Source organism: Nocardiopsis sp. NPDC006198 (genome assembly GCF_040613895.1).
Taxonomy (GTDB): domain Bacteria; phylum Actinomycetota; class Actinomycetes; order Streptosporangiales; family Streptosporangiaceae; genus Nocardiopsis; species Nocardiopsis tropica.
Window position 1 is genome coordinate 1 of sequence record NZ_JBEXSY010000006.1, and the last position, 57671, is coordinate 57671.

44 protein-coding genes and 1 pseudogene (1 of these 45 running past the window's edge) are annotated in these 57671 nt (G+C 70.8%); 18 read left to right on the forward strand and 27 right to left on the reverse strand.

From position 1 onward, the window contains the following. The first annotated feature begins 404 nt into the window (after positions 1 to 404). The 5 genes and pseudogenes from ABZ234_RS06175 to ABZ234_RS06195 all read left to right on the forward strand — a co-directional run bounded on the left by ABZ234_RS06175 (position 405) and on the right by ABZ234_RS06195 (position 7341). On the forward strand, positions 405 to 2288 hold the full coding sequence (locus ABZ234_RS06175; protein ID WP_355011213.1) for an AAA family ATPase: 1884 nt from the start codon (positions 405 to 407) through the stop codon (positions 2286 to 2288). After that, positions 2278 to 4107, forward strand: a complete 1830-nt coding sequence (locus ABZ234_RS06180) for a UvrD-helicase domain-containing protein (protein ID WP_355011214.1) — start codon at positions 2278 to 2280, stop codon at positions 4105 to 4107. Before ABZ234_RS06175 ends, ABZ234_RS06180 begins: the two co-directional genes overlap by 11 nt. A gap of 314 nt (positions 4108 to 4421) precedes the next feature. Then, positions 4422 to 4964 carry a CYTH domain-containing protein gene (locus ABZ234_RS06185; protein ID WP_355011215.1) on the forward strand — a complete coding sequence of 181 codons (543 nt, stop codon included), beginning with the start codon at positions 4422 to 4424 and terminating at the stop codon, positions 4962 to 4964. A gap of 251 nt (positions 4965 to 5215) precedes the next feature. Further along, positions 5216 to 5630 (forward strand): annotated as a pseudogene (locus ABZ234_RS06190) (3'-5' exonuclease); the annotation flags it as partial. A 379-nt stretch (positions 5631 to 6009) separates the two neighbouring features. Continuing rightward, positions 6010 to 7341, forward strand: coding sequence for an FAD-binding oxidoreductase (locus ABZ234_RS06195; RefSeq protein WP_355011216.1), 1332 nt, complete (start codon positions 6010 to 6012; stop codon positions 7339 to 7341). 464 nt (positions 7342 to 7805) lie between these two features. Here the strand turns inward: ABZ234_RS06195 and ABZ234_RS06200 are convergent, their stop codons facing one another. The 6 genes from ABZ234_RS06200 to ABZ234_RS06225 all read right to left on the reverse strand — a co-directional run bounded on the left by ABZ234_RS06200 (position 7806) and on the right by ABZ234_RS06225 (position 14445). Further along, a complete protein-coding gene (locus ABZ234_RS06200) occupies positions 7806 to 8474 on the reverse strand; it encodes an HD domain-containing protein (protein WP_355011217.1) in 669 nt (222 codons plus the stop codon). 91 nt (positions 8475 to 8565) lie between these two features. Next, positions 8566 to 10014, reverse strand: coding sequence for a DUF6177 family protein (locus tag ABZ234_RS06205; protein WP_355011218.1), 1449 nt, complete (start codon positions 10012 to 10014; stop codon positions 8566 to 8568). Positions 10015 to 10027: 13 nt separating this feature from the next. After that, complete coding sequence (locus ABZ234_RS06210; RefSeq protein ID WP_355011219.1) at positions 10028 to 10627, reverse strand: hypothetical protein; 600 nt, start codon at positions 10625 to 10627, stop codon at positions 10028 to 10030. A gap of 99 nt (positions 10628 to 10726) precedes the next feature. Further along, positions 10727 to 11233 carry a hypothetical protein gene (locus ABZ234_RS06215; RefSeq protein WP_355011220.1) on the reverse strand — a complete coding sequence of 169 codons (507 nt, stop codon included), beginning with the start codon at positions 11231 to 11233 and terminating at the stop codon, positions 10727 to 10729. After that, the gene (locus ABZ234_RS06220) at positions 11230 to 13872 is read right to left on the reverse strand and encodes a hypothetical protein (RefSeq protein ID WP_355011221.1); all 2643 of its coding nucleotides are present in this window, start codon (positions 13870 to 13872) and stop codon (positions 11230 to 11232) included. The genes ABZ234_RS06215 and ABZ234_RS06220 overlap by 4 nt, the downstream gene beginning before the upstream one ends. 243 nt (positions 13873 to 14115) lie before the next feature. Then, entirely contained in the window at positions 14116 to 14445 is a 330-nt protein-coding gene (locus tag ABZ234_RS06225) for a DUF6507 family protein (RefSeq protein ID WP_267949293.1), read from the reverse strand. 754 nt (positions 14446 to 15199) lie between these two features. Between ABZ234_RS06225 and ABZ234_RS06230 the strand changes: the two genes are divergently transcribed. From ABZ234_RS06230 to ABZ234_RS06245, 4 genes are all read left to right on the forward strand, one after another. Continuing rightward, positions 15200 to 16012 carry an alpha/beta hydrolase gene (locus ABZ234_RS06230; protein WP_355011222.1) on the forward strand — a complete coding sequence of 271 codons (813 nt, stop codon included), beginning with the start codon at positions 15200 to 15202 and terminating at the stop codon, positions 16010 to 16012. Next, entirely contained in the window at positions 16009 to 17313 is a 1305-nt protein-coding gene (locus tag ABZ234_RS06235; RefSeq protein ID WP_355011223.1) for a SpoIIE family protein phosphatase, read from the forward strand. The genes ABZ234_RS06230 and ABZ234_RS06235 overlap by 4 nt, the downstream gene beginning before the upstream one ends. Before the next feature lie 76 nt (positions 17314 to 17389). Further along, positions 17390 to 17953 (forward strand): hypothetical protein, encoded by a 564-nt coding sequence (locus ABZ234_RS06240; RefSeq protein WP_355011224.1) that lies wholly within the window; start codon positions 17390 to 17392, stop codon positions 17951 to 17953. Positions 17954 to 18104: 151 nt separating this feature from the next. After that, positions 18105 to 18584: an NUDIX domain-containing protein gene (locus ABZ234_RS06245; RefSeq protein ID WP_355011225.1), complete on the forward strand. Its 480-nt coding sequence runs from the start codon at positions 18105 to 18107 to the stop codon at positions 18582 to 18584. A gap of 137 nt (positions 18585 to 18721) precedes the next feature. Here the strand turns inward: ABZ234_RS06245 and ABZ234_RS06250 are convergent, their stop codons facing one another. The 7 genes from ABZ234_RS06250 to ABZ234_RS06280 form a co-directional block, all read right to left on the reverse strand. Continuing rightward, positions 18722 to 19393 carry a TetR/AcrR family transcriptional regulator gene (locus ABZ234_RS06250; RefSeq protein ID WP_355011226.1) on the reverse strand — a complete coding sequence of 224 codons (672 nt, stop codon included), beginning with the start codon at positions 19391 to 19393 and terminating at the stop codon, positions 18722 to 18724. Then, on the reverse strand, positions 19390 to 21393 hold the full coding sequence (locus tag ABZ234_RS06255) for a CocE/NonD family hydrolase (RefSeq protein ID WP_355011227.1): 2004 nt from the start codon (positions 21391 to 21393) through the stop codon (positions 19390 to 19392). Before ABZ234_RS06255 ends, ABZ234_RS06250 begins: the two co-directional genes overlap by 4 nt. A gap of 67 nt (positions 21394 to 21460) precedes the next feature. Continuing rightward, the gene (locus ABZ234_RS06260) at positions 21461 to 23299 is read right to left on the reverse strand and encodes an ABC transporter ATP-binding protein (RefSeq protein WP_355011228.1); all 1839 of its coding nucleotides are present in this window, start codon (positions 23297 to 23299) and stop codon (positions 21461 to 21463) included. Further along, entirely contained in the window at positions 23296 to 24204 is a 909-nt protein-coding gene (locus ABZ234_RS06265; RefSeq protein WP_355011229.1) for an ABC transporter permease, read from the reverse strand. The genes ABZ234_RS06260 and ABZ234_RS06265 overlap by 4 nt, the downstream gene beginning before the upstream one ends. Continuing rightward, the gene (locus tag ABZ234_RS06270) at positions 24201 to 25160 is read right to left on the reverse strand and encodes an ABC transporter permease (RefSeq protein WP_330156226.1); all 960 of its coding nucleotides are present in this window, start codon (positions 25158 to 25160) and stop codon (positions 24201 to 24203) included. The genes ABZ234_RS06265 and ABZ234_RS06270 overlap by 4 nt, the downstream gene beginning before the upstream one ends. Beyond that, positions 25160 to 26758, reverse strand: a complete 1599-nt coding sequence (locus tag ABZ234_RS06275) for an ABC transporter substrate-binding protein (protein ID WP_355011230.1) — start codon at positions 26756 to 26758, stop codon at positions 25160 to 25162. Before ABZ234_RS06275 ends, ABZ234_RS06270 begins: the two co-directional genes overlap by 1 nt. 516 nt (positions 26759 to 27274) lie before the next feature. Next, positions 27275 to 27526, reverse strand: coding sequence for a hypothetical protein (locus tag ABZ234_RS06280; protein ID WP_355011231.1), 252 nt, complete (start codon positions 27524 to 27526; stop codon positions 27275 to 27277). Between the two features lie 65 nt (positions 27527 to 27591). On the opposite strand from ABZ234_RS06280, the gene ABZ234_RS06285 reads away from it, so the two are divergent. The 3 genes from ABZ234_RS06285 (at position 27592) to ABZ234_RS06295 (ending at position 34254) form a co-directional block, all read left to right on the forward strand. After that, on the forward strand, positions 27592 to 27930 hold the full coding sequence (locus tag ABZ234_RS06285; RefSeq protein ID WP_355011232.1) for a trypco2 family protein: 339 nt from the start codon (positions 27592 to 27594) through the stop codon (positions 27928 to 27930). Between the two features lie 55 nt (positions 27931 to 27985). Continuing rightward, positions 27986 to 31993, forward strand: coding sequence for a tetratricopeptide repeat protein (locus ABZ234_RS06290; protein WP_355011233.1), 4008 nt, complete (start codon positions 27986 to 27988; stop codon positions 31991 to 31993). A gap of 1163 nt (positions 31994 to 33156) precedes the next feature. Then, on the forward strand, positions 33157 to 34254 hold the full coding sequence (locus ABZ234_RS06295; RefSeq protein WP_355011234.1) for an XRE family transcriptional regulator: 1098 nt from the start codon (positions 33157 to 33159) through the stop codon (positions 34252 to 34254). 131 nt (positions 34255 to 34385) lie between these two features. On the opposite strand, the gene ABZ234_RS06300 is transcribed toward ABZ234_RS06295, so the two are convergent. The 4 genes from ABZ234_RS06300 to ABZ234_RS06315 all read right to left on the reverse strand — a co-directional run bounded on the left by ABZ234_RS06300 (position 34386) and on the right by ABZ234_RS06315 (position 38925). Continuing rightward, positions 34386 to 35657, reverse strand: coding sequence for an MFS transporter (locus ABZ234_RS06300; RefSeq protein ID WP_355011235.1), 1272 nt, complete (start codon positions 35655 to 35657; stop codon positions 34386 to 34388). 4 nt (positions 35658 to 35661) lie between these two features. Beyond that, positions 35662 to 36609 (reverse strand): SagB/ThcOx family dehydrogenase, encoded by a 948-nt coding sequence (locus ABZ234_RS06305; protein ID WP_355011236.1) that lies wholly within the window; start codon positions 36607 to 36609, stop codon positions 35662 to 35664. Between the two features lie 344 nt (positions 36610 to 36953). Beyond that, positions 36954 to 37658, reverse strand: coding sequence for a class I SAM-dependent methyltransferase (locus ABZ234_RS06310; RefSeq protein WP_355011237.1), 705 nt, complete (start codon positions 37656 to 37658; stop codon positions 36954 to 36956). Between the two features lie 538 nt (positions 37659 to 38196). Next, positions 38197 to 38925 carry a DUF6518 family protein gene (locus tag ABZ234_RS06315; protein ID WP_355011238.1) on the reverse strand — a complete coding sequence of 243 codons (729 nt, stop codon included), beginning with the start codon at positions 38923 to 38925 and terminating at the stop codon, positions 38197 to 38199. 285 nt (positions 38926 to 39210) lie between these two features. On the opposite strand from ABZ234_RS06315, the gene ABZ234_RS06320 reads away from it, so the two are divergent. After that, a complete protein-coding gene (locus ABZ234_RS06320) occupies positions 39211 to 40230 on the forward strand; it encodes a methyltransferase (protein WP_355011239.1) in 1020 nt (339 codons plus the stop codon). A gap of 50 nt (positions 40231 to 40280) precedes the next feature. On the opposite strand, the gene ABZ234_RS06325 is transcribed toward ABZ234_RS06320, so the two are convergent. Then, positions 40281 to 40712, reverse strand: a complete 432-nt coding sequence (locus ABZ234_RS06325) for a nuclear transport factor 2 family protein (RefSeq protein ID WP_355011240.1) — start codon at positions 40710 to 40712, stop codon at positions 40281 to 40283. 33 nt (positions 40713 to 40745) lie between these two features. Further along, on the reverse strand, positions 40746 to 41804 hold the full coding sequence (locus ABZ234_RS06330; protein ID WP_355011241.1) for a type III polyketide synthase: 1059 nt from the start codon (positions 41802 to 41804) through the stop codon (positions 40746 to 40748). A gap of 296 nt (positions 41805 to 42100) precedes the next feature. Between ABZ234_RS06330 and ABZ234_RS06335 the strand changes: the two genes are divergently transcribed. The 3 genes from ABZ234_RS06335 (at position 42101) to ABZ234_RS06345 (ending at position 44795) form a co-directional block, all read left to right on the forward strand. Next, positions 42101 to 42460, forward strand: a complete 360-nt coding sequence (locus ABZ234_RS06335) for an MmcQ/YjbR family DNA-binding protein (RefSeq protein ID WP_355011242.1) — start codon at positions 42101 to 42103, stop codon at positions 42458 to 42460. Between the two features lie 426 nt (positions 42461 to 42886). Continuing rightward, positions 42887 to 43567 carry a hypothetical protein gene (locus tag ABZ234_RS06340; RefSeq protein WP_355011243.1) on the forward strand — a complete coding sequence of 227 codons (681 nt, stop codon included), beginning with the start codon at positions 42887 to 42889 and terminating at the stop codon, positions 43565 to 43567. Between the two features lie 541 nt (positions 43568 to 44108). Continuing rightward, complete coding sequence (locus ABZ234_RS06345) at positions 44109 to 44795, forward strand: glycoside hydrolase family 11 protein (protein ID WP_330156240.1); 687 nt, start codon at positions 44109 to 44111, stop codon at positions 44793 to 44795. A gap of 186 nt (positions 44796 to 44981) precedes the next feature. Here ABZ234_RS06345 and ABZ234_RS06350 read toward each other — a convergent pair whose 3' ends face one another. Then, positions 44982 to 46427, reverse strand: a complete 1446-nt coding sequence (locus ABZ234_RS06350) for an acyl-CoA synthetase (protein WP_355011244.1) — start codon at positions 46425 to 46427, stop codon at positions 44982 to 44984. Positions 46428 to 46653: 226 nt separating this feature from the next. On the opposite strand from ABZ234_RS06350, the gene ABZ234_RS06355 reads away from it, so the two are divergent. Continuing rightward, positions 46654 to 47031 carry an ankyrin repeat domain-containing protein gene (locus ABZ234_RS06355; protein ID WP_267949317.1) on the forward strand — a complete coding sequence of 126 codons (378 nt, stop codon included), beginning with the start codon at positions 46654 to 46656 and terminating at the stop codon, positions 47029 to 47031. A 366-nt stretch (positions 47032 to 47397) separates the two neighbouring features. Beyond that, on the forward strand, positions 47398 to 48243 hold the full coding sequence (locus ABZ234_RS06360; RefSeq protein WP_355011245.1) for an SDR family oxidoreductase: 846 nt from the start codon (positions 47398 to 47400) through the stop codon (positions 48241 to 48243). Positions 48244 to 48427: 184 nt separating this feature from the next. On the opposite strand, the gene ABZ234_RS06365 is transcribed toward ABZ234_RS06360, so the two are convergent. The 7 genes in view from ABZ234_RS06365 to ABZ234_RS06395 are tightly spaced (at most 58 nt apart) and all read right to left on the reverse strand, a layout consistent with a single transcriptional unit that may run on beyond the window. Then, positions 48428 to 49933, reverse strand: coding sequence for a catalase (locus ABZ234_RS06365; RefSeq protein ID WP_267949319.1), 1506 nt, complete (start codon positions 49931 to 49933; stop codon positions 48428 to 48430). Positions 49934 to 49991: 58 nt separating this feature from the next. After that, positions 49992 to 50411, reverse strand: coding sequence for a Fur family transcriptional regulator (locus tag ABZ234_RS06370; RefSeq protein ID WP_267949320.1), 420 nt, complete (start codon positions 50409 to 50411; stop codon positions 49992 to 49994). A 46-nt stretch (positions 50412 to 50457) separates the two neighbouring features. Next, entirely contained in the window at positions 50458 to 52188 is a 1731-nt protein-coding gene (locus tag ABZ234_RS06375) for a hypothetical protein (protein ID WP_355011246.1), read from the reverse strand. Then, positions 52185 to 53225, reverse strand: a complete 1041-nt coding sequence (locus tag ABZ234_RS06380) for a hypothetical protein (protein ID WP_355011247.1) — start codon at positions 53223 to 53225, stop codon at positions 52185 to 52187. Before ABZ234_RS06380 ends, ABZ234_RS06375 begins: the two co-directional genes overlap by 4 nt. An 18-nt stretch (positions 53226 to 53243) precedes the next feature. Next, entirely contained in the window at positions 53244 to 54362 is a 1119-nt protein-coding gene (locus ABZ234_RS06385) for a hypothetical protein (RefSeq protein ID WP_355011248.1), read from the reverse strand. Beyond that, entirely contained in the window at positions 54359 to 56800 is a 2442-nt protein-coding gene (locus ABZ234_RS06390) for a hypothetical protein (protein WP_355011249.1), read from the reverse strand. The genes ABZ234_RS06385 and ABZ234_RS06390 overlap by 4 nt, the downstream gene beginning before the upstream one ends. Further along, a protein-coding gene (locus ABZ234_RS06395) for a tubulin-like doman-containing protein (RefSeq protein WP_355011250.1) crosses the window boundary here: on the reverse strand, positions 56797 to 57671 show its final stretch. Its footprint extends 2413 nt past the window's final position; the window shows 875 of its 3288 coding nt (coding positions 2414-3288); its start codon lies beyond the right edge, outside the window — the gene reads right to left on this strand; its stop codon occupies positions 56797 to 56799. The genes ABZ234_RS06390 and ABZ234_RS06395 overlap by 4 nt, the downstream gene beginning before the upstream one ends.

Consider the following 57671-nt stretch of genomic DNA (forward strand, 5'->3'; position numbering starts at 1 on the left):
TGTGGATGGGTTCTCCTTCGTTGCCTTGGCGTGAACGTTGAGTTCCAACACGCGCCGCAGCACGTCGTTGGGGGTGTCCACGAAAGGCTGCGCGCGCCTCTGGAGTTCCGCGAACACGTCGCTGTCGACCCGGATGACCTGGGACATGGAATTCTCGCTCCTTCTGGGGACGGGGGGAATCCGCTGTGGACCGACAACGGTCGCCCCTGACTCTGTGATGCTGTAGATGTTACAGGAAAAGTTCTCTGTAGTGTGAGTCTCGTCGATGCCTGGAAGTCGCTCCCGGGAAAACCGGCGAACGGGAACCTTCTGTCGGGCGTGTGCGTCATACTCTGTGCAGCATGCTGTTAACTATGCTCACATGGTTTGCAGTCCTGTTGTTTGAACATCAAGGAGAGTGACTCGTGTACCTGGAGCAGCTGCACATCAAGGGCTTCCGTTCGGTCGCCGATGCGAAGGTCTCCCTGCGTCCGGGGGTGACAGTCCTCGTCGGGGAGAACAACGCCGGCAAGACCAACGTCATGGATGCCATCCGGCACCTCACACCACCGCTCGACGGCCGACGCGACCTCCACCTTCGCGCGGAGGACCTCCATCGCGATGGTTGTGCGGAGGCGAAGCACACCCTGAAGTGCCGTTCCGCCGTGGAACTCTCGGCGCGCTACGCCTCCGCGGACGTCGCCACGCTCGCCGTCTTCGACCAGGCGCTCGACGAGGGTGCCGGTTCCCTCAGCCACCACCTCACCTACGATCCCCCTCGATGGGGGCAGCAGAGGGGCAAGGTGTCCTGGTGTACGGGGGATGCCACTACCGCTGATCCGGATCCCGATCCGGTGGCCCGGGAACGCATCCGCCACCTGTACCTGCCACCCCTGCGCGACGCCCAACGCGAACTCGCCTCCGGGAGCGGCGGCATGATCCAGTACCTCGTCGAGAGCCAGTTCGCGGACGAAAGCCAGAGCAGGGACTTCCAGAACGCGCTCCAGAAGCACTTCAAGGAGATGGAGAAGGTTCCGCCTCTGCCCCAGTCCCTCGGATCGCTCCAAAAACGCCTCAGCGGTCTCACCGAAGGTGCCCGCCATCAGCAGGCCGGGCTCGGTTTCGCCGACGTGTCGATCGGCTCGGTGATCCGCTCCCTGAGGCTGCGCATGGAACAGCAGGGAGTGGACGTGCAGGCTCTCGCGTCCAGCGGTCTGGGCTACGCCAACCTGCTGTTCATGTCGGTGGTGCTGGCCAAGCTCGACAAGGCCGCGGAGGCGGACCTGACCCTGTTGCTGGTCGAGGAGCCTGAAGCCCACCTGCACCCCCAGCTCCAGAGCATCCTCATGCAACACCTGGTAGCTGAGGCCGAACGAAGCAGGGAACAGGTCGCGGCGGGCACATCCTGGCTGGGACGCGTGCAGGTGGTCGTCACCACCCATTCGCCGTACATCGCCACCGCCACCAATCCGGAGAACCTCGTGGTACTCCAGCGCCACGGGCAGCAGGTCCCCGACACGGACAGCGCCGGTCAGGAGAAGGGGAGCGGATTCGAGGAGACGGAGAGCAGTCAGGCAGAACCCCGGCGAAGGTACTTCACCACCGGTGCCGCAGTGGCCAACATGTCCCTGTCCCCTCACGACAGGTACAAGATCCGCCAGTACCTCAACGCCACGCGCAGCACCATGCTCTTCGGCCCCAGGGTGCTCCTTGTCGAGGGGATCGCCGAAGCGGTCCTCCTGCCGGAACTGGCCCGCACGCACCTGTCCCGGGCGCGTCAGCAACGCTTCCTCGGCACCGCTCTGGTTCCGATCGACGGCACACACTTCACGACCTACCTCAACATCCTGCTGTCGGCGGACACCGTCACCCGGCAAAGGATCGCTCGCCGCGTCGCGGTGGTCACGGACGGGGACAACGGAAGCGATCGCCCGCAGAAACTCCGCATGTTGATCGACGCGAAGGCGGGACCCCAGGTCGCCCGGGTCTTCAACAACGAGACCACGCTGGAGCCCGCGCTGCTCCAAGCTGGTGGCCACAACCGGGCTCTGTTCGAAGAGGCTTGGAGCCACCAGCGCCCGAACGGGAGCACCGCGGACTGGGCGGAGATCGACACCATGGCAGGGGCCGTACAGGCCGATTTCCTGATGGGGAAGTTCAAGAGCCTGAAAATCAGCAAGGGCACCTTCATCCAGGACCTGGTCGCCTGCTCGGCAGCGCAGAAGGAACAGAAGGAGAAACTGGTCGCCCCGACCTACCTGCACGAAGCGCTCACGTGGATCACCGAGGAGGACCACGATGTCCGTTGACAACCAGCACAGGGCAAACGCCGCCCAGCAGGCCGCCGTGCGAATGCCTGTTCCTTCAGGCGAAGTGGTCGAGATCCGGGCCTGTCCCGGAGCGGGCAAGACCCGCGTCATCGTCGAGAGACACCTGACCGTCCCCGTCCCCGCGCGCAAGGGCCGCGCCGTGGTCTCCTTCACCCGGGTGGCCGGGCGTGAGATCCGCAGACGCTGCCACGAGGAGGGACGGGCTGAACTCCTGGAATCCCCTCACTTCGTGGGTACGCTCGACACCTTCCTGTGGCGCCACCTGGTCCGCCCGTACCTCCCCCGGGAGCCTTCCGGCCGTGTCTGGAACCGACTGGAGTCGTGGGGCAAGCTCCCGCCGGCGCGTCACAAGGGAGTGAGCCTCGACGACTTCGACTACGCCTTCGATACTCGGAGCGGTCTGCACATCGGTAGAGCGACCCTTCGGGGAAGGACCGCGAAGGGTCGGGAGTTCTCCGAACCGGAGCGGCGGAGCCTGGAACCGTGGGCGACCACGACCATCAGAGCACTCCGGGAAAAGGGCTACTTCACGGGCGACCTGATGCGAGACGTCGCACTCAACCACCTCCGGGACCCCGAACTCGGCGCACTCATCTCCACCGTTGTGACCAGTCGGTTCGCCGAGATGATCGTCGACGAGTTCCAGGACTGCTCCAAGGAGGACCGTGCGATCCTGCACCATCTGAGCGCTGCCGGGCTACCCCTGATCCTGGTCGGAGACCCTGATCAGAGCATCTACGGATTCCGCAGCAAATCGACGGGACGGCCGGACCTGCCGGAGCTCGTGATCAACGATCGCAAGGAACTCTCCCACAATTGGCGCAGCAGCCAGACGGTGTGTGACCTGGCTGCCAGCCTGAGGGTGCACGAACGCCCCGCCGACATCGCGACCGGACCCGCCTCCGTCCTCGGCCCTCCTGTACTGCTCCTCCCTCACGAACGCGGAGCAGGCGCAGAGGCAGACTTCGCCAAGGAGGCGGAGCGGCTCAAAATCCCGGTGAAGGAGCGGATGCTCCTCGCCTACAACGGGTCGGCTCTCCCCACCCGAGTGGGTGGCACGCGCCGCCCACCCCACAGCTCCCCGCTGGGACGGTTGCTCTGGTCTGTGGGGACCCTTCGTTCAGGCGAGTCACCCTTGGCCAGAAGAGCTGAAGCGCTCGGACTTCTCAAGGAGTACCTTCTGGACCACTGGGGCCTGGACGGAGATGGCACCGAGCGTGAACGCCTGGCCATGGCGAACGTGGAACCGGTGGAACTGAGCCGTGCGGCGTCCAAGGTGCTCCGCGAACTGCCTCCGCTCGACGATCGCACCACACGGGTGTGGAAGGAAGAGGCGATGAAAACCCTCTCCGTCTTGGACCCTCCTTCCGGACGACCGAGCAGAGAGGCGTTCGACAGCGCTTGCCCGAGGGGCACCGCCTCGGCACCGGTCTACAAGACGGCCGGGTTCACCGCCGGTGTCACGGGGGCCGAGCCCATCGGTCGGGCCGGCATCATCCATCAGGTCAAGGGCGAGGAGGCTGACGCCGTCCTGGTCGTCATGCCCGGAAACGCCGTTGCCCTGTGGGAGGCGCGGGGGAGTCGGTCCCTGAGCCGGAACGAGGCGGAGGCGCTCCGGGTGTACTTTGTTGCTGTCACCAGGGCCCGCAAGCTGGTGGGACTGGCCGTGCCTCCCAAGGCGCTGGACCGGGCCGCACGGGTTCTTCGTCGATACGGTGTGGACCATCGGCAAGTCCGGCAGGAGTCGGGAAAGTCCGTACCTCTTCCGGACACGCTCTTCGATATCGGCAGCCTCTGAACCAGTGATCCTGCCGAGCTGCCAGGTCGGTATGTGAAGAGAGCCGGTTGCCGCCAGTCTCTGAGACACCGTGTTCTCTTCGAACTGGGGGTTGGTGTCGATACCGCGACTCCGCCACGGAAGGCGGGGCCGTCACCGGCGGAGGTAGGGGACCTCACCATCTGACGAGAACATCTGGTTGGTCTGTCTCATCGTCCACCTCTGGCGAACAGCCTGCTTCACTCTCTCTGGAGAGCAATGGCTCGTGACCCACGTCCTGTCAGTGAGGGCACATTCTTTCGAGAGCCGGCGAGTGCAGGGGAAGGATCCGATCCATGAGCGTGATCGAGTACGAGGCCAAGGTCCTGGACATCGACGTCGACCACGTGGCCCAGTGCATCCTCGACAAAGGCGGGGAAGACCTGGGCGAAGTGTTGCAGTGCCGCTACGTGTACGACATCGAACCCGGGGACGCATCGCGGTGGGTGCGCCTGCGCGATACCGGAAGCCGGGTCACGCTCACGGTCAAGGAGATCGACTCCGACGCCATCGGCGGCACCCGCGAGACCGAGACCGAGGTCGGTGACTTCGAGACCGCCAACGCCCTGCTGGGCAAGCTCGGCCACACTCCCAGGGCCTACCAGGAGAACCGCCGCCGAAGTTTCACCCTTGACGGGGCCCAACTGGAGATCGACACCTGGCCGCGCATCCCCGCCTACCTGGAAATCGAAGCGGACAGCCGTGCCGAGGTGATACGGGTCGCGGCCCTGCTCGGCTACACCGAGGCGGACCTGACCGGGGAGAACACCACCAAGGTCTATGCCCGCTACGGCATCGACCTGGCCACGATCACAGATCTGCGGTTCGAGGAGAGCTGACACCGGAGTGCCGTGTGCCCCCTGTGCGAGGGGCACACGGCACGAACCAGGGGGGGTGAGGCCCGCGACCCGCACCGATGATCACGGGGAGCGGATCCCTCTGCGCCGAACAGTCCGCTGGTCATGGCCGCCGCGAGGTGTACCGGGACCTGTGAGCTCCGCCGCGCCGCCCGGGGGCGTGACGGCGGTCGATCTGGTGGTCGCCGTCCGCCACCGGGCCCACCGAGCACGCCGCGGATGACTCGGGCGGGGAGTTCGACGCGCGCGTGGACAGGGTGTGCGAGTGGATCGAACCCGCCTCCATCGCCGTCGCCGCGCGGTTCGACCGGGTGGCGAAGAAGGCTGTCAACGCGCTCACAGAGGCCGGGGTCGGCGCGCGGGCACTGCGCAAGGCCGGCGAGGACGGCCCCGGGGTGCGGGCGGGGAGCATGCACTCACTCAAAGGGCTGGCGTTCCGCTGTGTCGCCGCCATCGGCGTCAACGACGGAGCCCTGCCCTTCACGAAGGCGGTCACATCCGAAGCTGTGGACCCCCTGCAGTACCGGACCGACCTGATGGCCGAGCGGTGCCTGCTCTTCGTCGCCTGTACCCGTGCGCGCGACCACCCGTACGTGTCGTGCATCAGGGAAGCCCAGCCCCTTCCCGGCCGAGGCGGGCATCGCCTGACCTGATCGGGAGAACAAGGCCGTGACGGAAGTGACGGTTGACGACGGCGGGGCGGCCCCCTGCGGGCTGCTCCGCTCCGGCCGACAGGTGACCGGTTCCTCGCCTCCGGTCGCGAGGGTCGCTCTCGGAGAGGCGTCGTCGGCTCGGAGGTGGTCGTGTGGGGCAGGAGACCGTGCGGACGCGCGCACGAAAGCGGGGCGACCTGAAGCTCCAGAGACACCCCGTTAGGGTGGAAATTACGCATTAGACCAGGTCAAAGTGGCGCGATAGGCTTGATCTGCTCCCTGCGGAGCAGTCGCGATCGAGGTGCGCCATGGACGATGGAACGGCGGCGGCACCGACCGCCGCGATCGACTTGAGGTCTCGGGTGAAGGGGCCTGTGATCGCCCCTGGGGACGAGGGCTACGACTTCGCCCGCAGCGTGTGGAACGGGATCATCGACAAGTACCCCGCGGCGGTGGTGCGGGTGGCGGACGAGGACGACATCGCGGCGGTGATCGCCTACGCGCGTGACCACGACCTCTCACTCGCTGTACGGGGCGGCGGCCACGGGGTCTCGGGGAACGGCACGGTCGACCGTGGCATCGTCGTGGACCTGGGTGACTTGAGAACCGTGGAAGTCGACGACGCGCAGAGGGTTCGGGTCGGCGGCGGCGCCACGCTCAGCGACGTCGACAGCGCCACAGCTCCCCAGGGGCTCGCGGTACCCCTCGGCGTCGTCTCGCGGACTGGTGTCGGCGGCCTGACGCTCGGCGGCGGGATCGGCTGGCTCACCCGCTCCTACGGCCTCTCCGCTGACAACCTTCTGGCCGCGGACCTCGTGACGGCCACAGGCGACCGGGTCCGCGCGAGCGACACCGAGAACCCCGAACTGCTGTGGGGCCTGCGGGGAGGCGGAGGCAACTTCGGCGTGGTCACGCAGTTCACCTTCCGCGCCCACCGCCTGCCGACGGAGTTGTGCGCGGTCAACTTCATCTACGCCGAACCGCGGTGGCCCAAAGCCGTGCGCGCGTGGGAGGAGTGGACCCGTGACCTGCCGGACCCGATGCAGTCGATCATGACGTTCATCGTTCCACCGGCCGAACTCGAGGCCGGCGACGAGCCGCTGCTCCTACTGTCCGCGTTCTGGTCGGACCCCGACGACCGCGCCACCGGGGAGCGGTTCCTCGAGGACCTGCGGCGTGCCGCCCCACCCGACGCGGAGGAGGCCGAGACCGACTGGACGGCCTGGCAGTCGGCGGTGGACGTGCTGGGGCGCAAGGGACTGCGCGGGTACTGGAAGAACACCTCGTTCGACACATTGGACGACGCGGTGATCGAGGTCCTGCTGCGCCGGGCACGCGAGCAGCGCTGGGTGGGCACCGGTATCGACGTCCACCACATGGGTGGGGCGTTCGCCCGTGTCCCCGAGGACGCGACGCCGTTTCCGGCACGCACCTCGCGCTTCTGGCTGAACGTCTACGGGGCCTGGCCCGACCCGGCCGACGACGCGACGCGCACCGCCTGGGTACGCGGTTTCGCCCGTGAGATGGAGCCGTTCTCCTCGGGCGGGCTGTACGTGAACTTCCTCGGCCGCGACGAGGGCACTGACCGGCACGAGGCGGCGCGGGCGGTCTACGGATCCGAGAAGCTGGACCGGCTCGTTGCGCTCAAACGGCGGTACGACCCGCAGAACATCTTCCACCTGAACCACAACATCCCGGTGGAGTGACCGGGGTCCGGGCCACGGCTCCGGATGCTTATGGAAGCCCCGGAGGACCTACAGGAAAAACGGTTCGACCTCCAGGCCCGGTACGGTGCAGACCCGCCATCGGTTGAACGAGCCCAACGGGAGCCCGGCAGCAGTTCGTCGGAGAAGACTTTCGGAGATGCCGCCCGGACTTCTGCGGTTGAGCTGCAAGAGCGCCGGTGGACCGCCTCGAAGCCGCATACGGTCCGAGCGACCGCGCTTGTCAGCTCCTGTACCCACCGGTGATGTTCGGGCTGCGACTGTGGGTCCGTTCGACTCCGACCACACGGACTGCCCGACGAATTCCCGGCACTGTTCCGTGTTGGATACGACGGAGGCACTGGCGCGGGTACGGGTTCGGACCCTACCTGTCCTCGCAGCAGCCTGTTCCCACACGATTCCGTCACCTGTGCGCCGAGCACCAACACGACTCTGTCACCACCCGGTCACAGCACAGTGGCCGTCCCTCGGATACCGGATACCGCCCCTCCCGTGAGAGGAAGAACGGAGGGTCCCGACATTCCCAGGGCGTGGCCGTGGGCCGCCACGAACGGAGCCAGGTCGGGTGTGCCGAAGCGTGTCCGTAGTTCCTTGAAGCGGGTCACCTTGTCCTCTCCGAAGCGGGCGACGGACGCGGCGTAGGAGTCGGCGGAGAAGAACACCGGCGGGTTCCGCTTGCTGTGGAACTTGTCCGCGTACATCACCAGCTCCTCCTCGACCGATTCGGCCAGGTAGTCCGCCTCCGGGACGGGCAGCCCCTGGTCGCGGATGTCCTCGCGGGTCAGGCCCACCCCGGTGTGGTGCGAGCAGAAACGGCACAGTGCCTCGGGCAGCCCCTCCTGGGCGAGGATGTCGTGGCCGAGCACCCCGTGGCTCACGTAGCGCGCGTGGTCGAGCCGGCCGGAGGAGTCGTACAGGCGGTAGACCCCGATGTCGTGCAGCAGGCATCCGGCCCGCACCAGGTCGCGGTCCAGCGCGAGGTCCGAGCGGTCGATGAGCTGGTCGGCGATGGCGCAGACGATCTCGCAGTGGGTGTGGACGAGGTCGAACGCCTCCCGGGTGGGTGCGTACCGTTCGTGCAGCGCACGGATCTCTTCGTCGTTCGGGATCACCATGCTCAGACGGTAACCGGCGTGGAGACCGCTCGAGGACGGGGTGCGACGCTGCGCGCTCCGCGCAAGGTCGGGGAGGCGCAGGGGACGGTGGTCAGCCGCCGGTCCGCTGCCGGGCGGCGGGGAAGCCTCCGGGATGGAGGTGCGCCATGAGCGTTCGGAGGCGCTCATGGGAGTCGGCTTCGGTGCCGTCACCGATCCGGTACCAGACCGCATGGGTCAGGGGCGGCCCGACCGGGACCGCGGGCACCGGGGCGGCCAGTGCCCGTTCCGACCCGATCGAGGCCACCCCCTCCACGCCGATGCCTAGACCGATCGGCAGGGAGGGGCCGGAACGGCGTGCCTCATAGCCCAGGTCAGGTCGTCCGGTGCGACGGTGCACGCTGATCGTCTGGAGGACCCCTCGTGAGTTGAACTCCTCGACCAGAGCGGACAGGACCGACAGGTCGGGCTCCTCACCCGGCGGGTGTCCGACAGCGAGCGTGATGCTCTCCTTCACCCCTTCCGGCACGCGGGTGACGAGCAGGGTTCCGGAGAACGGCCGGGCCGGTGCGGTGCGAAGGGCGTCCGGTGGGCCGGTGAAGAGGAACCACGAACTTTCTGGAGCGCGTTCGCGGGCCAACGCGGTCAGGTCCGCGGTGTCCCACGCCAGGGTCGCGGGCTCACCGGTTCCCCACAGGGCCGGTACGGAGCCGGCCAGGGTCTGGGACAGGAACTCCACCGACCTCCCCAGGCGGAGCCCGGCATCGGCGGGGTTCAGGACCTTCAGATCGACGAGAATCTGGTTCCCCTGGTTCTCCTCCGCTCCCCGGAAGGCCGAATGCGGCACGTCCTCGGGGGCCGCGGTCGTGTCGCGGACGAAACCGGCCTCCTCGTTCCAGGCCAGGGGGACCCCGGAGAAGCCGTCGTAGTACCGGCCGTCCGGTGCCCGGGCCACCCAGCGGGCCATCGGGTTGCCCAGGACCGAACGCAGCGCGTGGGTGATACGCGAACCCGAAGGGGTCACCAGCTGGAACGCCCGGCCCTCCTTCGCGTGCTCGGCGACAGCGTCCACCAGCCATGTGGAGAGCGGGACCACCGGGCGGTCCTGGACGGCCAGCGCCACCCGGTCCGTGGCGCGTGTGATCGCGGGGTGGTCGGTGGCGCCGGCTAGCAGGGAATCGTCGCGGTCGAGTCGGCTCTCAGGCTCCCAGACGAGGCCTCCGAACTCCGATACGAGGGCATCGGCGAAACGGCGGACCGCCCTGGCCGTGTCCACTCCTCCCGGGCCGGTCTCGGCCCCGCGTGCCTCCACCCACCACGGCTGGGCGGGCAGGTCGTCGGCGATCCCTTCGGCGAGCAGGCGGTCGGCCTCGGAGGACGATGCGAGCCTCTGTGCCGCTTGGACGGCCGCGACCATGCGTCCCGATCCGTCGCGGAGCTGGACGACCGCGCCGCCGGCGACGGCACGGACCTGCAGCTCCGGTCCCGCCTGGACCAGGGCCCTGGTCATGCCGCGCAGGGTGGGTGCCCTCTCGAGCAGGGCGACCACGTCATGTGTCATGGGGTTCCTCGGGTCAAAGACGCTCGGTCACGTCGAGTCCTGTGATCTTCGAGCCGCCGCGCGGTGCGGCCACACCGTAGTGGAAAGCTGTCCCGAAATAGGTGGGTTCTCCCTTTTTGGTCTCGCTGCCGAGTCTTGTTTCGAGGGCTCTCAGAGCCCGCGCCAGTCGGGGGGCATTGCCATCATGGACCTCGGGGTGCGGGCGTCCGAAGAAATCGTTCTCCGCCCAGATGTCGTGGTGAACGCCCATCTCGACCAGGGTGTCCTCGGTAGCGACGTCGACGGAGACACTCACGAGTTCGGGTTCGCCTCTCCTGCTTCCGTCGGGCGTGATCCAGTTTCCGGGGCCGAGAAGAAGCAGAGTCTCCGGGTAGGCCTCCGGTCGGCTTACGGGTTGGGAGCCACGAACCCTGTCCGCCAGAGCAGCGGAGGTGAGCTCTCGACAGTGAAGGATCCGGGATCGGTAGCCGGTGTGGCCAGTGCCGAACTGGAACCAGTCCACGTCGACACTGTCGAGGTACAGCAGATCGCTGTCCTGGAGAACCTGTGCTATCGACATCGCGACAGTGCAGCCCACCTCCAGTCCGTTCGAACCCTCATCGTGCTCAACCACCCACGTCCACGTGGCTGTGGTCTTTGGGGACCTCATCAACAGGGATACGGAGCTTCCATACAAGATTGATTTCCGGGTGGATCTGCTGGGTGTCAGGGTTTACCGGTCCAGAAGATCCAATGCTTCTGAATCGATAGATGTCTTTGCTTTCTCGTTCCAATGGCTAGCAGGAGATCCTGGCTTCATAGCTGCGTAGTCCACCTGAATCATCCCGGTGGTGTCGATGCCGAAGCCTCCTCCGCGCTCATAGAATACGATCAGAGGCTCAAACATGTCCGGCAGATCTGGCAGGGTTTTCCCTGAATCTCGCAGTACGCTGAAATGAAGCGCCCAGACGCAGGTGTCCATGACTAGAGGGAACTGATGGATTATTTCCTTATTTTTGGTGATCTTGGAAGTAAGTTTCTCGCTGGCGCGTACGTTCGGGTTCACCAGCGCGGCCGCGTCAAAGAAAGGCCATTGCTTGGCGTGAAGTTTACGTGACCAAAGGGCTGCGCGTCGAAGGTACTCCTTCATCAGGGCGACTCGGGATCGTGTGTGGTCGAAGTCCCCGTGCCAATTGGCGTGGTTCAGGCGTTCGGTCAGTGTGGAGGCGTAATCGTTCAATGTAGTTCCTCGAATTTCATGGCAATATCCACGATATCATCCAGGTTGGAGAGATCATGGGCGATCTCGAAGTCTGGTTCCGCTATCCCGTAACTCCTCCAGAGCCTGAAGATGTCCGCGTTGTACTCGAGGGGGGCCATGTCGTGGGCGCCGTGCTGATCGCGGCGGGGGAAGTAGACCCCATCGTCCCACATCTCAGGTCCGTGAGCCCTGTAGGGCATGCCTGCTTCCATGAGGCGGCTCTCGACATACTCGTGCATGACGAGGCGATGAAAATGTTCTGCTTTTCGCTGATTCTCGGGGAGGTTGATTTCGCCGGTTTCTGCGAGTTGCCAGAGCTCGGCTATGTGGTTCATGGGTGCAAAGTGCCCGTCGCGAAGAGCTCCGGTCGGCGGTCCAGGAATCACGTGTTCCCGTTGGAACAGGTGCTCTCTCATCTGGTTGAGAATTCTGAGGTCATACCCCGTGTTTCTCTGGATATCGTGTGTGGACTCCGGTGAATCTCGGATCCGGCGGTAGGTGTCGGCGGCTTCGGGTGACTGTGGTACATCGACGAACCGGTTGCCGGACTCATCGACATAGCTCCCGGAAATGTCTCGATATCCAATGTTGACGAACTCGAGTGTATTCAGGTAATAGCCATCCCCTGGTCTTGAGTTGAGAATATCGGCATCTGTCTCGTCTTCTGTGTCGCCTTGGCTTTGAGAATCGTTCTGACTATCGTCCGGCCACTCCGCCTCAAGCTTGTCACCGTCGGGATCGGGAAGGTCGGGGCCAGACGGGCTAGGCGGCCCGGGGGGACTCGGGGGTCCGCCCGAAGAGGAGTCCCCTGCACTCGGGTCCGCGTCCTCATGCACGGTGACCGGGTCGCTGTCCTCGTCGAGCCGGGGCCCGTCGCCGTCGGCGCTGTTGTCGATCGTGCCGTCGGCGTGCATCTCCATGCCGTCGGGGGTGACAGGGACCCGAGAGTTCTCGTTGCCGCCGGGGCCGTCCCCATGTCCGGTGGAGCCGCTGTTCTCCAGGGCGTCGATGGTCCAGGGCGCCTCACCGTCGAGTTCGGCCATCCGGCCGCCGTCGGCGGTGTCCATGTCATCGGCGAGGTCCTCGTTGCGCCGCGCGATCTCGGAGAAGGCCGCGTCGACCTCTTCGGTCGTCGGATCGCGTCGCGCATCCTCGTCCGCTCGCTGACCGGGTGTGTCGGCGTCCTGAGAACCGGCACCATTTCTGGCGGACTCCGGGCGTTCCGGGGGGTTGCTCTCCGGGGTGGCGGGCTCGGCGGGTGGTGTGGAGGGTTCCGGCGTCGGATCCGGACTGTTGTCCGGTGCAGGGGCCGGGTCCGCTTGCGGCCCCTGGTTCTGATGGGCCTCCAGATCACCCAGAGACTCTTGCATGTCCCCGAGACCTGCGGTGACGCCGCTTCCGTCGGGCTCGATGCTGTCCGGCGCGGTGGGTGCGTCCGGGTGGGCGCCGTCAGGCCTGAGAGTGGGGCTGGACCCGTTGTTCGCGGTGTTGGAGGAGCCGTCGGAACCCTCGGAGCCGCCCGCGTCGATGCCCCCGCTGATGGGGCCGTCGCCGGTTCCGGCGCCTCCCAGGATGCGCGACACCCGGGCGGCGATCATGGGCACACCGACCACCGCCCCGATACCTGTGGCGCTCAACGCCGCGCCACCCGCGATCATGCCGATGTTGGTCAGAACGGTGCCGAACACGTAGCCGGGGCGCTCTCCCAGTTCGGTCCAGGGGAAGAAACCGTGGATTGCGTCGCCCCAGGCGCCCCTGGCGGTGTCCCACCACTCGCCGGGGCTGTTCACCATCTCACCGGTCTGGGGGTTGTAGAAGCCGGTCATGGCTCCGAGGCCCGCGATCGAGTCGCCCCAGTACGAGGTGAAGTTGTCCCCCCAGCCGCCGGCGAACCAGCCCTCGGAACCGTGGATCCCGACCGCGCCGCCCATGTCCTCCAGGCTGCCCATGAGGACGTCCCCGCCCCCGTGGATCGCGTCCACGTACCACATGTGGTCGGTGCCCTGGGGGGAGCCCCACGGGGTCCCGACGTCCTCGGGCGCCTCCTCGAAGCCGTAGACGGCCTCGCCGGCGCCGGGCTGGGTGGTTCCGTCGGCGTTGCTCGCGATGAAGGTGGTGCCGCCGAACAGTGCGGTGATGGCGTTGGCGCACTCCCGCTCGGCCTCCTGGTACTGCTGGTGGAGCGAGTTCACGTGGTTGAGCAGGTTGTTGTGCTCCTCGACCTTGTCGCTCTCGCCGCCGAAGAAGCCGCCGTCGTCCCAGTCGTCGTCGCTCCGGATCTCCGCGACCAGGTCTCTGGCGTCCTGGCGGGCCTGGACCAACTCGGAGCGCAGCTCACGCGCCCTCTCGGCGAAGGTCTCCAGCGCGGTGGCCGCCGTGCCGAAGTCGGTTTCCACCGAGTCGCCCGTCGTGGCGACGGGGTCGACCGCCGAGTACAGGGTCTCGGCCTCGGGTGCGCTGTAGACGGCCTGGAGCCCGGCCCATGAGCTCTTGATGCTCTGTCCTGATTCGGCGATGTTCTCGCCGTCGGTCCTGAGGCCGCCGGCCGCGCTCTCCAGCAGCACGGTGTTCACGATGGGGACGGGGATCGCATCCGGGTCGATCAGGTCATCACTCACTGAGCATTCGCTATCCGTGTAGGGGGTGCACTTCAGCGGTGGCTGGGGCGAGGCCGGTCTGTGTGTCGCCTTACGTCGCGTTCGCGGAAAAAGGGTCTCGTGATCTTGGTACGGGTCGGCGGAGAAGGAGTGCCTGCGGCAGTGCCGTGGGGCCGGAAGACGCTATGGAAGCTGACCCTTCCTCCGCCGGGGAGTTCGGGTGGCACGTTCATGGAGTGGGCGTGATCCCTGGAGGGAGTGTCGCTACGCGATCTCTCCCGCGTTGGCCTGGGCGTCCGCGGCCATCTGCAGATTGCCGTTGACATAGTGCAAGGTGGCATCGCTGGCGCCCCCGACCGCGCTGGCGCTCTTTTCGACCATGCCGCCGACCTCGTCGAAGTAGTGCTCGGCGAACTCGGAGAGGGCTACTCCGATCGGGTCGCTGTTGGCCGCGCTGTTGGCCTCGTTCAGATGCGTTTCCATCGAATTCAAGTGCGAAGTGAGCCCTTGGCTTCCCTCTTCGTCGCCTATGTGTCCGGAGACGCCTGAGAGGACGCCGAACACCTCTCCGGTCTGGATGTTCCAGGCTGACACGTGGGTCTCCCCTCTGTCTCGGGGTGTGGGGACGGGGTGATGTTTCTGGTGGCGATGCAGACTCTATTGCCATGGTTTCGCCCCGTGCATCACTGTTTCCGCGTCGTCAGAGGTCAAGCGGACGATTGGTGGCCGATTCCGGCCAGTGGCGCTCCGGTGAGGGGTGGGAGAAGGAGTCGGTGGGCCCGTGATGTGCCGGACGCCGTTCGCCTCGGAAGGCATCGGCGTTCCGGCCGTTGTCGCGACCTCTTCTTGAAGCAGGCCCGGCCGAATCCCGGCTGCCATTGCCTGGGCGGCCCTCTCAAGGCGACCGACCATGTTTCGTCGGTCGGGGTCACCCTTCTGTCATGGGTTGTCGATGAACAGGCTGAACCGGTGCCTCACCGCTGCCCGGTGCGGTCGTACCCGCTCGCTCGAGGACCGAGTCCATGGCCGACGGTCCGGCGGCCTCTCGTGCAGGCGGTCTGCCATTCGGTTCGGAAAGAACTGTCACGGAGTACTGGGTGCCACCTGCGCCACGGGCATCCTGCACGCACCAGTGGTGCAGGGGAAGGCCGGGTGGCCGAGGGGCGGTGTTCGGGACCCGCCGCACCGATGACCACGAGGGCTCGGAGGCCCCTGGCCCGCCCCGGACTCGGCGCTGACCGGGGAAACCGCTCACCCCGAGAGCCTGAAACACGAGGTTTGACACCGAATATGGTCTGATGGGATCAAATATCTTTTTCGCTGGACTGGACCAGAAGGGGTGTCCGGGGTGGACGTCCTCCGCAGGAACAACGTGACGATCACCGGGACGGACGAGGGGCCCACGGTGGTCCTCGCCCACGGGTTCGGCTGCGACCAGAACATGTGGCGCCTGGTGGTGCCGGCCCTCGCCGAGCGGTACCGGGTGGTGCTCTTCGATTACGTCGGCTCCGGCGGGTCGGACCTGGCCTTCTGGAGCGAGGAGAGGTACTCCTCGCTGGAGGGCTACGCCCAGGACGTGGTGGAGCTGAGCCGGGCGCTGGACCTCGAAGGAGCCGTGTTCGTGGGCCACTCGGTCAGCGCCATGGTCGGCGTTCTGGCCGCTCAGGCGGTGCCGGAGCGCATCGGGGCCCTGGTGATGGTGACCCCCTCGCCCCGCTACATCGACGACGCGGGCTACCGAGGCGGCTTCAGCACGCAGGACATCCACGAGCTGCTGGCCTCCCTGGAGTCCAACTACCTGGGCTGGTCGTCGGCCATGGCGCCGATGATCATGGGCAACCCCGAGCGGCCCGAGCTGGGTCAGGAGCTGACCGACAGCTTCTGCGCCACCGACCCCGACATCGCCCGGGTCTTCGCCCGCACCACCTTCCTGTCCGACAACCGCGCGGACCTGAAGGGCGTGGAGGTCCCGACCCTGGTCCTGGAGTGCTCCCAGGACCTCATCGCGCCCCGCGGGGTCGGCGCCTTCGTCCACGACTCGATCCCCTCCTCCCGGCTGGTCACGCTGGAGGCCACCGGTCACTGCCCGCAGCTGAGCGCGCCGCAGGCCACCGCGGAGGCGATCCTGGGCTTCCTGGACTCCCTGCGGCGCACGGCGTGAACGGGGGATCCGGACCGTCCGAGAGGAGCGGCCGCCCCGACACAGCCGTCGGCGCACTGCTGGAGCAGGGCGCGGAGGAGCTCTACGAGTTCGCGCCCTGCGGGTACCTGTCGACGCTCATGGACGGCACGATCGTCCGGATCAACGCCACGCTGCTGGAGTGGCTCGGCCTGGAACGCGACGCCGTGGTGGACCGGATGCGCTTCAGCGACCTCCTCACCGTGGGCGGCAGGCTCTACCACGAGACGCACTTCGCGCCGCTGCTGTACATGCGGGGCCAGGTCAGCGGTATCGCCCTGGAGATGAGGGGCGCCGGGGGCGCACGCCTGCCCGTGCTCGTCTCCTCCGCCGTCAAGCACGACAGCCAGGGCGAACCGCTGCTGATCCACACCAACGTCTTCGACGCCACCGAACGCCGCGCCTACGAGGAAGAGCTGCTGCACCGGCGCAGGGAGGCCGACCGGGCCCGTGCCGAGGCCGAACGGGCGCGCGAGCAGGCCGACACCGACCGGGCCCGCCTGAAGGACGCGCTCACGGTCCTGCAGAAGGCCCTCCTGCCCGACAGCCTGCCCGCCGTGCCGGGCATGGAAGCGGCCTCCTGCTACCACCCGGCCTCTCCCGACCAGCTGGGCGGCGACTTCTACGACCTCCTCCGCCTGGACGGCGCCCGCTGGGTGTTCTTCCTCGGCGATGTGCGCGGCAAGGGCCCCGAGGCTGCGACCCTGACCTCCCGGGCCCGCTACGCCCTGCGCGCCGCCGCCCTGCACACCTCGGAGCCGGCCGAGGCCCTGGGCACGCTGAACACCGTCCTCCTGGAGGGCCAGGCCCACGACGAGGAGGCCCGCCACTGCACCGTCGTCCTCGGCACCCTCGAACCCGGCAGTGACGGAGGGACCGCCCGGGTCCGCCTGGCCTCGGGCGGCCACCCGCCGGCCCTGGTCCTGCGCGCCGACGGCCGGGTCGACCTCCTGGACACCCCCGGAGGGATGCTCGTCGGTGTGCTGCCCGGCGCCGAATTCGCCACGGCCGAGACCGTCCTGGCGCCCGGCGACACCCTCCTGCTCTACACCGACGGCCTGACCGAGGCCCGCACGGGACCCCGGCGCGACACCCTGTACGGCGAGGACGGCCTGCTCGCCTTCGCCGCCGAACACGCCCCCTCCAGCCCCTCCAAGGTGATCAACGCCCTGAGCGACCTGCTCTGGAGCTTCGGTGAGGGGCTCGACGACGACACCGCGCTGCTCGCGCTCGGGGTGCCCGCTGTCCCGGGTACCGCTGCCGGGAGGGCGGCCACCGCGTGAGGGCCGCCGGGGGCTGTGTCGTCGCGGGCGGCCCCCGGACCTGCTTCAGCGGAGCCGCTGGCGGATACTGGTGCCCATGGCGATCATTCACAGTGCGACCCTCACACCGAGCAAACCGGCCCTGATCGGGGCCTGGCTGGACGGCCGTCCGTGGGCGGGACAGGGGCCCGACGAGGTGCTGGGCGCGTACCGGTTCGACGACCCGGAGGGCGAGGTCGGGGTGGAGGCGTTCCTGGTCCGGCGCGGGGACCGCCTGCTCCACGTGCCGCTGACCTACAGGGGCGCGCCCCTTGCCGGTCACGAGGAGCACCTCGTCGGAACCCTGGAGCACTCCGTCCTCGGACCACGCTGGGTCTACGACGGAACCCGGGACGGAGTGGCGCTCGCGTGCTTCCGACGGGCCCTGGCGGGCGAGCAGGAACAGGCGGAGCTGGAGATCCACGAGGACGGCCGCGTCGTGGAACGCAGGGCCCAGCAGGTCGTCGTGTCCAGGGAAGCCGATGAGGAGAACATCGGTTCCGGTGCGGCCCAGGGCGGAAAGGTGCTGATTCCGCACGTGCTGGACGCCGAACCCGAGGGCAGGTCGCGCCTCCGCGCCCGGTGCGGGGATCTGCAGGTGGTGGTCGCGACCCTGTCCTGATCCGAGGTCCTCCGACCCCGGCCTCCGCCGTGTGTCCCCCTGGGGCGCTGACGATGCGGTCGGATCCGGGAGGCCCCGGACCTCCCGGGGCAGGACACGGCCTTCGCACGCCCGTCTCCCACGCCGGGAACACCACCGGGAACGAGCGGACATGACCGCGATCGTCAGGCAGAGCGCCCGCGCCCTCCTCTTCGACCGCGAGCGGAAGCTGGTGTTCGTCAAGCGGACCAGGCCCGGCCAGGAGCCCTACTGGGTCTGCGTGGGAGGCGGCCTGGAACCGGGGGACGCCGATGCGGAGGCCGCCCTGCACCGTGAGGTCCTCGAGGAGCTCGGCGGGCGGATCGACCGGGTCCACCGGGTCCTCCTCATCACCGAGGACCTTCCGGGAGGGGTGGGCCTCCAGCACCTCTTCGCCGCCCGGCTGGTCTCGATGGATCTGCGCCACCGCACCGGGGCCGAGTTCACCGAGCCCGGACGCGGCGACTACGAGGTGGTCCGTGTTCCTCCCACCCGTGAGGCCCTCGCGAAGATCCGACTCCTGCCGCCCCGGCTCGCCGCGTTCGCCGGGGACAACGTCCGTGGACTGCTCGCCCTGGTCGGCCAGGACGGCCGGGGGAGCCGGGCACCGTGAGCCGTCGACTCCGCCGGCCCCGGCCGTTCAGCCCGGATACGGACCGCCGGTGCCCCTCGCGAACCGGATCGGACGGCGCAGGCCCAGGGACAGTTCCCTCCCCTCCGAGAAGAGGGGAGGGAACTGTCCCGTGCGGCTCAGGCCGGGGAGGGCTCCAGGCCCAGCTCCCCGGTCAGGAACCGGCGCAGGTGCGCGCGGGCCTGCTCGATGCTCAGCGGCGGGGCGCCGCGCAGGCGGCGCAGGGCCAGACCGTCGACCAGGGCGTTGAAGCGGGTCGTGGTCTCGGCGACGTCGGGGCAGCGGAACTCACCCCGGTCGCGGCCCCGGGCGATCAGCTCGGCCACCCGGTCCGACCACTCCTCGTACCGGCGGTGCTGGCGCGAGTCCGGCTCCAGGCTGGCGTCGGCCGCCCAGTTGTCGAACCACAGCCGCCAGTGCCGGTCGGTCTCCGCGCTGAACACGCCCTCGATGAGCGTGGTCAGCCCCTCCGCGGCGGTGGGGCACGCCAGCATCCGCTCGCCGAGCGGGCGGTAGTAGGCGTCGATCTCGATCGACACCGCCTCGCTGAGGATCTCCCGCACACCGCCGAAGTGGTACGTGACCGTGCCCACGGACACCCCCGCCGCGCGGGCGATGTCGCGCACGCCCACCCGGCTCGCCCCGTGCTCGATCACCAGCGGCACGACGGCCTCCAGGATGAGCCGCCGCCGCACCTCGGTGGGCTGGCGGGTGCGCTTGTCCGGCGCGACCGCGCGACGCCTGGCCCCCGCCGTCCCGGCGGCCGGCGGCCCCTCGGCAGGGCCGGTCATCCCGCGGTCCTGGGGATCTCGCGCTGCCAGCGCCGGGTGGCGACGACCTCGCCGCCGGAGCGGGCCTCCACCGTGCTGTGCACGACGAAGTGGTCCGCGGTGGCGGTCAGTTCGCTCGACGTCCGCACGGAAACGTCCCAGTCCTCCCGGCGCATGGTGATCTCCCACTCGGATCCTGCCATGGCCGACAACGGGTCGTCGACCCGGATCCGGTACCGTTCCCGCGCCTTCTCCGTGTACACGAGACCGTTGGGGTAGGTGCGCGACCCGCCGTAGTTGGGGTCGACGTCGAGCACCCACTCGCCGGTCCCGACGTCGTGCGACACCAGGCGCTCGGGCCGGGGCTCCGACGCGCCCAGCTCCACCGCCAGCGGCGGCGCCTGCTCCGGCTCCTCGAACTCCACCGGCGCGCGCCCCTCGTCCGTGCCCGCGGGCCGCACCGGGAGCAGCAGCGCGCTCCGGTCGGGCCACACGGTCAGGGACGGGTCGTCGGGCTGCGGCCACACCCACGGCCAGTACGCGGTCGACACCGCCACGCGGATCCGGTGCCCGGCGGGGAACGCGTACCCCGTCCCGGTGAGCTCCACCTCCACGTCCTCGGGGTTTCCCGGCTCCCACGGCACCGACCGGTCCCGGCCGTACCGGCTGCCCAGGTTCAGCACGCCGCGGGTGACGAGGGTCGAGGCGCCGTCGGGGGCCACGTCGCACACGCGCACGATCACGGTGCCCCGGGGCCTGTCGGCGTCCAGGCGCAGGCGGACCCGCGCCCGGCCCAGGACCTCGACGCGCTCGGCCAGGGGCTCGCCGTCGAAGCACGTCGACCGGCCGTCCTCCTCCCGCTGGTCGGGGGGCAGGTCGGTGGCGTTGCCGTAGGGGAAGAAGCGGCCCGCGTCGACGCCCGTGTGCTGGGGGCTGTGCACCGTCACCGGCGCGCAGCCCGCCGCGCCGAGGGCCTGTTCGGACCAGCGGGTCGCCGGGGAGGGCCAGGCGTCGTCGGTGACCCAGCGGCCGGGCCGCTCCGTGTAGGCGGTCGCGGGCGGTACCGGCTCCTGGACCCAGGAGCGCAGCCGGGGGGTGTCCATGGCGCCGTTGTCCGCGTCCTTGAGCCAGTGGTCCCACCAGCGCAGGGTCTCCTGGAGGAAGCCGATGTGCGGGCCGGGCGGCCGCGCGATGTCGGGGTACTGGTGCGCCCAGGGCCCCAGCAGCCCGCGCACCGGGCCGGGCAGGTGCTCCACCAGCCGCAGCACGGTGTCCCGGTAGGGGTCGGCCCAGCCGCCGACGGCCAGTACCGCGGCGTCGATCGCGGAGTAGTCCTCGCACACGCTGCCGTGCCGCCAGTAGTCGTCCCGGGTCTGGTGGTCCAGCCAGGTGTGGACGAACGGCTCCAGCGCGTCGAGGCGCTCCTTCCACATCGGCAGCCACGCGTCGCCGACCGTGATCGGGTCCGGCGGACGCGACGTGAACGCCAGCATCGTGCCGGACCAGCCGGCCATGTCGATGCCCAGCACCGAGCCGCCGATGTAGTGCACGTCGTTGTCGTAGCGGTCGTCGGCCGAGCACACCGTGACGATCGCCTTGAGCGGCTCCGGGCGCCGGGCGGCGATCTGGAGCGAGTTGAACCCGCCCCAGGAGATGCCGAACATCCCCACCCGGCCGGTGCACCAGGGCTGCGCGGCCAGCCACTCCACGACCGCGACCCCGTCGGCGGTCTCCTGCTCGGCGTACTCGTCGAGCATCACGCCCTCGGAGTCGCCGGACCCCCGCAGGTCCACCCGCACCGACGCGTAGCCGTGGCCCGCGTAGTAGGGGTGGCGCTGGGCGTCGCGCGGCGACGTCCAGTCGCCCTTGCGGTAGGGCAGGTACTCCAGCAGCGCCGGGACGGGGTCCGCCAGGGCGTCCGCCGGCAGCCACACGCGCGCGTGCAGCCGCGTGCCGTCGGCCATCGGGATCCAGTCCTCGCGGACCTCGACCTCGCGCGCGAAGTCCTCTCGGTAGCGCATGCTCCCCCGTTCGTCTCTCGTGTGGGCCCGTGCGTGACGGGACCGTTCGTGTGTCAGGACCTGTGTGTCAGGGCCGCGGGCCGGTTCCGTCGGCGTTCCACCGGCGGATCCGGTGGCCGCCGCCCAGGTCGATCCACTCCGGGTCGGGGACCTCCGCCAGGTCCCGGGGCGGGGCGGCCGTCTCCCCGGCCGGCTCGGACGCCTGCGCGGTCGTGCCGCCGCCCGCCCCGACCGGCCGCGGCTCCAGGACCGCGTCCAGCAGCCGCCGGGTGTAGGGGTGGTTGGGACCGGAGAAGACCGCTTCGACCGGGCCCTCCTCCACGACCAGCCCGTCGCGCATCACCGCGACCCGGTCGGCGATCCCGCGCACCACCGCCAGGTCGTGGCTGATGAACACGAACGCCAGGTCCCGCTCGGTGCGCAGGTCGTCCAGCAGCGCGAGCACGGCCGCCTGGACCGACACGTCGAGCGCCGTGGTGACCTCGTCGGCGACCACCACACGCGGGTCCCCGGCCAGGGCGCGGGCGATGCCGACCCGCTGGCGCTGTCCGCCGGAGAGCTGTCCGGGCAGCCGGTCCGACAGCGCCGGGTCCAGGGCGACGTCCGCGATCAGCTCGCGCGCCCGGTCGTCGGCGCGGGACCGCTCGGCCAGGCCGAAGAACCGCAGCGGCCGACGCACGGCCTCGCGGACGATCCGCCGCGGGTTGAGGGAGGTGTCGGCGTTCTGGAACACGAGCTGGACGCGGCGGCGGACGCCCGGCGGGCGCAGCCGCGCCCGCACGGCCAGGTCGCCGCCGTCCCGGCTCCCGTCCCCGGGGCGGTCCCCGTCCCCGGTGTCCGCGCCGAGCAGCCGCATGGTTCCGGAGGACGGTGCGCGCAGGCCCGCCAGGGACCAGGCCAGCGTCGACTTCCCGCTGCCCGACTCCCCGACCAGGGCCAGCACCTCGCCCCGGCGCAGCCCGAGCGAGACGCCGCCGACGGCCCGGTGCGCGCCGTAGTCGATCGTGACGTCGCGCAGGGACACCACCTCGGGCGCGTCGTCGGGGACCGGCACGCGCTCGCGCACGGTCCGCGTCCCGTCCTCGGCGACCTCGGCCAGTCCCCGGTCGCCGATCCTGGGCACGCTCGCGAGCAGGCGGCGCGTGTACGGGTGCCGCGGCGCGTCGAACAGCTCGGCCGCCCCGGCCGCCTCCACGACCTCGCCCTCCCGCATGACCACGACGCGTCCGGCCATCCGCGCGACGACCCCCAGGTCATGGCTGACCAGGACCGACGTCAGGCCGAACTCCTCGCCGAGCCCGGCCACCAGGTCCAGGATCCGCGCCTGGGTGACCACGTCCAGAGCGGTCGTGGGCTCGTCCAGCACCAGCACCTTGGGCCGTGCCGCCAGCGCCATGGCGATCGCCACCCGCTGCTGCTGCCCGCCGGAGAGCTGGTGCGGGTACCGGCGCACGAGCCCCCCGGGATCGGGCAGCCCGACCTTCTCCACCAGGGAGCGGACCCGCTCGCGCCGTTGCGCGCGCGTCAGCCCCTGTGACAGCAGGGACTCCCCGATCTGGGCGCCGACGCGCATCGACGGCGTGAGCGCGTGCCCCGCGTTCTGCCCCACCATCGCGATGTCGCGGGTGCGCAGCTCCCGCAGGCCCCGCCGGTCCAGGGACAGGACGTCCTTGCCGTCGACCAGGACCCGGCCGCCGGTGACCCGGGAGCCGTGTCGCAGGTGGCCGAGCAGGGCCCCGGCGACGGTGGACTTGCCGCTGCCGGACTCGCCGACCACGGCCACCGTCTCCCCGGCCGCAGCCTCGAAGGACACCTCGCGGGCCACGGTCACGTCGGCGCCGCCGGAACGGTAGGCCACGGACAGCCCCTCGACCCGCACCAGGGGGCCGGACTCGGTGCCGCTCATGAGCTCTCCTTCGCGCGGTCGACGCCCCAGGCCCGGGACAGGCCGTCGGCGGACAGGTTCAGCCCGACGACCAGGGTCGCCAGGGCGATGATCGGGGCGAGCGTCGCCCACGGCACCACGACCATGGCGGTGCGGTTCTCGGCGACCATCAGCCCCCAGTCCGGGGTGGGCGGGTTGGCGCCGAACCCGAGGAAGGACAGCGAGCTGATCAGCAGCACGACCCACGAGGCCCGCATCGCGAACTCCACCGACACCACGTGGGCGATGTTCGGCAGGACCTCGCGGACCAGGATGGAGACGGTGCGCTCACCGCGCGCCCGCGCGGCGGTCACGTAGTCGAGCGGAGCCACGCCCAGCGCCGCGGCGCGCACCACGCGCACCACCTGGGGCGCGTAGACCACGGTCACGGCGAGGACGATCACCGCCGGGCCCGTCCCCAGCACGGTCACCACGACCAGCAGCGCCAGGATCGGCGGGATGGCCAGGATCGCGTCCAGCACGCGCATCAGCGCGTCGTCGAGCCGGCCGCCCTTGAGTGCGGCCGCGCAGCCCACGACGGTGCCGAGCGCCACCGCGCAGGCGGTCGCGGCGAAGGACACCGTCAGCGCGTAGCGGCCGCCGTACAGCACCCGGCTCACCACGTCGCGGCCGTAGGCGTCGGTGCCCGCCCAGTGGTCGGCGCCCGGCCCGAGCAGCGCGCTGCCGGGGTCGTTGGCGGTGGGGGAGTAGGAGGTGAGCAGCGGTGCGAGCAGCGCCAGCAGCACGTGCAGGGCGACCAGGGACAGCCCGACCACGGCGGGCGTGGACCGCGCGAGCGAGCGCAGCGTCGTGCGGACCGCTCCGGTCGGCTCGGTTGACCCGGTTGTCTCGGCGGGCCCGGAGGCCCCGTGCGGGGACCCGGTCATCGGGCGCTCCTCTCTCCGGTGCGCAGGCGCGGGTTGAGCGCCATCGCCCCCAGGTCGGCGGCGAGGTTGCACAGCACGTACACGGCCGCGCTGACCACGGCGATGGCCTGCAGGACCGGCAGGTCGCGGTTGTGCACGGCCTCCAGCAGCATCCGGCCGACGCCGGGGTAGTTGAAGACGTTCTCGACCACGGCCACGCCGCCGACCAGCCACGCCACGTTCATCGCGATCACGTTCAGCGTGGGCAGCAGCGCGCTGGGCAGGGCGTGGCGCACCACGACCCGGCCCGTGCCGAGGCCCTTGAGCCGCGCGGTGGTCACGAACTCGCTCTCCATGACGTCGATGACGCTGGTCCTGGTCATCCGCACGATGTAGGCGGTCATCACCACCGACAGCGCGATGGTGGGCAGGACGACCGCGGGCAACAGGTCGGCGACCGGCGCGGACGCCTCGTCCAGGACCACGGCGGGCAGGACCGGCACGGTGATGGACAGCGCCAGCACGAGCAGGGTCGCCACGACGAACTCCGGCACGCTCATCCCGATCAGCGTCAGGGTGGAGATCACCGTGTCCGGCCAGCGGTCCCGGTACAGGCCGGCGACGACGCCCAGCACGATCGAGGAGGTGACCGCGACGGCGATGGTGGCGACCGCGATGAGCATGGTGTTGCGCAGGTGCAGCCACAGGGTCGCGGAGACGGGCTCGCCGGAGACCAGGGACACCCCGAAGTCGCCGCGCACCGCACCGGTGATCCAGTCGAGGAACCGCAGGACGGCCGGGCGGTTCAGGCCCATCTGCTCGCGCAGCGCGGCCACGGCGTCGGGGGTGGCGTCCTGGCCGAGCACCTGCGTGGCCACGTCGCCCGGGAGCAGCTGCACGGCGGCGAACACGATCACCGACGCCAGGAGCACGGTGACGACCGCGGACAGCAGCCGCCTGGAGATGTAGACGATCATCAGGGCCTCAATCCGATGTTGAGGTAGTCGAACTCGAAACCGGACTCGTGGTAGTTGAGGACGTCCCGGGACAGGCCCACCAACCGGTCGGCGAACATCGGGGTCATCGCGCCGCCCTCGTCCACGACCATGCGCTGGGCGTCCTGGTACAGGGCGCGGCGGCGGTCCTCATCGGCCGTGGCGCGGGCGGCGTCGAGCAGGTCGTCGAAGGCGCCGTCGGACCAGGCGGTCTCGTTGTAGGAGGAGCCGCTGCGGAAGACCTGGTTGAGCAGCTGGTCGGCCGGACGCCCCGTGTACCAGTACGTCGCCATCAGTGGCTTCTGCATCCAGATCTGGGTGTAGTAGGAGTCCGCCGAGGTGTTGCGGACGGTGATGTCGATCCCGGCCTCGGCGGCGGAGTCGCGGTAGGCGAGCGCCATCGGGGTGAACACCGGGTCGTAGGCGGAGGTGTAGAGCTCCAGGCTCAGGCCCTCGTGCCCGGCCTCGGCGAGCAGGGCGCGGGCCCGGTCCGGGTCGCGTTCGACCGCGTAGTCGGTCCAGTAGGGCGTGTCGGGCGGGACCGGGTTGTCGTTGCCCGGCACGCCGGTGCCCTGCAGGGCCACGTCGATGACGTGCTGCGGGTCGTAGGCCAGCTTCATCGCCCGGCGCACGCGCGCGTCGGTGAACGGCTCGGCCGTGGTGAGCATCGGCAGCACGTACCACTGGGCGTTGACCGAGCGCGCGATGGTCGCGCGCTCGGAGGCCTCGACGACGCGGGCGGTGGCGAAGTCCAGGTTGGTCTGCGAGATCAGGTCGACCTGGCCGGCCAGCAGCGCGTTGGTCCGCGCCTGGATGTCGGTCATCGAGAACATCTCGATGGCGTCCAGGACGGGCCGCCCCTCCCAGTGGTCGTCATGGGCGACGATGCGGCCCCGGCCGCCGGGGGAGAAGGAGTCGAGACGGAAGGGCCCGGTGCCGATGCCGGTCGCGCCGATCGTGTCGCCGTCCCCGTCGGGGACGACGTAGCAGTGGTAGTTGGTGAGCAGCGCCGGGAACTCGAAGTTGGGCGTGGTCAGCTCGACCACCAGCACGCCCGGCTCGGGGGTGTGCACCCGGCCCGGGTCGACCAGCGGGCCCAGGACCGTCCCCTGCGGGGAGGCGAGGTCGGGGTCGACGATCCGGCGGAGCGTGTAGGCGGCGTCCGCGGAGGTGAAGCCGCGGCCGTCGTGGAAGCGGACCCCGTCGCGCAGCCGGAAGGTCCACACCAGGCCGGCGTCGTCGGACTCCCACCCGGTGGCCAGGTCGGGCACGGTCTGCCCCTCCGCGTCCATCCGGACCAGCCGGCTGTACAGGGCGCCGAGGTACTCGTAGGCCGACAGGGAGCTGGCCGGGTCCAGGGTCTCGGCCTGCGACGCCGGCGGCCGGGCCATGCGCAGCACGCCGCCGTCGGCGGTGGCGCCCGTGGCGGCGGCCTCCGGGAGCGCCTGCGCCGCCTGCGGCCCGGACGCGGCGCAGCCGGGGAGCAGGACCGCGGCCCCGAGTACCCCGGCTCCCCCCAGCAGAGCCGTTCTGCGCGGGATCCGCGGCGGGGCGCCCTCGGCCCCCGGTGAACGCGGCATGTCTTCCCCTCCGTGGTGTGCTGCGAACGGATCAATCGTTCACTGAACGATTGATACGACTCATGCACGATAGAGGTCGGAAGTCGATGGTTCAACGGGTGGTAAAGCGGGTAAACGCGAGGGGTCACGTGTGTCCGTCGCCGATCACCGCAGGTCAGACGTGTCAGCGGACGGTAGGCGTTCCGCGTGCTGACACGGGACCGGCGCCGGGCCTACACAGCGCCGGCGCCGCGCGCACCGGCCGCCTGCACGGTGCCCACCGCTCGCCGACAGGAAGAGGCGGTGCCGGCCGAGGACGAGTGCGGTGCCGGACGCGGGTCGGCGGGCCGCGGCGGCGGTGCGCGGAGTCAGCGACCGATCCGCCGGGCTGGATCTCCTTGGGCGAGGACATGAAGATCCTGTTGAACCCCTGGGCCGGAACCCCGGCGACCATACGACGGACCAGGAAGCTCTCCACGTAGCCGAGCGCCCGGATGAGCTCGTCGGTGTCGGTGTGCCCCCGGTCGCGCAGCACCATCAGGTGCAGCGCCAGCGGGCGGTAGATCTTGTTCCCCCAGGATTCGAGGCGGGCGAGGGGACCTCGGCCAGCTCGGGGTCGTTTTCGAAGGCGGGATCGAGGACGCGCTGGAGCAGCTGCCCCAGCCGCCACAGGTGCTCCACCTCGCCGCGCAGGGCGGTCTCACCGCCGGTGCCGGAGGCTCCGAGACACTTCGGGACCGAACGGCAGGCTGGCCGGTTACGGCCAATGCCCTCCACACACAGCGCCACGGACCAGGTTCTACGATCGTGGGATCGCATCCCCTTGCCCTCTGCCCATTCGTGAGGAGCTCAGCGTGGAGATTCGCCTGACCGAAGCCGTCCGGACGTTGCGTGAGGAACTGACCGAGGCGGCCGAGGAGGCCGAAGCCCACAGCCCTGCCCTCATCTTCGATGTCGGGCCCGTGGCGATGGACTTCGAGGTCCAGTTCCGACTCGACGGCAAGGCCAAGGGCAAGCTCTCCGCGTGGATCGCCTCCGGCGAGATAGAGGCCGGGGCCGGCAGGGCCCGGACCCACAGGGTGTCCTTCACCCTCACCCCCCGCCACAAGAGCACCCCCAACGGGGACGTGTTCATCACCAGCACCACTCAGGACACCGGTCCCGGCGACCGGTCCGGTCCGGTCGGCCGCTGACACCCACCCCTGGCTTGTCGACCCAGGCCGCTCCGATCCCGTTCAGGACACGCTGATGCTGACCGCCGCGCACATCACCCGTATCGCCACCCCCACCGGGACGGGATCAGGATGCGTGATCGCTTCCCACCTGCTGCTGACCTCCGCCCACGTGGTCCCGCCACCCGGTGGTGAGGTGTCGTTCTTCACCGCCACCGACGCACGCGTCCACACAGGACGGGTGACCTGGCGCGGTACCCCGGGGGGGATGGACGACGCAGCCCTGGTCGAAATCACCGACCCCGGTTGGGCGCCGCCCCCGCTACGGACGCGGTGGGGACGGCTGGTCACCAACCGTCCGGGCACGCCGTGCCACACCTGGGGCTACCCAGACCTGGTCCAACGCCAAGGCCGACCGGTGGAGACCGCTCAGCCCTCGGGGACCCTCAACCCCGGCGACCGGATGATCGGTCACCGCTACGTCATGAACATCAGCGGCCACCCGCCCCAGTGGGACCGGGACGGTTCCCCCTGGGGCGGACTCTCCGGGGCCGCTTTGATGTGTGACGACCTGGTGACGGGGGTGGTGGCTACCGACCCCGATCACCGGGCCCACGCGGCGGTGGAGGCCGTTCCGGCCTACATCCTGCACCACGACCCCGGCTTCCGAGCAGTACTCGCCGACCACGGCGTCCCCTTGGCGTTGGAGCCGGTCGAGCTCGCCCACCTGGCCCACACCGCTCGCGCACACCATCGGCCTTCGCCGGCCTCGCTGCTGGAGGCCCACCGCCAGGTGGTGGACTTCCACGGCCGCGACGAGGTGATGGGCACCCTGATCGGGTGGTGCGCAAGCGATGAGGCACTCTCCGCAGTGGTGGTGCACGGGCCCGGAGGGCAGGGCAAGACCCGCCTGGCCCACGAACTCACCTCACACCTCACCCACTCCGACACCCACGGGCAGCGGTGGGCCACCGTGTGGCTCAAGGACAACGCCACCGCCCGTGATCTGGAACCGCTCAAGGACACCGCGGCCCCCCTACTGGTAGTGGTGGACTACGCAGAGACCCGGACCGCACAGCTGGTCCCCCTGCTCCAGCTGTGCGACCGTCCCCCGGGCGCTTCCCCGGTGCGGGTGCTGTTGCTGGTGCGGACCGTGGGCGAGTGGTGGGAGCAGGTCAACACCGTCACCGGCCACCTGCTGGCCGACACCGCCCGACGACTTCCGCTGCCCCCTCTGGTCCCTCACGTGCTCGACCGCGTCCAGGAGTACCGCACCGCCTTGCACCAACTGGCCGAGGCCCTGCCGGAGGCCCGCACACCGCACCCCGCCGACTGGACCGGAGCCGCGGACGACCTGCACGATCCGGACCTGGCGGGCCCTACGTGGGACACCGTTCTGAGTGTGCACATGCGCGCCCTGGCCGACCTGCTGGACGCCACCCAGCCCACCACCGCCATTACCACCGACAGCGCGGTGGAGGGGCGGGTGCTGGCCCACGAGTACCGGTACTGGAACCACACTGCCGCCGCCCACGGCCTGGGCGGGGCCGAACTCGCGCAACCACTGCGGGACGTGCTGGCGCTGGCCTTCGTCCTCGCCCCGGCCGACACCGAGGAGGCGGACCACCTCCTGGCGGACGCGGCAGTGCTGGAAGGGCAGACCGCCGCACGCAGACACCAGATCCGCCGGTGGACCAGTGGCCTGTACCCCACAGACGGGGCGGGGCCGTGGGGACAGTTGCAGCCCGACCGGCTGCTGGAGTACTTCCTCGGACAACGTCTGGAAGCCAACCCCACCCTGTTCGATCCCCACTTGGAGGGCATCACCCCTGCGGACGCCGAACGGTTGGTGACCCTGTACACCCGCGCGGCCGCACACCCCGCCCTGCCCTCCGTGGGAGGGCATCTGACCCGGCTGTGCGCCCGCCACGTGAAGCTGCTGGGGTCAGCGGTCATCGAGGTGGCCACCCAGGTGGAAAGTCCCGGCCCGCTCATCCAAGCGCTGGAAGAGACCACAGATGCCCCCGATACCTCCGCCGAGGTCATCGAACAGCTTTCCAACGCTCTCCCGCGCTCCAGCCAACGGTTGGCCGTCTGGGCAGAGCGTCTGACCGCGCACCTGGTCGAGGTGTGTCGGGAACGAGCCGCACAGGACCCCGACGCCCACCTGCCTGACCTCGCCACATCCTTGAACAGCCAATCCAACCGCCTGGTCGACCTGGGGCGGGTCGAGGAAGCCTTGGAGGTGATCGTCGAGGCCGTCCGCATTCGCCGCGTTCTGGTGGAACAGGGTTCCGGCACCTACCTGCACGACCTCGCCACATCGTTGAACAACCAGTCCAACTGCCTGGGCGATCTCGGGCGGGTCGAGGAAGCCTTGGAGGTGATCGCCGAGGCCGTCCGCATCCACCGCACCCTGGCTGAGCAGCGCCCCGACACCTACCTGCTCAACCTCGCCACATCTCTGCACAACCAAGCCGTCCGCCTGAGTGCCCTCGATCGGACCGAGGAAGCCTTGGAGGTGATCGTCGAGGCCGTCCGCATCCACCGCACCCTGATCGAACAGCACCCCGACATCTACCTGCTCAACCTCGCCGCATACCTGCACACTCAATCCGTCCTCCTTGCTGCCCTGGGTCGGACGGAAGAAGCCTTGGAGGTGATCGTCGAGGCCGTCCGTGTTCGCCGCACCCTGGCCGAGCAGCACCCCGATGCCTATCTGCCCGACCTCGCCGGTTCCCTGCACAACCAATCCGTGGACCTCGCTGTTCTGGGTCGGACGGAAGAAGCCTTGGAGGCGATCATCGAAGCTGTTCGCATCAACCGCGCCCTGGCTGAGCAGCACCCCGACACCCATCTGTCCGACCTTGCTGAATCCCTGAACAACCAAGCCGTCCGCCTGGCCGACCTCGGGCGGGTCGAAGACGCCTTGGAGGCGATCACCGAAGCCGTTCAGCACTATCACGTCCTGGCCGAGCAGCGTCCCGACGCCTATCTGCCCGACCTTGCTGAATCCCTGAACAATCGATCCATCCACCTGGGTGTTCTGGGTCGGACGGAAGAAGCCTTGGAGGCCATCACCGAAGTTGTCCGCATCAACCGCGCCCTGGCTGAGCAGCACCCCGATACCTACCTGCCCGGTCTCGCCGGTTCCCTGCACAACCAATCCGTCGACCTGGATGCTCTGGGTCGGACCGAAGAGGCATTGGAGGCGATCACGGAAGTTGTCCGCATCCGCCGTGTCTTGGCTGAGCAGCACCCCGACACCCATCTGTCCGACCTCGCTGAATCTTTGAACAACCAAGCCGTCCGCCTGGCCGACCTCGGGCGGGTCGAAGAGGCGCTCGAAGCAGGTACCGAAGTCGTTGGCATCAACCGCACTTTGGCTGAGCAGCGTCCCGATGCCTATCTGCCCGACCTTGCTGGTTTCCTGCACAATCGATCCAACTTCCTGGCCATTCTCGGGAGGGCGGAGGAGGCGCTCGAAGCAAGCACGGAAGTCGTTCTCATCCGCCGCGGCTTGGCCGAGCAGCGTCCCGACGTCTACCTGTCCGATCTCGCTGAATCCCTGAACAATCAATCCATCCATCTCGCTGCCCTGGGTCGGGCCGAAGAGGCGGTCGAAGCGATCACCGAAGCCGTCCGCGTCAACCGCGTCTTGGCTGAGCAGAGTCCCGGCGACTACCTGCCCGACCTCGCCACATCTTTGAACAACCAATCCGTCGACCTGGGTACCCTGGGACGGGTCGAAGAGGCGCTCGAAGCGAGCACCGAAGTCGTTGGCATCAACCGCACCTTGGTTGAGCAGAGTCCCGGCGACTACCTGCCCGACCTCGCTGGTTCCCTGCACAATCGATCCAACTTCCTTGCCATTCTTTCGAGGGTGGAGGAAGCGCTCGAAGCAAGCACTGAAGCTGTTCAGTGCTACCAGATCCTGGCCGAGCAGAGTCCCGATGCCTATCTGTCCGATCTCGCTGAATCCCTGAACAATCAATCCATCCATCTCGCTGCCCTGGGTCGGGCCGAAGAGGCGCTCGAAGCGAGCACCGAAGTCGTCCGCATCCGCCGCGCCTTGGCCGAGTAGCGCCACGATGCCTACCTGCCCGACCTCGCCCAGCCACTTCAAGGACCCGGGCAAGTCGCAGCGGCGTGTGTCTCGTACAAGCCGCCGACACCGCGTCCCTCCAGGACGATGTCATGGGGGTAGTCGCCCACGGAATGCTGCGAAGGGGGTTTCTGGTGGATTGTCCGGTTCTAGATGTGCTTTCACGAACACATATTCGTCATGGTCCACAGATGCGGTCCGGCATGTTCCAGCAGCCGCAGAACACACTGTCCCCGTCGCCCCTGACCTTGTTTCATGGGCGATGACAGGGTCCTCACACCCTCGATACCACGTGACATCCGGGCCGAGCTGGAAGAACTGGTCGTAGGCGGCCTCTACGGTCCGGTCGGCGGTGACGGGCACGAGTAATCCCCCTCCCCTCCTTCGAGGGACACGTTTTCCTTGCCGGAGGCCTTCTCGGCGAGGAACGCCTGGACCTCGTTCTCGATTGCGGTGATGAACTGGTCGGCGGATTCGGGGAATGTGCTCGGGGAAGTCACAAGGCTTTTTCGGGATCGTTGGCACGCAGGGAACCAGCATTCAGGAGTAGGCCCGAGGGCGGTGCCGTTCCGGAGGTGTTCCTGTTCTGAGAGTGCGTCCGGCCTTCGGTTGTGTCGAGGGTTCTTCCTGATGGCGGCGCTTCCGGCAGAGCCGGAGGCGTTGGCGGTCGGGCAGCGTTTCGCGTGCCGAGACTGGGCGGGGGAGCGGCTTGGGTGCCGGGCCGCGGTCGCCGTCCTGACTCCGCCGAGCACGGCGAGTTCACGGTTCGCGGCCCAGCGATCGTTTGTCGGCATCCGGATCGCCTGCGCCTGGTCTCCGCCGGTCACAGGGAAGAGGGCAGATACCACCGATCACCGCAGGTCAGACGTGTCAGCGGACGGTAGGCGTTTCGCGCGCCGACACGGGACCGACGCCGCGCGCACCGGCCGTCTGCACTGTGCCCACCGCTCGCCGACAAGAAGAGGCGGCGCCGGCCGAGGACGAGTGCGGTGCCGGATGCGGGTCAGCAGGCCGCGGCGGCGGTGCGCGGCGGTCCGAGCGCGGACACCGCGGTGCGGCGGAGCCGGGAACACGGAAGAAGGGGGAACTTTTACCGCCGACAGCGGCGGCACGTTCACGACCCTTGTGCGATGATCGCACACATGAGGGAAGAGCTGAGTTGGGCGCAGATCGGCGAGCGTGTACGGGAGAGCAGGGCCGCCGCCGGACTCTCCCAGCACCTCCTCGCCGAGAGAGTCGGCTTGGAGCGCAGCATGGTGTCCAAACTGGAGAACGGTGAGCGCCGTATCGACGCCGTCGAACTCACCCGCCTTGCCCGCGCGCTCGACTATCCCCTGTCCCACTTCCTCCACCCCGCCCCCGAGGTCGTCTCCCGCAGGGCTGCCATAGCCGATGTTGGAGACATCGGGGAGAGCCGGGCCGCGCGCGATGCCTATCGGACCGAGGCGCTGCTCTCCGAGTGGCTGAGAGATGTACGCCGACTCATCGGGTTCGGAGACCTGGAACCGCGACGGATGCTCCTGTACCCCGAGCAGGTGCGGGGCGCGCAAGAGGCGCGCCGGTCGGCCCTGTGGCTGCGCGACCGGTTGAATCTGGGCACGGGTCCCATCGAGTCCGTCTCCGCCGTGTGCGAGCAGGCGGGTCAGTTCACCGCCGTCGTCCCCCTGCCCTCGGACGGAGCCTCTCTGGTGGACGGAGATGTCGCGGTGGCCGTGGTCAACAAGGAGCAGGCGCCCGGCCGGAGGCGCAGTACCGCCGCGCACGAGCTCGGGCACATGGTCCTGGGGGACGAGTTCTCCAGCGACCTCGGTGTACACGCCTCACGGGAGGACCGGGAGAAGGTGGTGGAGGCGTTCGCGGCCGAGTTCCTCCTGCCGACCTCGGAGATGGGGTCGGCCGTCGAGCAGCACGGCGAGAAGTCCCGGCGCCGTGAGCTGGTCCGGCTGTCGGCGACCTACCGCGTCTCGTGGGGTCTGGCGGTGACCCAGCTCCGGCGCACCGGAGAGGTCGAGTCGGAGGAGGTGCGCAGGCTGCGGACCCGTACGCCGACGGACGTCGAGTTCAAGGACGCCCTGGGGTGGAAACCCCAGCCCGACCTCGCCTCCATACGGGTTCCCCCGGGTTACGCCTCCGCGGTGGTGATGGCGATGGAGACCGATAAGATCACTCCCCACCGGGCAGTGGAGATGCTGCGCGGCCAGGTCTCGCTCGCAGCCCTCACCGAGGAAGCAACGGATTGACTCCTCCCCCCGCGGTCCCGGTCCCACTGCTGTTCGACGCCTCCCCGCCGTGACGTGCCGTATGGGAAAGCGGAGCCACGACCCGGGTACCGAGCGCGCGGAGGAACCCCCTGGCCCGTGGCGGGGGCCGGTCACACCGCAGCGCGCTTCGCCCCCTCCCGGAACACGCGGCCGAACACCAGGGGCGCCGTCAGGAGCAGGGCCCCTCCGGCGACGAACGGCACGTGGAGCCCGAACCCTCCCAACAGGCCGCCGGTGAAGACCCCCAGGAGGACGGAGGCCTGGGCGAGGAGCATGCGGGCCATGGACGCCCGCCCCAGGATCGGCATCGGCGTCACCGCCTGGAGGATGGAGGCGGCGCTCACGGAGATCGTCGTCGCCGCCAGGCCGAACACACCGAGTGCGAGGGCTCCCACGACGACGTCGGGGAAGAGTCCCATGGTCAGCAGGACCCCGCCCCCGAGGATGTGGGCGACGATGAGTAGGGGGCCGTGGCCGCACCACCGCCCCAACGGGGCGCACAGGAACGAGGCCGCGAGCGCGCCCACCGCGGACAGCATCGTGTAGACCCCGAACAGTGCTTCCGGTACGTCGAGGGTCCGGGTCACGTAGAGCACCAGGATGGCCGACACCCCGCCGGTGGCGAACCCGGAGAAGGCGGCGGCCACGGCGAACCCCCGTTGGACGCGGTCGTCCCTGACGAACCGGAGCCCGTCCAGCGCCTCACGGGTCAGCGAGGCGCGAGGTGTGTCCGGGGCCCGCTCGTCCTCGTCCCTTCCCTCCCCGCCGAGGGAACGGGCCGCGGCGGCCGCGGAGAGCAGGAACAGCGCCCCCACCAGGTAGGCCCCCGCGTTGAACAGCAGGGCGGTCCCCGTGGAGAGGGCGAACAGCAGGCCCGCGATCGGGCCGCCGAGGAAGTCCGAGGCCACCACACGCGTCCCCTGCAGGCGGCTGTTGGCCCTGATCAGGAGGTTTCGCGCGACCAGCGCGGGGAGCAGCGCCCGGGCCGAGCCGTCGTGGAAGACCTCGCAGACCGCCAGGGCGAGGACGAAGAGGCACAGTCCCCAGACGGGGACCGGACCGAACCAGGAGACCACCGCCAGCACCCCGAGCAGCACGCAGCGCAGGAGGTTGCCGACGACCATGGCGCGGCGCTTGTCGATCCGGTCGATCAGCGCCCCGGCGTGGAGGCCGAACAGCAGCCACGGGGTGTAGGCCGCCACGGTCAGCATCGAGACCGCGAGGGGGTCGGAGGTCAGGGCGGCGGCCATGAGCGGGAAGAGGGTCAGGAGGACGCCGTCGCCGAGATTGGCCGACGTGTGTCCGACCCAGAAGCGGTGGAAGGCTCCCCCCAGCCCCACCGCCGGCGGATCGCCCCTGGCCTGCGAGGAGTCGATGTCCATGCGCTTACCCGAACCTGGCCTTCCGGGAGCCCTCCAGACTCATCGGCGGGTGGGAGAGGACCGCGTCCCCGTTGGCGTCCACGGCGGGGACGCCGGCGGAGAGGACGTACAGCGCGGTCTCCCGGACCCCGTCGACGCCCAGCAGCTCCTCCACGGCCGAGTCGTTGAAGGCCGCGGTCTGGAAGGGGCCCAGCCCCAGCGCCGTCGCCGTCAGGACGAAGGTCTGGCCGAGGTGCCCCGAGTTCATCAGCATGACCCTGTAGGCGCGAGGGTGCCGGTACTTGAAGCTCAGGCGTGGGACGACCGCGGTCAGGACCACGGAGAAGGGCGCTTCGCCCACCCCCGACTGCGAGTCGCACGCACGGGTCAGGCTGTCCCGGAACTCGCCCTCCCTGAGCAGTTCCAGGGAGTGCTCCCGGACGTTGTAGTGGTAGATCCCCGGAGCTATCCCGGCTACGCCGGTGACGACCGTGTACGCCTCCAGTTCGTGGCGGGCGCCGCCGGCGGGGCTGGTGCGCAGCATGAGGGCGCCGAACTGCTGGGCGTCGATGAAGTCCTTCACCCCGAAGGTCATCGCCATGAGGGTCGAGAAGACCTCCCGTCCGAGAGGCGCGTCGGCGAAGTCCCGATGGGTCCTCCTCCGGTAGAGGACCTCCCGGTAGGAGCGGCCGGGATCTTCCTGGTACCGGGGGAGGAAAATCCTGTCCGCGTCCTTGTACTCCTTGAACAGGGGAGGCGACGGGTCCTTGGTGAGCTCCTCACGGATCTCGTCGGTGCTCTCCGTGAAAGGGGCGTCCCTGGTGGAGAAGTGGAACGAGAGGCCCTCCCTTCCCCAGGGCGCCCAGGCGTCGAACCCCTCTGTGCCGATTCCGGCCCCGTCCTGCTCCTCGGATTCGAGGAAACCGAGGGTTGAAAGGGAGGAGGCCGCACTGTCCAGGACGTCCTCGTCCAACCCCAGCTCCTGTGCGACATCAGAAACGGACCGCAGCTCGGAAAAGCTGTGGAGAACGCTCGCGGTGATTGGATCGGTGCTGATTTTCGCCTTGGTCAGAGGGTTCTTGATGAAGAAACCGGATGCGTCCCAGAAGCATTCGAGGTGTTTTGCCGACCTGTACTTCACAGTGGTGCTCCCTGTAAAAGGAGGAGGTCGGCCCCGCCAGGGGGCCGACCTCCTCGGGCCGCGTGCTAGCTGGGGCTGAACTGGATGATGATGGTCAGCTCTTCGACGGGCTCGATCTTGATCATGGCCTTCTCCTTAGCTGTTGGAACCGGGTTCCAACTGGGGGATTTCCGCGGTCAAGCCACGGAACCTGTACGTCGGGCGACGTACAGAGCCTTGGGGTGTCTTCCGTCGTCCAGGCCGTCCTCCAGAGCCCCTCCGTGGAAACCGCGGACGGAGACGAACTCCAGGCCGGCGGAGGCGATGCTTGCGAGGATCCGCTCGTGCGTCAGGTGACGCAGCCGGTGCCGTGTGACGGAACGCTCCCACAGGTCGCCCGCCACCCGGGCGAAGGAGTCCACCTCGAGGTCGATGGCCTCGCCGGGGGAGAAGTCGGCCGGTGCCAGCGGTGAGAAGGAGATGAACCCGTCGTCGGACCTGCGGATGTTGGGGGCCTGGGAGAGCACGCGGAAGGACAGTTCGGTGTTCACTTCCACGATCAGAAGGCCGGCGGGAACCAGCACCCGCGCAGCCTCGGCGAAGGCTGCGTCCAACTCCTCGTCGTCGGAGAGGTAGTGGAACACCTCGCCCGCGGAGATCGCGGCATCGAATTGCGCATCAGGGATGGGGAGGTCGGTCAACCCTCCTACGAGAAAATCGATCCCCCGCATCTCCTCTTTGTCCTTGGCTGCCGCCACCATCGCGGGAGAGAGGTCGACCCCGGTGACCCTGTATCCGCTCTTCTGGAGTTCCACAGAGCTGTTGCCGGTGCCGCAACCGAGGTCGACCAGTCGTTCTCCTGGGGTGCTGAATTCTTTCAGGAGATCGCTGAAAAGGTTCATCCAACGGTGGTAGTCGGAAGTTCTCGAGGTCGCGTCGTATTGACTGGCAAGCCCTTCGTAGGCTTCCAGGGGAGACGCCGAGGGGGGATGAGTGGAAATCTTCGGCCTCCAAATTCAACCCTGAGGTTATTGGGTAAAAATTATGGTAGGGCCCGTCTTCGGTCAAGGGGGTGGCCACATACGGACAGCGGCGGAACGGCGGTGCATCCACACTGGTGATATTCGGTGAAGGGTCATGTGGCCGAGTTTTTCCAATGAAATGGGGGCTGGTGTAGGCGGGAATGAGACGCTATGGGGCGGTCCTGAGCCCGGACAATTATGAAGATCCCGATAGGCCATGTCCCATGACAGGATCGCCCCCTGAACCGGTGGCTCCGCGTCGGTCCCGGTTCTGCCGTGCCCGAGGTCCCCCGCCACGCGGTCGAGCTCCTCGGCCGACACCTCCATGGTTGTGGCCGCGTCGTCGGCGTCGACACCGGGCCCGAGCCGCGCACAGTGCGCCGACACAGGGCCCACACCGTGCCCACCGGTCGCCTGCTCAGTGGTCACCGCTCGCCCACCACACCAGCACGAACAGGCAGAACTGGCCGAAGGCGAGCGGGAGGCCGAGTGCGGCGGCGCACAGCAGTGCCTTGAACCGGGTGGCCCAGCCCCTGACGAGTGCGAGGAGCCCCAGGGCCAGGGTCCCGTCCAGGAGGAGGGAGCCGGGGTGGACCGCTTTTCCTCCGCTGTCCACCTGCGCCTGGACGCTCACCCACAGGAAGACCGCCAACAGACCGAGGGGGAGGCCGACCGCGAACACCGTGACGGTGGTGGAGCGTGAGTGGAACCTGTTTCCCGCGAACCCCAGAAGCGCACCCATGGCGAGACCGAGGGGCACCCAGGCCCTGTATTCCAGCAGGTTGTAGTCGTCGACGGTCAGATGGGCGGTGGCCAGGTGTCCGAGAACGGCGGACAGGTACGCGAGCGAACCGGCGGCGGTGGCCGCCCACGGGCGGACCGCCGACCAGCCGAGCAGCACGGGCGGGGCGACGTAGAGTCCGACCGACCACTCCAGGAAGGGGAGTCCGTCGGAGCTGAGGCCGTCGACGAGCACGGCGAGTGCTCCACAGGCGAGGCCCACTGCCGCTGACAGGGCCAGGAGCAGTGCGAGGCGGCGGTCCAGGAAGAGCCGGACGGCGGAGGGGGGATCCGCCGGAGGGCTGTTCCTCCCAAGGGTCCGTCCGGTCGGGGACATGGGCGTGGAGGGGGTGGGGTCCGTGCTCATCGCCCCAGGAGAGCACACGGGTGCGGTGACGATCCGGGTGCACGGCGGTTCGGAGGCCCGTCTCCTCGACCGCGCACATGCTCTGCCCTGCCGTTCGCGTCAGGAGGGCCGTCGGTGGCTCGGAGGAGCCGGAGGGGCAGCGGACGGGCGGTCGCCCCGGGCCCCATCGGGGCCGACACGCCACGCGCGGGCCCTACCCGCGCCCCCACCTGCGGGAACCTACAGTCGGTGGCAGTCCGGCAGGTGGCTGACAGGTGTGCCGAGGGGCCGGGACAGGGGGAACGCGTGGCCTGTGACAGGAGCGACCAGGAGCGGGCCTACGCGCTGCTCGACCTGGGGGACGAGATCGTCCACGCCCGGGCGCTGCAGATCGCCGCCGAACTGGGCATCGCCGACCTCCTGGCTTCGGGGCCCCGCTCGTCCGAGGACCTGGCGGAGCACACGGACTCCGACCCCGGGGCCCTCCACCGCATGATGCGGCTGCTGGCCTCCCGCGGCCTCTTCCACGAGACCGGGCCCGGTGTCTTCGAGCTGACGGAGACGGGCGGCCCGCTCCGCTCCGACCACCCGGCGTCCGTGCGTTCCGTCCTGGCGCTGGCGGGAACGGTGGCGCCCCTGGTCCTGGGGGGAGTCCGGCACAGCCTGAGCACCGGCGAGGCCACCTTCCCCGTGGTCGCGGGGGAGCACATCTACGACTACATGGCGCACCACCCCGAACACGGTCGCCTGTTCGACGAGGCGATGCGGGAACTGACCCGGATAGCGGTGCCCGCAGTGCTCGACGCCTACGACTTCGCGGGCGCCTCCCGCATCGTCGACGTCGGGGGCGGCTCAGGGGCCCTGCTGAGCGCGGTCCTGCACCGCGAGCCCGGCGCGAGCGGGGTCGTCTTCGACACCCCCGGTGTCGCGGAGTCCGCCCGGGAGAGGATCCGGGACGAGGGTTTGGCGGACCGGTGTTCGGTGGTCGGCGGGGACTTCTTCCGCGAGGTGCCGCCGGGCGGCGACCTCTACGTGCTGAAGTGGGTCCTGCACAACTGGTCCGACGAGCGCGCGACCGCCATCCTGCGCAGCTGCCGGAGGGCCATGGGCGAGGACGCGAAACTCCTCCTCATCGAGTCGGTGCTGCCCTCGGACGGCGCCCCCCACCCCGGGAAGGCCATGGACCTGTCCATGCTCGTCCTCTCCGGCGGTCGGGAACGCACAGATGAGCAGTTCGCCGAACTGCTGGCCGGGGCGGACCTGGAACTCCGACGCGTCGTCCCGACCTCTTCGCCGCACAGCCTCGTCGAGGCCGTGCCCCGCTGAACCGCTCCTGTCGCGCCCCGCCTCCCACCGGGGAGGACAGAGGCCGGGGTTCAGTGTCCTTCACCGAGCCAGACCGGGGTGATGTCCACCGTGTGGAACCGCCAGGCCGTGCCCACACGCCGGTAGGTGTTGTCGTACCGGCCGCCGACCGACCACCAGTCCGTGGGGTCGTCCGCGCTGCGCAGGTGGACGGCGTGCATGGAGGAGCGGGACGTGGCGCGGTCGCCGTCGACCTCCACCCGGTGGTTGGCGCTCAGGTGGTGGGTCCGGTGGTAGTGCCCCAGGTCGGCCTCCACGTACTCGGCCAGGCCGGCGCGGCCGCGGTGCTCCCTCCCCGGCATGCGGAGGACCCCGTCCTCGGTGAACAGCGCCGCGTATCCGGTGAAGTCCCGGTCGTCGAGGCGGCGGACGAACTCGGCCAGCAGGTCGCAGATGTCGGCGCGGTCGAACAGCGAGCGCAGGCGCGCGGTCTCCTCGTGCACGGTTCCTCCCCGAGTCCGTTGCGGCGGCGCGGTTCACGTGCCCTGGAGCAGGGCGGTGTACAGGGTCAGGCCGGGGCCGAAGGTCATGGCGACCCCGTGCTTCCCGGGAGCCAGGGGGGTGGTGTCCTGGAGCTCGGCCATGACGAGTGGGAGTCCGGCGGAGGAGCAGTTCCCGTACTCCTGGAGGACGTGCCGTGAGGCCCGGGTCGCCGCGGGGCCGAGGGAGAGGCTCTCCTCGGCGGCTTCGATGATGCGCCGGCCGCCGGGGTGGACCGCCCACCAGTCGACGTCCCCGGGGGTCAGCCCGTGCGGGGAGAGCAGATCGGCGACCAGGCCGGGCAGGCAGGTGGCGATCAGGTCGGGGATGGCCGTGGAGAGCCCCATCCTGAACCCCTGGTCCCCCACCTCCCAGGTCATGTGCTCCTCGTGCCCGTGGTCGGTGTGGGAGGCCAGGTCCAGCACGAGCGGCGCGGGGTGGTCCGGGGGCCGGCCCGCGTCCCCCTCGACGACCAGGGCCACGGCCGCGTCGCCGAACAGGGAGTTGATGACGAACTGCTCCACGTCCCACGGCGGGGGTTGGAGGTGCAGCGAGGACAGTTCGAGGCTGAGGAGCACCGCGGGTTCCGGGTGGCAGCTCGCGAAGTCGACGCACGCGGCCAGGCCGGGAAGCGCGGCGAAGCATCCCATGTGGCCGACCACGAGCCTCCGGGTGGAGGGGCGCATCCCCAGGTCGCGGAGCAGCCGGGAGTCGACCCCGGGGGTGCCGTAGCCGGTAGAGGAGACGAGGCACAGCAGGCCGACCTCTTCCGACGGGACCCCTGCCCGGTCGAGCGCTTCCCCGACCGCTTCCGTCGCCAGGGGCAGTCCCTCGTCCTGGAACCGGCGCATCCGGGTGGACGTGGACCAGCGTGAGCCGTCCTCGACGCGGGGGTCGATCACCAGATGGCGTTTGCGGATCCCCGAACCCGCCAGGATCCTGCGCAGAAGCCGCTCCCCGGGTTGATCGGCGGGCAGCAGACCGGGCAGCTCCGCCTGGTCCAGGGCAGCGGGCGGAAGGGCCGTACCGATACTGCTGATCTGCACCGCTTCCATGTCGAAGCCTCCTCGCCGCACCGGTGGACGCCGTACCGCCGTGTCCGCCGGGTACCCGCCGCTCGCCCCGGTCGGGGAATGTGCCCCAGTTCCTCCCTTTTGTGTACTTCTCTACCCAGAATCACGGTGTGCCCCCTGGTCAGGGCCGGGACACGCTTTCTTCCACGACAGCCTCCGCTGTGTCGCCGGTCGTGCCCACCGGTGTTCCGATCCGTGTGGACCCGGGTATGGACGGACGAGCGTTCCCAAACCCCCACCGGGTGCGCGGTGTCGGTGGGATGTGGTTGTCTCACCCCATGGGTGTTGAGATCGAGCGGTTTCTGCGGTTGGTGCGAGCTCTTCCGGGGTGCGAGCACACGGAGTCGGAGCGGTACACGACGTTCCGCGTGCGCGGCAAGCCGTTCGGCTACCTGTGGCCGGACACCGCCACCGTGGGGCTGAAGCAGACCCTGCTGGAGCAGACCGCGCTCGTGGCCGAGCGGCCGGAGGTGTTCGAGGTGCAGTTCACGGCGGGCGGGTTCGGCTGGGTGGTCGTCCACCTGGAAGGGATCGACCTGGACGAGCTCAGCGAGCTCACCCTGGAGGCCTGGTACCTGACCGCGCCCGAGGAGCTGCTCACCGGTCCGCCGACCCCGGCGGCCCTGGTCGAGGCCTGACCCGGAGCGCGGGCAGTCCCCGAGCGGCCCCGGGCCGACCCGCGCCCGGCCGGGCGGGTTCCTGCCAGGGCGGTGCCCGGTCCACCGACTCGGGTAGGGCGTCGCCGATGGATCCCATGCGCGCACTCCGGACCGCCATGAACAAGCACGGAGCGGTTTCGGTCGTCGACGGTCTGACCGGGGGCCGTGTACATGCTCCCGAGGGCGACATTCAGGTGACACGGGTGCCAGTACGGAGTCACCCGCCAGCTGGTACCGCGTTCCGCCGTGACCCCGGACAGTGGGAACGGCCTGCCCTTCCCCGGCAGGCCGTCGACCCTCGGAGGCCCGGTGGCGCACACCCCGTCCTGTGGAAACGCTCGAGGCGAGAGGTGCCAGTGCTCCGGATGCGGCGGCAGCCTGCACGGCTGGCCCGGTTTCCTCGCGATGGTCGACAGTCCCCCTGATGTGCGGGTACGGCGACGCGAGGGGGACGAGCAGAACTGGTACACGGCGGTGGGGTTCGACGAACGGACCAGGCGTGCGCACCTGGCCTCGCCGACTCCGGAGATGCTGAGATACGCCGTCGAGGTCGGCAGGGGAGACCTCGTCGAGTACCTCGCCAGGCATCCGCGCACAGCGAGGAGGGTCGGGGAGCTGGGCGGACTCCTCGCCACGAAGGCCTTCGCCGAGATCAGGGGCGAAGCGGGGCGCCGTTCCGCGCAGCACCCGGACATGGCACGGATCGCCGCGGTGCTCCCCGGTCATTTCTGGTGCTCGCTGCTCGCCGTGCTCGTCGGCGTGGCAGACCGTGTGGACCAGGTGGTCGACAAGGTTCCGGCCCAGGCCAGGGATCTCCTGGAAGAGGAACCGCCGCCGGAATGGGGCACGGTTCAGGAACTCGTCGCCGACACCGCGCTGGAGGCGGTGTGGGAATGCGCCACCGGCCTCTTCGCGCTGTGGCACCCGGCGCAGCTCTTCCTGGTCATGCGTGTCCTGGCGGTCTTCATCTGCCCGGCCCCGGCAAGGCACCCGGACGTCGCACGCCTGTGCCTGCTCCCCCTGGGACGGGGCATCCTCCAGGACGCGGCCACCCGCATGCTCCAGCAGAGCCTCGGCCCGGTCTAGGCCCCTGCTCGTCCCTTCCGACCCGACGGCACTCGCCGGGCAGAGAACAGTTCTCGCTCCCGCCGCCACCCGGGCTTTCACCCTTCCACGTGCCCTCCGTGGAATTCTCCTTCCTGGTGGCCGAGGGCGTGATGGCAGGGGTTATTGCTTCAGGAGTGCTTGCTGTCGGCCGAGCCCGAGCGCACCGGTTCCCTCGGACAGCCCGGCCGAGGAAGTCCGAACGGTTTCGAAATATTTCGAAAAAACGGGCCTGAGTCCCGGCTCAGCGTGCCGTCAAATCGTGGGATGATCCGGATTTCGCCTTCTGTGGCCGCTTGAACTGGGCCTTTGGCGATCCATGGTGCGCATTAGTTTACGAAACATTTCGGAAACCATTGACAACCCCGAGGAGGCGGACGAATACTGCCGGTCACGGCAATCCGCCGTTCCCCCAGCGCCGTACGGCACCGACGTGCGGTGACCGCCCCCGGTCGCCGTCATCCCCACCGGGTCGTGCCGCGCCGCCCGGCTCCGCGCCGGCCTCACGAAGAGGAGAGCGACCATGACCGACAACCCCGTCCGCCCGTTCGACCGCAGGAGATTCATCGGCATAGGCGGCGCCGGCGCCCTGGCGGTGGCGGCGCCCGGGCTGATGGCCGGACCCGCCCTGGCCCGGACGACCATCACCGAGAACCAGACCGGCACCCACAACGGGTTCTACTACTCCTTCTGGACCGACGGCGGCGGGTCGGTCTCCATGACGCTGGGCTCCGGCGGCAGCTACAGCACCTCGTGGAGGAACACGGGCAACTTCGTCTGCGGCAAGGGCTGGGGCAACGGCAGCCGCAGGAACGTGAACTACTCGGGCAGCTTCAACCCGTCCGGCAACGGCTACCTGTGCCTGTACGGGTGGACGTCGAACCCGCTGGTGGAGTACTACGTCGTCGACAACTACGGGAACTACCGGCCCACGGGCGAGTACCGGGGCACGGTCAACACCGACGGCGGCACGTACGACCTCTACCGCACGATGCGCTACAACGCCCCCTCCGTCGAGGGCATCCGGACGTTCCCGCAGTACTGGAGCGTGCGGCAGTCCAGGAGGACGGGCGGGACCATCACCAGCGGCAACCACTTCGACGCGTGGAACCGCGCGGGGATGGGGCTGGGCGCCTTCAACTACTACATGATCCTCGCGACGGAGGGGTACCAGAGCAGCGGGAACTCCAACCTCGCGGTCAGCGGCTGAGCGGCCGGTCCGCAGGGGCGGGACCGCACGGCAGGCGCTCCCGGGGGACGGCCCGCCCCGGATCCCGCTGAACGCCGAGCCCCCGCACCCCTGCCCCTGTGACACCGCCCCTCGCGACGGTGGCGCGGCGGACCGCGGCCGCCGCGCCACACCGCGGACACCCGCCTCCGGGCGGCGGGGAGGGGCTCAGCCCGCCGCGCCGCCCAGGAGGTTCTTCTGGATCTTGCCCATCGCGTTGCGGGGGAGCGTGTCCACCACCCGCACCTCGCGCGGGCGCTTGTGCACCGACAGCTGGGCGGCGACGTGGTCGATGACGGCCCCGGGGTCGACGCCGTCCCCCACCAGGTAGGCGACGATCCGCTGGCCGAGGTCGTCGTCCGCCTCGCCCACCACGGCCGCCTCGCGCACCGAGGGGTGGCCGAGCAGCGCGGACTCGACCTCTCCGGCGCCCACCCGGTAGCCGCCGGTCTTGATCATGTCGACCGACATGCGCCCCACCACCCGGTGCCAGCCGTCCCGGTCGGTCACCGCGGCGTCGCCGGTGCGGAACCAGCCGTCGTCGGTCCACGCCGCGGCGGTGGCCTCCGGCAGGCCGAGGTAGCTGTCGAACAGGGTGGCGCCCCGGACCTGGAGCTCGCCGACGGCCTCCCCGTCCGGGGCGACCTCCTCGCCGTGCTCGCCGCGCAGCCGCGACTCCACGCCGGGCAGCGCCGTCCCCACCCAGCCGGTGCGGCGGGGCGCGTCGGCGCGCGCGGCCAGGGTGATCAGGGTCTCGGTCATCCCGTACCGCTCCACGGGGCTGTGGCCGCAGGCGGCCCGCAGGCCCTCGGCCACCGGGTCGGGGAGCGCCGCGCTCCCGGACACGAGCAGCCGCGCACCGGCCATGGCGCGGGCGGAGTCCGGGTCGCGGACGATTCTCGACCACACGGTCGGCACCCCGAAGAACAGGGTTCCGCGCCCCTTGCCCCCCGCACCGCTCCCCGCGGGCGCCGCCGGGCCCGCGCGGTCCCCGCGCGCCGCTGCGGCGTAGGCCGCGGGGGTGGGGCGGACGGTGTGCAGCAGGGAGCTGCCCACGCGCAGGGCCCCCAGCACGCCCAGGACCAGGCCGTGCACGTGGAACAGCGGGAGCCCGTGGACCAGGACGTCCTCGGAGGTCCAGTCCCAGGCGTCGGCGAGCGCGTCCACGTCGGCGGCGACGGCCCGCCGCGACAGGACGGCGCCCTTGGGCCGGCCGGTGGTCCCGGAGGTGTACATGATCAGGGCTGCGGCCCCGGGCGGGGGCTCGGGGGCCGTGAACGGGGTGCGCTCGGCCGGGTCGACCGGCACCACCGGGAGGTCGATCCCCTCCTGCGGGGCGCCCAGCCACAGGGCGGCCCCGGAGTCGCGCACGATGTGGCGGCGTTCGGCGGTGCCCGCGTCCGCGGGCACGGGGACCACGGGGACCCCGGCGAGCAGGCCGCCGACGACCGCGACGACCGTGGACAGGGAGGCCTCCCCGTGGACGGCGACGGCCCCGGCCCCGGAGATCCGGCGGGCCACGGCGCCCGCCGCGGCCCACAGCTCCCCGCGGTCGAGTCCCGCCTCACCGACCCGCACCGCGGACCCCTCGCCTGCACTGGGGTTCAGCAGCATGCCCCGCTCCCGTCCGTCGCTTCCGATCCGGTCGCGAGCCAGTACACCACAGGCCGCCGGCCGCCACCGCCCCGGAGGGGACCACGCGGACTCCCCGTGAGGGGGCGGTGCGCGCACGGTCCCGACCGCCGACCGCGGTGTGCTCCCCAAAAGCGTGGCCGCCCTCACCGCGCCGGAGGCGAGCACGTGTCGGGCGAGGCGGAGGGGCACTTCTAGCATGGAACCCATGAACGAACTCTCACCCGAGCAGACCGGGCGGATCATCGCCCTGGCCATGGACCTCGCCCGGGAGGGCGGGACGCAGGAGCTCATGGAGTTCCTCGACCACGGCCTGCCCGTGGACACGCAGGACGAGCAGGGCAACAGCCTGGTGATGCTCGCCGCCTACCACGGCCACGAGGGGACGGTCAGGTCCCTCGTCAACCGCGGCGCCGACGTGGACCTGCGCAACGGCAAGGACCAGACGCCGGTGGCCGGGGCGCTGTTCAAGGGGGAGGAGGGTGTGGTCGCGGCGCTCGTCGAGGCCGGGGCCGACCTCGACGCGGGCACGCCGAGCGCCCGTGCCGCCGCCGAGATGTTCGGCCGCACCGACCTGCTGCCCTGATCCGGGACGGCCGCTGCCCCTGACCTGCGCCCGCGAGGGCCCCGCTCCGGGCCCCGGTCCGCGGACTCCCTCCCCGGGAGCCTCGGACCGGGGCCCTTCCGATGGGCGCGACCGGGACAGCGGGGGAGACGCGGCCCACTCCTCGGCGGGCACACGCGGTGCCGGTGCCGGCGAAGGCTTTTTCCTTCGCCCCGTGTGCCACGAGGGGGTCATTGATCGCCGGGGACCTAACGTGGCCCTGCGGGGGCCGCCCGGGGGCCGGATCCCGCCGGCGCCTGCGGGAACGGCGGTGCCGGCGTACGGGCGGGCCGAGGACATCCGTGGTCCGGAGGGGCCGGACACCCAGCAGGGGAAAGGTGCGACGACATGGCGGGACCGATTCTCATCACCGGCGCGGGCAGCGGCTTCGGCAAGGAGGTCGCGCTGCGGCTCGCCGAGGCCGGGCACGAGGTGATCGCGGGCGTGGAGATCATCGCCCAGGTCGGCGTCCTGCGCGCCGAGGCCCGGGAACGGGGGGTCGGAATGCGGGTCGAGAAGCTCGACGTGACCGACCCCGGCGACCGGGAGAAGGCCTGGACCTGGAACGTGGAGGTCCTCCTCAACAACGCCGGTGTCTCCGAAGGCGGCGCCACGGCCGACATCCCCGAGGAGCGGCTTCGCCGCCAGTTCGAGGTGAACGTCTTCGGCCCCGTCCTGCTCACCCAGGGCATCGCCCGGCAGATGGCGGCCCGCCGCGGCGGGCGCATCGTGTTCATGTCCTCGGTCGCCGGACTCACCGTCGACCCGTTCACCGGTGCCTACGCGGGCTCCAAGCACGCGGTGGAGGCGTTCGCCGACGCGCTGGACCAGGAACTCGCGGAGTTCGGTGTCACGGTGGCGACGATCAACCCGGGCCCCTTCCTCACCGGGTTCAACGACACCATGTTCGAGACGTGGAAGGAGTGGCGCGACGACCCGGCCGACCGCCTCTACGACTACGCCGAACTCGCCTTCCCGCACGAGCAGTACGACCCCGAGCCGGTCTACCGGCGGACCGTCGAGGTGCTGCTGGGCGAGGACCGCCGCTACCGTCACCTGCTCCCCGCGGAGATGGAGCCGCAGGTCCGCGCACAGGTCGACGCCCAGTGGGGCCGGCGGCTCAACGACGGACGCCGCCCCGACCTGGTGCGGAAGGCGTACGACATCGCCCCCGGCACACCGGTCGAAGCCTGACCCTGCCACTGCGGCGCGCACGGGGACGGCGCCGGGCGTGCTCCCGTCCCTCCCGGGCGCCGGCACCCTCGCCGTGCCCGACCTCCGCTCCGGGGCCGTCCCGGAAACGGGCCGAGCCGACGCGGTCGGGACCGCGTCGGCTCGGTGTCCTGGCACCCGGGTGCTCAGGCGTTCAGGCGTGTGATCAGGCCGGAACGTTGTTCGGGTTGGCCTCGGCCGGCGAGACCTTGCCCGCCTGCAGGGCCTCGATGGCCTTGCGCACGCCCTCGCCGTAGGCGGCGTCGGCCTTGGTGCAGTTGCCGATGTGGCGCTCGATGGTGGCCTGGGAGGCGCCGTCGATCGCACGGGCGGTGTTCTCGAACAGGACCTGCTGCTGCTCCGGCGTCATCTGGCGGAACAGGTTGCCGGGCTGCTCGAAGTAGTTGTCGTCGTCCTCGCGGTAGTCGAACCGGTCGGCGGTCGCGCCCACGGCCAGCGCCGGCTCGGCGTACTGGGGCTGCTCCTGCCAGCGGCCGTAGGAGTTGGGCTCGATGCCGGGGACGCCGCCCTGGTTGCCGTCCACGCGCATGGCGCCGTCGCGGTGGTAGGTGTTGACCAGCTTGGCGCCGCGCGGGTAGTTCACCGGGATCTGGTGGTGGTTGACGCCCAGGCGGTAGCGGGCGGCGTCACCGTAGGAGAACAGGCGGCCCTGGAGCATGCGGTCGGGCGAGATGCCGATGCCCGGGACGATGTTGGCCGGGGTGAAGGCGGCCTGCTCGACGTCCGCGTGGTAGTTCTCGGGGTTGCGGTTGAGCTCGAACTCGCCGACCTCGATCAGCGGGTAGTCCTTCTTGGACCAGACCTTGGTGAGGTCGAAGGGGTGGAAGCGGTAGTCCGCGGCCTCGGCCTCGGGCATGATCTGGACGTAGAACGTCCACTTCGGGTTGTCGCCCCGCTCGATGGCCTCGAACAGGTCGCGCTGCGAGGACTCGCGGTCCTCGGCGACGACCTTGGCGGCCTCCTCGTCGGTGAGGTTCTTGATCCCCTGCTGGGTGCGGAAGTGGAACTTGGCCCAGAAGCGCTCGCCGGCCTCGTTGACGAACGAGAAGGTGTGCGAGCCGAAGCCGTGCATGTGGCGGTAGCCGTCGGGGATGCCGCGGTCCGACATGACGATGGTGACCTGGTGCAGGGCCTCGGGGAGGTTGGTCCAGAAGTCCCAGTTGTTCTCGGCCGAGCGCATGTTGGTGCGCGGGTCGCGCTTGACGGCGCGGTTGAGGTCGGGGAACTTCAGCGGGTCGCGGAAGAAGAAGACCGGGGTGTTGTTGCCGACGATGTCCCAGTTGCCCTCTTCGGTGTAGAAGCGCAGGGCGAAGCCGCGGATGTCGCGCTCGGCGTCGGCCGCGCCGCGCTCACCGGCGACGGTGGAGAAGCGGGCGAACATCTCGGTCTGCTTGCCGATCTCGGAGAAGATCGCGGCCTTGCTGTACCGGGTGATGTCGTGGGTGACCGTGAAGGTGCCGAAGGCTCCGGAACCCTTCGCGTGCATCCGGCGCTCGGGGATGACCTCGCGGTCGAAGTGGGCGAGCTTCTCCAGGAACCACAGGTCCTGGAGCAGCATCGGGCCGCGCGGGCCCGCGGTCAGGCTGTTCTGGTTGTCCGCGACGGGGGCGCCGTTGGCTGTCGTCAGCGGCTTGGTGTTGTCGTGCGACATTCGTTCCTCGGTCCTAAGGTGGGATCTCTTGGTGCTGCGGTGGAGCACCGGTCGTGTGTCAGGCCTCTTGGCAGGCGGGGCATACGCCCCAGTAGGTGACCTCGACCTCGTCTATGGCGAAGCCGTGGTCCTGTGAACCCGTCATGCAGGGGGCGGCTCCGGTGGCGCAGTCCACGTCCGCGATCACGCCGCAGCTGCGGCAGACCACGTGGTGGTGGTTGTCCCCCACCCTCCGCTCGTAGCGCGCCGCCGACCCCTCCGGTTCGATCCTTCTGACGAGCCCGGCGTCTGTCAGAGCCCTGAGCACGTCGTACACCGCTTGTGTGGACACCGCACCGAGCTGGCCGCGGACCGCCTGGAGGACGGTGCTGGCATCGGCGTGCGGATGAGCCCCGACAGCCTCCAGGACCGCCACCCGTGGCCGGGTCACGCGTAGCGAGGCCTCCCGGAGGAGAGCCTCCGTCTCCGTCTGGTGCATGGGCCCATTCAAGCACTTTTCTGGAATGATTCCAACAAAGGCCATCCTAACTGCCCGTGAACACCGCCACCGCGATCAGCACGAGGAGGAGCTGCACGATCAGGGCGGCCACGAGCCCCGGGCGGACCTCCCACCCGCCCGCCGCGGCTCCGCGCACCACGAGCCTGCGCCCGAACCCCGGGTACCGGTGCTCGACGATCCGGGTGGCCAGATCGCTGATCCGGTCCGGGTCCCGGGTCCGGCCCAACTCGTCGAGGAGCCTCAGCAGCTCCTCCGGGACGCGGTCCGCAGGCGTCGCCGCGGGTTCCGGCCGGCCGGGGCGCCCGAGGGAGGGGACGACGGTCCCGGGCGCCGGGTCGGCGTCCGGCCGGGGGACCGGTCCCCGATCCGCCGGGGGAACACGCGGCCCGCCGGTCGCCGAGGGACCGGGAACCGGGTCCGGAGCCCCTTCCGGCCGCGAAGAGGGACGCCGGAGGGGAGGGGCCCGGTGCCCGGCCCGGTGGGCGGGCGGCGGACCCCGGCGGGGGCCGCGGTCGGGTTCGCCCGGGCCGGGGCTGCCGGGGTCCCCGTGGTCCTCCTGCGGACGGCCCCCGCGTTCCACCGCCCCCGCGCGGGGAGCGGGGGGTCGCGCGGCCCCGGGGTGCTCCTCCGGGACGCGCCCGGCACCGGCGGTGCGCTCCGGCGGTTCGGCGGGGCCCGCGGAGGCGTCCGGGGCCGCGGGCCCCGCCGGCCGCAGGGCGTCCTCCATGGCGCGGGGCGAGAACCGGGGCGGGTCGCCCCAGGGAGCGGCCCCCCGCCGGGAGGGGCGCGCCGACGACCGCCGCATGCGCCCGGCCAGGAGTTCCAGGACCCGGGGGTGCTCGGACGTGCGGTCCTCCTGCAGCCCTTCGGTGGCCTCGGGCAGGGTGCCCGCCTCCAGGTGCCCGACGAGCCAGCGGGCGAGGTCGTGGTGGAAGGACCCGTCGCCGCCGGAGAGGACGTCGAGCGCGGTGACGGACCCCGCACCGGTCGCGGGCCCCGGCGGCCGGAACGCGATCTTCGGCCGTGTCGGGACGGTGCCGCGTTCCGGCCAGGGCTCGTAGGTGGAGAACGACCAGTCGGACCGGCCGCCCCGGGGCTTGCGCTCGGTGCCGACCACGTCTCGCAGGACCACGTAGGCGCCCCACAGCAGGAGCAGCCTCGTCCTCTCGTCCGGGGCGGGGGCGCCCGCCGGGACGACGACGTCCACGGGGGAGCCGGGGGCCTGCAGCAGCCTCGCCACCAGGGACGCCAGGCCCGCCTGGGCCGCGGCCTCGCGTTCCAGCCGCCCGGGCAGGTCGGAGAAGCTCCCGGGGACGAGGGCCGGATCCGTGCAGGCCCACCCCCGTTCGCGGTCCCAGGGCTCGGACAGCCACGCGCTCAGCTCGGGCACGGCCTCCAGCGCGACCAGGAGCGCGCGGGGCGCGTTCAGGTCGTCGCCGACCACCGCCTGGGCACGGCTGCCCCGGCGGTCGGACGGGGCGGGTTCGGGCAGGCGGCGCAGGAGGACGCCCTGTCCGTCCTGGAACCTGCGGTACCAGTAGCTCGGCGCCGTGTGCTCGGGAGGCAGCTCCGGGGCCACCACCCCGTCCAGCCGGTCCCGCCACGTGACGAGCCGCATGTAGCCCTCGGCGCTGTCGGACAGCGAGGTCCCCACGGGTCCGATGCCCGTCCCCAGCAGGCCCTGCCTGCGGTAGCCGAACGAGATCCGCTCCAAGGGCTCCCTGCCGGTCCCCCCGGCGCCCTGCTCCGCGGTCACAGCCCCACCCCCCGCGCCCCCGGGGCCGTCGCGACCCCGGTCATCGCCATCAGCGTGAGGAAGGGCTGGAGGGTGCGCTGCGGCCGGACCGGGCGCGAGTAGCTGGGGCTGTCCGGAAGCCGGGCTCCCCCCGTCGCGGAGACCGCGTGGATCGCGCTCCTGCCGAACTCGGTCCACGGCCTCAGGTAGCTCCCGCCCTTGTCGTACCGGTCGATGAACGCGTAGAGGTCCTCCGTCTCGGCCGCGATGCGGGAGGCGTCGTCCAGGCACACCCCGTCGCGCAGCCACCGGTCCACCGGGTGCTCGTAGCGGTACACGTCCGCCTTGCCCACCACCACGACGGCCGCCTTGTCCTGCTTGTCCTCGACCACGTCCAGGACCGCGGAGAAGGTGGTGTCGGCGCGGTCGTCCTCCAGGTCGTCGGGGGAGACGACGAACACGAACCCGTCCACCTTGTCGAAGAACGCCTGCCGGGAGACCTTGCCGACGGTGTCCATGACCTCTCCCGCGACGTCGAAGAAGGCCACGGCGCGCTGGTCGGAGCCGTCGGAGACCATCAGTCCCACCTCGAACTCCCACACGTCGTCGTTGGTGCGCGCCAGGACCCGGCCCTGGCCCAGGAGGGGGCGGACCCGGGTGTTGGTGAACCGCTCGTACGCGTTGACGTCCAGGGGGGAGGCCGACAGGCCGAACCGGTTCAGGCCCTGTTCCTGGATCGCGCCGACCATCGACGCGAGCAGGTGGGTCTTGCCGGACCGCGGCGCCCCGACGAGGGCGACCACCACCGGGTCGCGGCGCTGATTGACGTACTGGTAGGGGAGGTGGTGCTCGGGGTACTCGTTGCCCCTGTTGGGGCACAGCACCTGGGCCCGGGTGCGCATGATCCGGAGCCGCATGTGCTCGGTGGCCCCGTCCGGGACGTACAGCGGGCGGTACTCGCCGTCCCGCCACTCCTTCAGCTCCCCGCTGTCCGGTCCGACCCGGCTCAGGCACACGGGGCAGAGGACCCGGGGGGCGTCCGCGGAGTCGTCGGTCATGGGTGGTCAGCCTCTCGGTCAGCCGAAGCGGAGGAACAGGGCGACGGACACGGCCACCATCAGCACGAGCAGGAGCGCGAGGCCGACGTAGCCGGACCGGCCCGTCCCACCGACCGGCTCCTCCTCGCGGGCGGCTGCGCGGGGCGGGGGCCCGCCCGGGGCGGGCGCGGCGGGGGCCCGGGGCGCGGGCCCCTCGGGCGCGGACCCGTCTCCGTCCGGCGGGGCCCACCCGGCCGCGAGCCTCTTGCGCTCCCTGTTCTCCCGGAACCTCGTGCGGCCCTGCCGGAGGTGGTCGCCGACCCCGGTCCGGTGGGGCGGCACCGCGCCCGACACCCGGGCCAGGAGCTCCCCGGCCCCCGGGCGCTCCTCCGCCTCCCCGGCGAAGACCCCCTCCAGCTGCACGGCCAGCCCGGGGTGCCCGTCCAGCGAAAGGATGCCTCCGCCGGACACGTCGTGGCCGCTCAGGGCCTGGAACAGGACCAGGCCCGCCGACCACACGTCGTCACGGGGGTCGCACCGCCCCACCGCCGCGCGCTGCTCGTGGGAGGCCCACGGGCCGACGCCCACCGACTCGCGCGCCACACCGGCCACGGTCGCGCTGGTGAAGCCGCACACCTGCACACCCCCGCCGTCCCAGCGGACGGTCCCGGGCCGGATGTCCCTGTGCACCACTTCGCAGGCCTGCAACCAGAACAGGGCCCGGAACAGGCCCTCACGGAAGGCCGCCCGCTCCTCCTCGAACAGCAGCCGCCTGCCCAGGACCGCGTCGAGGGGCTCGCCCCGGTAGGGCTCCAGCAGGGCGAAGGGCTCCGCGGGGTCGTCGCGGTAGCCGACCAGGCGGCTCAGCTCCGCCGGCGGGGGACCGTGCGAGGCCCTCGCCAGCCTGACCCCCGCGAGGATCTCGTTGTCCAGGGCGGTGAAGGCCCGGGCCCGGTCCTGGACGCGCTCGCCGTCGAGGGGGCGCACGGACAGCCTGAGCAGGTCGCGCCCGGACACCTCGTCGTGCACCGCCACCAGGTCCAGCAGCGGGTGCGCCGGCGCGTCGACGGTCCGGTCCGGGGCCGGGACCAGGCGGCACCGCGCGCTCTCCCGGCGGGGCGTCAGGTAGGCGGCCTCCACGGCACTGTGCTCGTTCAACGCAGGTAGTCCTCCTCCGGCCGGTCGGTCCCGGCCCCCCTGCCGTCGGCGCCCCCGCGGGGCCTGTCCGCCGGGTCCTCCCCGAACGGCGCCCCCGGCGGCTCCGCCGGTCCCCCGGCCGCGCCCGCGGCGAACGCGCCCGCCGGGCCCTCCTCCGGGTCCGGAACGGGACGTCCCGCCGCGCCCCCGTGCCCGCCGTCCGACGGCTCCGTCCGGGACCACCGGGTACGCACCACCCCCCGGCGCAGCGGGACGAGCCGCAGGACACCCGTGAGCGCCCCCTCGCGCGTCCACACGGCCGAACGGTCCGGGAACGCCGAGTCCGGGTCCCCGTACGCCGCGACCCCCGCGCGCAGCGAGTACGGGGCGAAGCGCACCGCCCGCACCGCGGGGACGCTCTCGCCCAGCAGGGACAGGTGGCCCGGGTCGCACAGCTGCAGCATGCGGTCCTCCGGGGCCAGACGCAGCGTGTCCAGCGCCCGGTCCAGGTCGGGGCCGCCCCGGACCTGCCGGGGCGTGTCCGGGTCGGCGAAGCGGGGCGGGACGTGGGCGCCCGCACGGGCCAGGTGCTCCCGGTACCCCTCCAACAGGTCGGTCGCCGTGCCGTGCACCCTCCGGGAGAGGTCGCCGACAGGCGTACCCGAGCGCAGCCCGGCCAGCACCGGCTCCAGCGCGGCGCGCGCCAGTGCCGACAGGTCCGAGCGCACCACCGCCTCCAGTTCCTCCGGGTGCGAGGAGGGCGGCGGCAGGGCGGCGGCCGCCCCGGCGAAGGCGTCGGCGACGGCGCGCACCGCCCCCTGGGCGGACCGGGCGGCGTCGGCCACCCCGCTCCGCGCGGCCCCGGGGTACCAGGACTCGCGCGCACGCCGGTCGACCAGCGCCGCCAGGGCGGTGACGGACGCGTCGGCCCGCTCCGGGGCGATCCGGTCCCGCCACCTGCGGGCGAGCCGGGACCACGTGTACAGGAGCACGCCGCCCCCGGCCGCCACGCAGGCGGGGACCGCCAGGGACAGCCACACGGTCGGCGGCACCACGAGGCCGAGCTGCAGCACACCGCCCGCGCCCAGCCCTGCCAGGACCCCGGAGAACGCCGCCACCGCGTGCGCGACGGCGGTCGGCAGCCCGCCGCCCGGGCCGCGGGCCCTCTGCGCGCCCGCGGTGACCGCCAGGACCCAGGCCAGGGCGGTGGCGATCCCCCCGGCGAGCCCCGCGGGGCCGCCGGCGAGCGCGGGCAGCGCGGGCAGGAGGAAGGCCGGGAGCAGGAGCGGGGACAGCGGCCCCGGCAGGGGGAAGGGGGGCGGGTCCGCCAGGGACCGCAGCACGTCGTCGGGGACCTCCCGGCCCGCCGTCGACGGGCCGGCGCCGTCACGGGGGGCGACGCGCCGGGAGACCTCCTCCAGGTCCCGGGCGAGCCCGTCGAGCGCGGCGCCCCCGCGCACCCCTTCGTCCAGGAGCCGGGCGAGCGCGCCCAGCGCCTCGTCGACCTCCTCGCGGGTGGGCGGCGCGCCCCGGACCCCGGCCCGGCCCAGGGCGGCCGCGAGCCGGTTCCCGGTCAGGGGGGAGAGCTCGAGGAAGAGCCGGTCGACATGGGCGCGGTAGGCGTCCAGCGCCTCCCCGGCCGCTCGCAGCTCCTCCCGTCGCACGCGTTCGGGTGTGGTGCGCGCGAACGCCCCTCTCGGTGCGGAGAGCGAGGCCAGTGCCTCCTCCGCCGCGGCGGCCGCGTCCCGGGCGTGGCGTTCGCGGGCCCCGAGCTCCCCCGTGCCGCCGACGACGTCGACGGGGCGGGGCCGGCGGGCGCCCGCCACGAGGTCCGCCAGTAGGTTCCCCCGGGAGGGCGCGGCGGCCGGGACCGTTCCGGTCCCGCCCCCGGACGCGCCCCCTCCGGAGGCGTACCGCCGCAGGGCCGCGGCCAGTGCGGAATCGGTCGCGCCGCCGCCCCTGTCGGGTTCGGACCAGCACAGGCCGGGCGAGGCGGCGGCGTCGGGCAGCTCGCCGCTCAGCTCCACGACGCGGTCGAACACCTCCACCTGCCCCAGCGCGGCGAGCAGGTGCTCCAGGCCGGCCCCGGAACCGGCGGGGACACCGGGCCGGGGCCGGGGCGGCCCCGGCGGCCGGATGCCCCAGTCCACCCCCGTGGTGTCACCGACCCACAGGGTGGCCACACCGCGCCCGGGGCCCAGCTGGCCGGGGCGGTCCAGGAACCGGCGCCCGGCGTCCGCGGTCGGGGGGCCCACGGCGACGCACACCGCGGAGCGGACGCGGCCGCTGGTGAACACCGCCTCGTAGGCGGCCGCGTGTCCGGCCAGCAGCCGGGTCCCGTCCAGGAGGACGACCCGGTCGGCCCCGGTGAGGGGGGTGCCCTCCCCGAGCTCGCCGAGGACGGCCCCCAGGGCCTCCGCCGGACTGCTCCCACGCAGGTCGAACAGGCGCACGCTCATCGCAGCGGGTCACCCTCCCGGCCGCCGGACCGTCCGGGGCCGTTCCCGACCCCGTCCCCGCCGAAGCTCATGCCGTCGGGACCGGCCTCCCCGGGGCCCGCGGTCCGGTACCCGTGTCCCGCCCCGCCGCCCGAGGCCGACGCCTCCGAGCGCAGCTGCCCCAGGTTGGAGAACAGCGGCATGTGCACCCCCGTGAAGTCCAGGTCCATGGCGGCGGGCACGGTGAGCTCCCAGAAGTCCCGTGCCTGGAGCAGTCTGCCGCGCGAGCTGCCGGGCAGGCCCTGCGCCATCCGCTCCAGCCGCCGCGCCTCGCTCCGGTCGTCGGCCAGGCGGCAGAAGGCCTCGAAGACCGGGTGCGGGGGCTCCGGCCTGCTGTCGACGCCGAACGGCACCTCCCGCATGAGCTGGGTGCTGAACTGCCCCGTGATGCCGTCCTCGCCGGTGAAGGCCCAGCGCTCGTAGGCCTGGAGCAGGCTGCCCCAGGAGGAGGTGCGGCCCAGGGGCGCCAGCCGCAGCGGCATGGTGACCCCGCCGCCCAGGGTGAAGCGGACCTCGTCCGGGGCCGACGGGTCGCCGACCACGGACGCCCTCCCGTTCCACAGGGCGCTGAGCAGCCGCTGCAGGATGCGGACCCGGTGCCGCTCCGTCGTGGCCAGGTGGCTGAAGTCGTACCCGAGCCGCTGGCGCCAGGGCAGGTGGTCGCCGGGCTCGTGGCGGATGAGCGCGTCGGACCACAGCCGCATGACCTCCCGGACCTCGGGGACCTCGGTGATGCCCATGGAACTGCGGAAGAGGACCACGCTGATGCTCTCGGCGCCGGTCACCCGGTACTCGAACCTGTGCCCGGCGCCGCGCGGCAGGTTGAGCATCT

Coding starts and splice junctions, on each gene's coding strand:
- ABZ234_RS06180 (WP_355011214.1), top strand. CDS start 2,278: ATGTCCGTTGACAACCAGCACAGGGCAAACGCCGCCCAGCAGGCCGCC.
- ABZ234_RS06185 (WP_355011215.1), top strand. CDS start 4,422: ATGAGCGTGATCGAGTACGAGGCCAAGGTCCTGGACATCGACGTCGAC.
- ABZ234_RS06200 (WP_355011217.1), bottom strand. CDS start 8,474: ATGGTGATCCCGAACGACGAAGAGATCCGTGCGCTGCACGAACGGTAC.
- ABZ234_RS06205 (WP_355011218.1), bottom strand. CDS start 10,014: ATGACACATGACGTGGTCGCCCTGCTCGAGAGGGCACCCACCCTGCGC.
- ABZ234_RS06240 (WP_355011224.1), top strand. CDS start 17,390: ATGGCGATCATTCACAGTGCGACCCTCACACCGAGCAAACCGGCCCTG.
- ABZ234_RS06245 (WP_355011225.1), top strand. CDS start 18,105: ATGACCGCGATCGTCAGGCAGAGCGCCCGCGCCCTCCTCTTCGACCGC.
- ABZ234_RS06250 (WP_355011226.1), bottom strand. CDS start 19,393: ATGACCGGCCCTGCCGAGGGGCCGCCGGCCGCCGGGACGGCGGGGGCC.
- ABZ234_RS06255 (WP_355011227.1), bottom strand. CDS start 21,393: ATGCGCTACCGAGAGGACTTCGCGCGCGAGGTCGAGGTCCGCGAGGAC.
- ABZ234_RS06260 (WP_355011228.1), bottom strand. CDS start 23,299: ATGAGCGGCACCGAGTCCGGCCCCCTGGTGCGGGTCGAGGGGCTGTCC.
- ABZ234_RS06265 (WP_355011229.1), bottom strand. CDS start 24,204: ATGACCGGGTCCCCGCACGGGGCCTCCGGGCCCGCCGAGACAACCGGG.
- ABZ234_RS06270 (WP_330156226.1), bottom strand. CDS start 25,160: ATGATCGTCTACATCTCCAGGCGGCTGCTGTCCGCGGTCGTCACCGTG.
- ABZ234_RS06275 (WP_355011230.1), bottom strand. CDS start 26,758: ATGCCGCGTTCACCGGGGGCCGAGGGCGCCCCGCCGCGGATCCCGCGC.
- ABZ234_RS06290 (WP_355011233.1), top strand. CDS start 27,986: ATGCTGACCGCCGCGCACATCACCCGTATCGCCACCCCCACCGGGACG.
- ABZ234_RS06295 (WP_355011234.1), top strand. CDS start 33,157: ATGAGGGAAGAGCTGAGTTGGGCGCAGATCGGCGAGCGTGTACGGGAG.
- ABZ234_RS06300 (WP_355011235.1), bottom strand. CDS start 35,657: ATGGACATCGACTCCTCGCAGGCCAGGGGCGATCCGCCGGCGGTGGGG.
- ABZ234_RS06310 (WP_355011237.1), bottom strand. CDS start 37,658: ATGAACCTTTTCAGCGATCTCCTGAAAGAATTCAGCACCCCAGGAGAA.
- ABZ234_RS06315 (WP_355011238.1), bottom strand. CDS start 38,925: ATGAGCACGGACCCCACCCCCTCCACGCCCATGTCCCCGACCGGACGG.
- ABZ234_RS06330 (WP_355011241.1), bottom strand. CDS start 41,804: ATGGAAGCGGTGCAGATCAGCAGTATCGGTACGGCCCTTCCGCCCGCT.
- ABZ234_RS06335 (WP_355011242.1), top strand. CDS start 42,101: ATGGGTGTTGAGATCGAGCGGTTTCTGCGGTTGGTGCGAGCTCTTCCG.
- ABZ234_RS06340 (WP_355011243.1), top strand. CDS start 42,887: ATGGTCGACAGTCCCCCTGATGTGCGGGTACGGCGACGCGAGGGGGAC.
- ABZ234_RS06345 (WP_330156240.1), top strand. CDS start 44,109: ATGACCGACAACCCCGTCCGCCCGTTCGACCGCAGGAGATTCATCGGC.
- ABZ234_RS06350 (WP_355011244.1), bottom strand. CDS start 46,427: ATGCTGCTGAACCCCAGTGCAGGCGAGGGGTCCGCGGTGCGGGTCGGT.
- ABZ234_RS06355 (WP_267949317.1), top strand. CDS start 46,654: ATGAACGAACTCTCACCCGAGCAGACCGGGCGGATCATCGCCCTGGCC.
- ABZ234_RS06360 (WP_355011245.1), top strand. CDS start 47,398: ATGGCGGGACCGATTCTCATCACCGGCGCGGGCAGCGGCTTCGGCAAG.
- ABZ234_RS06365 (WP_267949319.1), bottom strand. CDS start 49,933: ATGTCGCACGACAACACCAAGCCGCTGACGACAGCCAACGGCGCCCCC.
- ABZ234_RS06370 (WP_267949320.1), bottom strand. CDS start 50,411: ATGCACCAGACGGAGACGGAGGCTCTCCTCCGGGAGGCCTCGCTACGC.
- ABZ234_RS06380 (WP_355011247.1), bottom strand. CDS start 53,225: ATGACCGACGACTCCGCGGACGCCCCCCGGGTCCTCTGCCCCGTGTGC.
- ABZ234_RS06390 (WP_355011249.1), bottom strand. CDS start 56,800: ATGAGCGTGCGCCTGTTCGACCTGCGTGGGAGCAGTCCGGCGGAGGCC.